Origin of the sequence: Pseudomonas sp. Y5-11, assembly GCF_022368695.1 — a bacterium.
GTDB classification, from domain to species: Bacteria; Pseudomonadota; Gammaproteobacteria; order Pseudomonadales; family Pseudomonadaceae; genus Aquipseudomonas; species Aquipseudomonas parakoreensis.
Map to the genome: position 1 here is coordinate 5,223,182 of NZ_CP058974.1, position 55,999 is coordinate 5,279,180.

Consider the following 55,999-nt stretch of genomic DNA (forward strand, 5'->3'; position numbering starts at 1 on the left):
TTGAAACACGATTGGATGCCGGAAAACGGCTACCGAAACCATTTCGAAGCGGAGAAGGATGTGATGGATTTTGTTCATCACTACAACCATCGTCGTTGCCACTCTGCCTCGAACCACTTGCCGCCTGCGCTGTTTGAGCAACAAGCGGTCTAATGCTCCTAAGGAGTGGTTTAAAAAAACTGAACCACTACACCGCAGGCTGCGATCTTTTGCTTTTCAGGCCACCCGCATGCGCCGCGCTTTCAGCCCGGCAATCAACGACGGCCCCAGCGCCACCAGCGCCGACCCCAACACCACCAGCACCGCCCCGCCATAGCCCAGACCGTTGATCTGCTCGGCATGCACATAGTCCGGCCACACCGCGGCGGCAATCGCCACCGCGCCAAAGGTCACCAATGGCGTGATCGCCAGCGTCGCACTGACCCGCGAGGCCTCCCAATGCGCCAGCGCCTCGGCAAAGGCACCGTAGGCAATCAGCGTGTTCATGCAGCACGCCAACAGCAGCCAGCCCTGCAACGGGCTTAACTCCAGCGCTTTGAGTGGGTGCACCCACGGCGTCAGCAGCAGCGCGCAGAACAGGTAGATCACCATCATCACCTGCAACGAATTCCATACTGTGAGCAATTGCTTCTGACCCAGCGCGTAGAAGGTCCAGACCGTCGAGGCCAACAGCACCAGCAACACGCCGGCGGTGTAGTCCGACAACGACGTCAGCAACTCGGCCAGCCGCTGATTGAAAAACAGCACGAAGCCGATCAACAGCACCGCCAGGCCAATGCCCTGACCGATGCTGAAGCGCTCCTTGAACACATACAGGCTGGCGATCAGCAACATGATCGGCCCCATCTGCACCACCAGTTGCGCGGTACCGGGGCTGAGCAGATTGAGCCCCATCAGGTACAGCACGTAGTTGCCCACCAGCCCGAGCACCGCCATTAACACCAGCCAGCCGCCCCGGGGGCCGAGGACCTTGCGGCTCGGCAGACGCTTGACCGACGCCAGATAAATAAACAGGCAACCACCGGAGACCAACAGACGAAACCAGGTCACGGTGATCGGGTCCATCACCTGCAACACCTGTTTGAGCTTAATCGGCAGGATGCCCCACAAGAACGCCGTCAACAGCGCCAGGAACAGACCGTAGACCCAGCGACCGGATGAAATGTGCATGCGAACCCCAATGCCTGCTGACGAGAGCGGTCATTCTAGGCCCGCGCGCAGGCGCAACACAGGGACAGTTCGGGCCAGGCCGCACATGAAACTGTGCAGGTCGCAGCATTAAATTGACGCTTTGCCGTTGATCGGCTGGCCGTGCGCACCAAGTGCTTCAGGCATAAGCTCATTGGATCCCTTTCAGCGCATCAACCAAGGAGGCCGATCATGTATGGAATGCGCGCCCAGGACAGCGCCCCCGCCACCCACTTTCGCAGTGAGCGGATGTGCCGGGTCAATGGCGAACTGTTTTTCTGTACGCGGGAGAACACCCTTGAAGGGCCGTTCGATTCCCCGGAGAAGGCGGAGCAGGAAATTCAGGCGTATATCGCGCGGATGCAGCTTCTGGATTCCAACCGGTCATCAGGTTGATCCCATCGCTGGCAAGCCAGCTCCCACAGTGTTCCAGGGTGTTCACAAATACAGGCAACATCTGCAGAACCTGTGGGAGCTGGCTTGCCAGCGATGACGGTTTGAATGCCGACTATTATCTCCAGGGTTACCGAACAGCCTCAAACAACCCCGTCGCCCCCATCCCGCCGCCCACGCACATGGTCACGATGCCGTAACGCAGATTGCGCCGTTGCAACTCACGCACCAGATGTCCGACCTGCCGCGAGCCGGTCATGCCGAACGGGTGGCCGATGGAAATCGAGCCGCCGTTGACGTTGTATTTTTCGTTGTCGAGCTCCAGACGGTCGCGGGCATACAGGCACTGTGAAGCAAACGCCTCGTTCAGTTCCCACAGATCGATATCAGCCACTTGCAGGCCCTTGGCCTTGAGCAGTTTCGGCACCGAGAACACCGGGCCGATGCCCATTTCGTCCGGCTCGCAACCGGCCACGGTGAAGCCGCGGAAAAACGCCTTCGGCTTGAGCCCCAGTTGCAGGGCTTTTTCCAGGCTCATCACCAGCGTCATCGACGCGCCGTCAGACAACTGCGACGAGTTGCCGGCGGTGACCGAGCCGTCTTCGGCAAACACCGGCTTCAGTCCGGCGAGGCTGTCATACGTGGTGTCCGGGCGGTTGCAGTCGTCGCGATCGACGATGCCGTCGAGGATCTGCACCTCGCCGCTGTTCTTGTCCTCGACCCGGTACTTGACCGCCATCGGCACAATTTCGTCATCGAACAGCCCGGCCGCCTGAGCCTGGGCGGTGCGCAACTGGCTTTGCAGCGCATAGCGATCCTGCGCCTCGCGACTCACGGCATAACGCTGCGCCACCACTTCAGCGGTCTGCCCCATGGTGTAGTAGATGCCCGGCACCTGCTGCTTGAGCAGCGGATTGATCAGGTGATCGGTGTTGACGCTTTTCAGGGTCAGGCTGATCGACTCGACGCCACCGGCGACGATGATGTCGCTGCAACCGGAAGCAATCTGGTTGGCGGCAATCGCAATCGCCTGCAAACCCGAGGAGCAAAAACGGTTGAGGGTCATGCCGGCCACATGGGTGCCCAGCCGCGAGAGCACCGCCACGTTGCGACCGATGTTGTAACCCTGCGCCCCCTCGTTGGAGCCGGCGCCGACAATGCAGTCCTCGACACTGGCCGGGTCGATGTCGTTGCGCGACAGCAGCGCGTTGACGCAATGGGCCGCCATGTCGTCGGGGCGGGTCTGGTTGAACTTGCCGCGAAAGGACTTGGCCAGGCCGGTCCGCACGCTGTCGACGATCACCACTTCACGCATGGCATACCTCAATTGTTGTTGTCGGAGGAGAGTCAACCGAGGATAAGTCCACCCCGCCGCCGACCGCGACAATCATTCACCCCGCGTATGCGTGCCCATCGCCTCAGTCCTTGTGTTTTTTCGCGCGCTTGTCGGACTTCTCGAACGCCTCTTCGAGTGCTCGGTTGATCGTGCGCAGCACCTTGACCCGCGCCCAGCGTTTGTCATTGGCCTCGACCAGTGTCCACGGCGAAATCTCGGTGCTGGTGCGGTCGACCATGTCGCCCACGGCGGCGCGGTAGGCGTCCCACTTGTCGCGGTTGCGCCAGTCGTCCTCGGTGATCTTGAAGCGCTTGAACGGGATCTGCTCGCGAGCCTGGAAACGTTCCATCTGCGTGTCCTTGTCGATCGCCAGCCAGAACTTGACGACGATGACCCCGGCGTCCGCGATCTGCTCTTCGAAGTCATTGATCTCGCTGTAGGCGCGCAACCAGTCGGCCGGGCTGCAAAAGCCTTCGACTCGCTCCACCAGCACCCGGCCATACCAGGAGCGGTCGAACACGGTGAACTTGCCGCGTGCCGGCAAATGTCGCCAGAAGCGCCACAGATACGGCTGCGCGCGCTCCTCTTCGGTCGGCGCGGCAATCGGCACGATGCTGTACTGACGCGGATCGAGCGCCGCCGCCACCCGGCGAATCGCCCCGCCCTTGCCCGCCGCATCATTGCCTTCGAACACCGCTACCAACGCATGGCGACGCATGCGCTTGTCACGCATCAACCCGGACAGCCGCGCCTGCTCGGTGATCAGTTGTTCTTCGTAATCTTTCTTTTCCAGCTGCTGGTTCAGGTCGAGGCTGTCGAGCAGGTTGAGTTCGTCGACGGCAGTGCCCAACGGGGCGGCGTTGACCTCTTCGGTATGCACCTCAGGACGCTTGAGCGCGTTCTGCAAGCCCTCCAGCAGGATCTTGCCCACCGCGAGGCTGCGGTAGTTGGCGTCCATGCCTTCGATGATGTGCCAGGGCGCGTAGTCGCGGCTGGTGCGGCGCAACACGCGCTCGCCGTATTTGACGAACTTGTCGTAGGTCTGCGATTGCTGCCAGTCCAGCGGGCTGATGCGCCAGCTGTGCAGCGGGTCGTCGGCCAGCGCCTTGAGGCGGGCCTTCATCTGTTTCTTGGACAGGTGAAACCAGAACTTGAAGATCAGCGCGCCTTCATCGCAGAGCATCTTTTCCAGACGCTCGGCGGCGTTGATCGCCTGATCCAGACGCGGATCCTTGAACAAACCATGGACTCGGCCCTGAAGCATCTGGCTGTACCAGTTGCCGAAGAACACGCCCATCCGTCCCTTGGCCGGGAGCATCCGCCAGTAACGCCACGCCGGTGGCCGCGCCAGTTCTTCATCGGTCTGCTGATCGAAAGTACGCACCTCGATCAGACGCGGATCCATCCACTCGTTGAGCAACTTGACGGTCTCGCCCTTGCCGGCGCCCTCGATGCCGTTGATCAGAATGATCACCGGGAAGCGCTTCTGCTGCTGCAATTCGAACTGCGCTTCCAGCAGTGCTTCACGCAAGGCAGGCACAGCCGCGTCGTAAGTCTCTTTGTCGATGGCATGGCCGATTTCGGCGGATTCAAACATGGGCACGGCTCCTTCCAGGATTCAGCAAGACTAGCGGATTGGGCATGGGTACGACGGAGAAATTCCGCTCCTTTTGGCTTCAAGAAAAACTCTGTGGTGAGGGGATTTATCCCCGATGGGCAGCGCAGCGGCCCCAAAACCATTCAACGCCAGATGCACGCTGGTCGCGGGATTGCGACTGCTGCGCAGCCGATCGGGGATAAATCCCCTCGCCACAGGTTGCTCTGATCAGCGCCCAAATCATTGATTGTCTTCGAGGCTGCGCAGCCAGGCCTTGCCATGGATCAAGCCCCTTCCACCCAATCAGCTAGAATGGCCGCCTTGTCGTTGCCGAGCCTGCCATGAAACCTGTACTGCCCCACGCCCAACTCGACTGGGATGACCAGGGACGCCCGCGCTCGCGGGTGTTCGACGATGTGTACTTTTCCGACCAGTCGGGGCTGGATGAAACCCGTTACGTGTTCCTCGAACAGAATCGCCTGGCCGAGCGCTTTGCCGCGTTGCCGGCGCATGGGCGACTGGTGATCGGTGAAACCGGGTTTGGCACCGGGCTGAATTTTCTCTGCGCCTGGCAACTGTTCGAGCAGCACGCAGTAGCCGGTGCGCGGCTGCATTTTGTCAGTGTCGAAAAGTACCCGTTGAGTCCGGCGGATCTGCAGCGGGCTCTGGCCCTGTGGCCGCAACTCAAGCCGCTGGCCAATCAACTGCTGACCCATTACGTGGCAATCCATCAGGGCTTTCAGCGGATCGTCCTCGGCAACGGCCGGGTCACGCTGACGCTGCTGATCGGCGATGCGCTGGAGCAATTGCCGCAACTCGATGCGCAGATTGACGCGTGGTTTCTCGACGGTTTCGCCCCGGCGAAAAACCCCGACATGTGGACCGCCGAACTGTTCGTCGAACTGGCTCGACTGGCCGCCCCCGGCTCGACCATCAGTACCTTCACCAGCACCGGTTGGGTGCGGCGTCTGCTCAACGCCGCCGGGTTCAAGATGAAACGCACACCGGGCATCGGCCACAAGTGGGAGATCCTGCGCGGCGAGTTTCTCGGCTGGCCGCAGGACGTCGCGCCCCCGCTGCCGGACAAACCGTGGTTCGCCCGCCCTGCTCCGCTGACCGCTGACCGTCGGGCGCTGGTGATCGGCGCCGGACTGGCCGGTTGTGCCACGGCCGCCAGCCTCGCGGCGCGCGGTTGGCAGGTCAGTCTGCTGGAACGGCATGCCGAGGTGGCGCAGGAAGCGTCAGGCAATCCACAGGGCGTGCTGTACCTGAAGTTGTCGGCCCACGGCACGGCGTTGTCGCAACTGATCGTCAGCGGCTTCGGCTACACCCGCCGTCTGCTGGAAACCCTGCAACGCGGCACCGACTGGGACGATTGCGGCGTGCTGCAACTGGCGTTCAATGCCAAGGAAGCCGAGCGTCAGGCGCAACTGGCCGCGGCATTCCCGGAAGACCTGGTGCACTGGGTCGATCAGCCGCAAGCCGAGATTCAGGCCGGTATCGGTCTGGCCCATGGCGGTTTGTACTATCCCGAAGGGGGCTGGGTGCATCCGCCCGCGCTGTGCCAGGCACAAGCCGCGCAAGCGAACATCGAACTGCTCAAGCATCACGAGGTGCTCGAACTGCGCAAGGTCGAGGGACAGTGGCAAGCCCTCGATGGCGAACGGGTGCTCGCCAGCGCGCCAGTGGTGGTGCTGGCCGGCGCAGCGGAGATCAAACGCTTTGCGCAAAGTGCCGAGCTGCCGCTCAAGCGCATTCGCGGGCAGATCACGCGCCTGCCGCAAACCAACGAAAGCCAGGCGCTGCGCACCGTGGTCTGCGCCGAAGGTTATGTCGCCCCGGCACGTCTGGGCAAACACACGCTTGGCGCCAGCTTCGACTTCAACAGCGATGACCTGACACCGACCACCGCCGAACACCTGGGCAATCTGGCGATGCTCGAAGAGATCTCCAGCGATTTGGTAGCGCGTCTGCACATCAATGAGCTGCCCCCGGAAACCCTGGAAGGGCGCGCCGCATTCCGCTGCACCAGTCCTGACTATCTGCCGATTGTCGGCCCCCTCGCCGACCGCGAAGCCTTCGCCAAGGCCTATGCCGCGTTGAGCAAGGATGCGCGCCAAGTGCCGGACATCGCCTGCCCGTGGCTCGATGGCCTGTACGTCAACAGCGGCCATGGTTCACGCGGGCTGATCACGGCGCCGCTGTCGGGCGAACTGCTCGCGGCGTGGCTGGACAACGAGCCGCTGCCACTGCCCAAAAGCGTCGCCGAGGCGTGCCATCCCAACCGTTTCGCGCTGCGCACGTTGATTCGCGGCAAATGAAAAATGGCGGCTGGCCGCTGGTCAGTCGCCGCCTCTTATAACTCATCGTTCTAAAACTCCCACATCTGCAGCGGGTCAGTTTCTGAGTACCGGCCATTTTGGCCAGACTTGAATCACCCCTCCCCAACGGAAAAACCGGTAAGGACTTTATGTGCGGATTAGCTGGCGAGTTACGTTTTGATCATCAACCTGCAGACCTTGCAGCGGTAGAGCGAATCACCCATCACCTGGCCCCTCGCGGCCCCGACGCGTGGGGCTTCCATGCCCAAGGGCCAATTGCCCTGGGCCATCGTCGCCTGAAAATCATGGACCTGTCGGACGGCTCGGCGCAGCCGATGATCGACAGCCAGCTGGGCTTGTCCCTGGCCTTCAACGGCGCGATCTACAACTTCCCGGAACTGCGTGCCGAACTCGAAGCGCTCGGCTATGCCTTCTACTCCGGTGGTGACACCGAAGTGCTGCTCAAGGGCTACCACGCCTGGGGCGAAGCGCTGCTGCCAAAACTCAACGGCATGTTCGCCTTCGCCATCTGGGAGCGCGATGCCCAGCGCCTGTTCATCGCCCGTGACCGCCTCGGCGTGAAGCCTTTGTACCTGTCGCGCACCGGTCAGCGTTTGCGCTTTGCCTCGGCCCTGCCGGCGCTGCTCAAGGGCGGCGACATCAACCCGATCCTCGATCCGGTGGCGCTCAATCACTACCTGAATTTCCATGCAGTGGTGCCGGCTCCACGCACTTTGCTCGCGGGCATCGAAAAGCTGCCACCGGCGACCTGGATGCGCGTCGAGGCTGATGGCCGCACCGAACAGAAAACCTGGTGGACCCTGCCCTACGGCCCGCACGACGACGAGAAAAACCTGACCCTCGAAGACTGGCGCGACCGCGTGCTCGACAGCACCCGCGAAGCGGTAGCGATTCGTCAACGGGCGGCAGTGGATGTCGGCGTGCTGCTATCCGGCGGTGTCGATTCGAGCATGCTCGTCGGCCTGTTGCGTGAAGTCGGTGTGGAAAACCTGTCGACCTTTTCCATCGGCTTCCAGGATGCCGGCGGCGAGCGCGGTGACGAGTTTCAGTATTCCGATCTGATCGCCAGACACTACGGCACGCAGCACCATCAATTGCGCATCGACGAAAAAGAGATCATCGAGCAACTGCCCGCTGCGTTCCGCGCGATGAGCGAGCCGATGGTCAGCCACGACTGCATCGCCTTCTATCTGCTGTCGCGCGAAGTGGCCAAGCATTGCAAAGTGGTGCAGAGCGGCCAGGGCGCGGATGAGCTGTTCGCCGGTTATCACTGGTATCCGCAAGTCGACGGCGCAGCGGAACCGTATGCAGCCTATCGCGCGGCGTTTTTTGACCGCAGTTACGACGACTACGCCGCCACCGTGCAACCGAAATGGCTGACCGCGAATGACGCCGCTGGCGACTTCGTGAAAGAGCATTTCGCCCAACCCGGCGCCGAGGCCGCGGTGGATAAAGCGCTGCGTCTGGACAGCACGGTGATGCTGGTGGACGACCCGGTCAAACGCGTCGACAACATGACCATGGCTTGGGGTCTGGAGGCGCGCACGCCGTTTCTCGACTATCGACTGGTTGAACTGTCAGCGCGGATTCCAGGCCAGTTCAAGCTGCCCGATGGCGGCAAACAGGTGCTCAAAGAAGCTGCACGGCTGGTGATTCCAAGCGAAGTGATCGACCGCAAGAAAGGTTACTTCCCGGTGCCGGGCCTCAAGCATTTGCAAGGCGACACCCTGAACTGGGTGCGTGAACTGCTGCTGGATCCGAGCCAGGATCGTGGCCTGTTCAACCCGGCCATGCTCGACAAATTGCTGACGGATCCGCAAGGCCAACTGACGCCGTTGCGCGGCTCGAAACTGTGGCAACTGGCGGCCCTGAACCTGTGGCTCAGTGAACAAGGAATCTGATTGATGAAACCTCACGCCACGGCTATCAATCAACGCCTGTTGCGCGGCCAGACACCGTCGTATGAACGCTTGCAGGCGCGTCTGGCCGAAGACGGCAGCGAACTCGGCGCCGACCCCATTGCCGTGCATTGCGGTTGGGGCCGGCTGCTGATCGGTCACACCTTTCCTGATCCGGCGACACTGGCCCAGGAACTGCTCAACGAGCAGCCCGGCGAACGCGATATCGCTCTGTACGTTGCCGCACCGCAACAGATTCTCGGGCTCGAACCGACGCAACTGTTTCTCGACCCGTCCGATACCCTGCGCCTGTGGTTCAGCGATTACCGCCAGGCCACCCGCGTGTTTCGCGGCTTCCGCATTCGCCGCGCGCAGAGCGAAGCGGACTGGCAGGCAATCAATCTGCTGTATCAGGCACGCGGCATGCTGCCGATCGATGCCACGCGCCTGACTCCGCATCATCAGGGCGGCCCGGTGTACTGGCTCGCCGAAGATGAAGACAGCGGCGCGGTGATCGGCAGCGTCATGGGCCTCAATCACCAGAAAGCCTTCAACGATCCGGAACACGGCAGCAGCCTGTGGTGCCTGGCGGTGGATCCACAGTGTTCGCGGCCCGGCGTCGGCGAAGTGCTGGTGCGGCACTTGATCGAACACTTCATGAGTCGTGGCCTGAGTTATCTCGACCTGTCGGTGCTGCACGACAACCGTCAGGCCAAGAATCTCTACGCCAAACTCGGCTTTCGCAACCTCTCGACCTTCGCCATCAAACGCAAGAACGGCATTAACCAGACGCTGTTCCTCGGGCCCGGGCCGGAAGCCAATTTCAACCCTTATGCGCGGATCATCGTCGAGGAAGCGCATCGGCGCGGCATCGACGTGCAGGTGGACGACGCCGAAGCCGGGCTGTTCACCCTCAGCCATGGCGGGCGTCGGGTGCGTTGCCGCGAATCGTTGAGCGACTTGACCAGCGCGATCAGCATGAGTTTGTGCCAAGACAAGAGCCTGACCCACAAAGTGTTGAAAGGCGCCGGACTGAAGCTGCCCTCGCAGCAATTGGCAGGCAACGCCGACGACAATCTGGCGTTTCTCGATGAGCATCAGCGGGTGGTGGTCAAGCCGCTCGACGGTGAACAGGGCCAGGGTGTGGCGGTGGATTTGCAAAGCATCGAAGAGGTGCAGCAGGCCATCGAAGCCGCCAAGCGTTTTGACAGCCGCGTACTGCTCGAAAGCTTCCACGAAGGCCTCGACCTGCGGATTCTGGTGATCGGTTTTGAAGTGGTGGCGGCAGCGATTCGTCGTCCCGCCGAGGTGGTCGGTGACGGCCATCATTCGATCGGTGCGCTGATTGAGGCGCAGAGTCGACGCAGGCAAGCCGCGACCGGGGGCGAAAGCAAGATCCCGCTGGATCACGAAACCCAGCGCACTCTGCATGCGGCCGGTTATGACTACAGCACTGTCTTGCCGGCAGGCGAACACCTGTTTGTGCGCCGCACCGCCAATCTGCACACCGGCGGCACGCTGGAAGACGTCACGGCGATTCTGCACCCGACTCTGGTCGATGCCGCCGTTCGTGCAGCGCGGGCGCTGGATATTCCAATGGTCGGCCTCGACTTGATGGTGCCGGCGGCGGATCAAGCGGAGTACGTGTTTATCGAAGCCAACGAACGCGCTGGCCTGGCCAATCACGAGCCGCAGCCGACGGCGGAGCGGTTTGTCGATTTGTTGTTTCCGCACAGTCAGCCGGCTGTTTCTTGATTCTGCTTTGTCTTGGCTGATGTCTTCGCGAGCAAGCTCGCTCCCACAGGGGAACGCATCCACATGTGGGAGCGAGCCTGCTCGCGAAGGGGCCGAATCAGGCGCCACAAATCTTCCTCATCGAAACCATCGATGCGCCTCAACTCATCAGGAGTTTCCATGACCACACAAATTCCCGAACCGGATCTGAACTACCTGCAAAAAGTCCTGCTGGAAATGCTCGCCATCCCCAGCCCCACGGGCTTCACCGACACCATCGTGCGCTACGTCGCCGAGCGTCTGGAAGAACTCGGTATCCCTTTCGAAATGACCCGTCGCGGCACCATTCGCGCCACGCTCAAGGGCAAGAAAAACAGCCCCGACCGCGCCGTTTCCGCGCACCTCGACACCATTGGCGCCGCCGTGCGCGCCGTGAAAGACAACGGTCGCCTGACCCTGGCCCCGGTCGGTTGCTGGTCGAGTCGGTTTGCCGAAGGCAGCCGGGTCAGCCTGTTCACCGACAACGGTGTGATTCGCGGCAGCGTGTTGCCATTGATGGCCTCCGGGCACGCGTTCAACACCGCCGTGGACGAAATGCCGATCAGTTGGGATCACGTCGAACTGCGTCTGGATGCCTACTGCGCAACCAAGGCCGATTGCGACTCACTGGGCATCAGTGTCGGCGACGTGGTGGCGTTCGACCCGTTGCCGGAGTTCACCGACAGCGGCCACATCAGCGCCCGTCACCTCGACGACAAGGCGGGTGTCGCCGCGCTGCTCGCCGCGCTCAAAGCCATCGTCGACAGCGGTCAGGAATTGATGATCGACTGTCATCCGCTGTTCACCATCACCGAAGAAACCGGCAGCGGCGCGGCAGCAGCCTTGCCGTGGGATGTCAGCGAATTCGTCGGCATCGACATTGCACCGGTCGCGCCGGGCCAGCATTCCAGTGAGCACGCGGTGAGCGTAGCGATGCAGGATTCCGGTGGCCCTTACGACTATCACCTGTCGCGGCATTTGCTGCGGCTGGCCAGCGAAAACGAACTGCCGGTAAGGCGCGACCTGTTCCGCTATTACTTCAGCGACGCGCATTCGGCGGTGACCGCCGGGCACGACATTCGCACGGCCCTGCTCGCCTTCGGTTGTGATGCAACCCATGGCTACGAGCGCACGCACATCGACAGTCTGGCGGCGCTCAGTCGTTTGCTTGGAGCGTACATTCTGAGTCCGCCGGTATTTGCCAGCGATGCCGCGCCGGCCAATGCTTCGCTGGATCGCTTCAGTCACCAGATCGAGCACGACACGCAGATGGAGAGCGATACGCGAGTGCCTTCGGTGGACAGTCTGGTGGGGCAGCGCTCCGACAGCTGATCCGGGCTTCCGTGGTGGCTGGACCGGCCCCATCGCTGGCAAGCCAGCTCCCACAGTTTTCGGGGTGGATCAGTTGTTTGTGTACACCATCAAACCCTGTGGGAGCTGGCTTGCCAGCGATAGGGCCGATACTGCCCACACAAAACTGGCAGCCAGCCACCAATCGCCGTAGCATCCCGCCATTGATTGAACCGAGGTGCCCATGCTGATTCCCTACGACGCTCTAGAAGTCGACACCCTCACCCGCCTGATCGAGGACTTTGTCACTCGCGATGGCACCGACAACGGTGATGACACGCCGCTGGAAACCCGCGTGCTGCGCGTACGCCAGGCGTTGACCAAAGGCCAGGCGCTGATCGTCTTCGACCCGGAAAGCGAACAATGCCAACTGATGCTCAAACACGACGTGCCCAAGCACCTGTTCGACTAGCGGACCTTCTCGGTAGCCTGTTTGCGCTGAATTCGCTCGTAGACCTCCGAACGGTGCACATTGATCTTCTGCGGCGCTTCGACACCAAAGCGCACACTGGAGCCGTTGACGGACAACACCCGCAGGGAGATGTCGTCACCGATGGAAATCAACTCGCCCACAACACGGCTGAGTACAAGCATGGAGTTCGTCCTTCAAGGGTTAACCAGCCCTGAAGATGCGCGGTGCACGCCCGCTCTACAATGCGCGGCGAGCAATTCAGTCTTGCCCTACACCCGCAAGCGCTGCGCCCGTCAGACGTTTCCTGCAAATCGCTAAACAGTCTCGCCTCACGCGGCGCTAAACCGCGGCCCGAACAGGATCACGCTGGCGCCGATCACGCACAGCGCCACGCCGATCCAGTCCGAACCCAAGGGACGCACCCGTTCAACCACTGCCAGCCAGCCAATCGACGCGACGATGTAGATCCCGCCATAGGCGGCATAGGCGCGACCGGCGTAAGCCGCTTCGACACGGGTCAGCAACAGGGCGAACAGCGTCAGGCTGAGCAGCGCCGGGATCACCCACAAGGCACTTTTGCCCTGGCGCAACCACATGAAAAAGGCGAAACAACCGGCGATTTCAAACAGCGCCGCGAGGAAGAACCACAGGTAATTGAGCATTGATGCGTCTCGACAGGGTGACCATTGCGGCCACCCTAGCGACGCGACACCCATGGGGCAAGTTCAGCCGTTGGTTTGTTTGGCCTTGGCGCGCATTTTATCGGCCATGGTGGTCATTTCGTTGTAGATCAGTTGCGGATTCTTCTGCTTGATCGCCCAGGCCATGCGTCCCTGCTCGTGCGGCAGGATCATGAACTCGCCGGCGGCCACTTGCTGATAAATGTAGTCGGCGATGTCGGCCGCGCTGATCGGCGAACTTTCCAGCAACTTGCCAACCTGCGCTTTCATGGCTGGCGTCGGGCCACGGAACGAGTCGAGCAAGTTGGTCTGGAAGAACGACGGGCAGACCACATGCACCCCGACTTCCTGCTGCGCCAGTTCCACCAGCAAACTTTCTGACAGCGCCACCACACCGGCCTTGGCCACGTTGTAATTGCTCATCGCCGGGCCCTGCATCAATGCCGCCATCGAAGCAATGTTGATGATCTTGCCTTTGCTCTGTTCCAGCAGCGGCAGGAAGGCCTTGCAGCCTTTGACCACGCCCATCAGGTTGATCGCGATCTGCCAGTCCCAGTCTTCCAGCGACAGTTCGCTGAAGAACCCGCCGGACGCCACACCGGCGTTGTTGACGATGATGTCGATGCCGCCGAGCTTCTCTTCGCAGGCCTGGGCAAACGCGGTGAGCTGGCTGTAATCACGCACATCGCAGCGCTGGACGAACCCGTCGCCACCGGCCTCGCGCACCCGCTTCAGGGTTTCCTGCAGACCAGGCTCGCTGACGTCGGACAAGGCCAGCTGCCAGCCTTCACGCGCCCAGCGCAGTGCAAGTTCGCGACCTAAACCTGAGCCCGCACCCGTGATCATCATGCGATTTTGCATAGCAGACAGCCTTGTTGTTCTGTAGGAGATGCGCGGAGTGTAGCGAAGGAACACTGGCCACCCACGCTCCATCAGAATGCTGAATACAGGATCAAAAGATCGCAGCCTTTGGCAGCTCCTGCATCAGTTCCCTGTAGGCGCTGCCGAAGGCTGCGATCTTTTGATCTCGCGCTTCAAAGGAAATAAACGAGTCATCCAAATACATTAAAAAAACATTGAATTTTCTTTCATACGCACCGGTCGGAATTTGTAAGCCGTCTGGAATTAGTTAGCCTCCAGTCGCCCTTGAATACCAAGACTTCTCGAACGCTATAAACAAGGAAATCGACATGGGCACAATTCTTATCATTATCCTGATCCTGTTGCTGATCGGTGGTCTGCCGGTCTTCCCGCACTCCAGAAGTTGGGGTTATGGCCCTTCGGGCATTATTGGCGTGGTGTTGGTGGTGCTGTTGGTCTTGCTGTTACTTGGCAGGATATAAAACCCCAAGACAAAAAAAAGAGGCCCTCAGGGGCCTCTTTTTTATGCAGCGGTTTTATCAGTCCGGCTTGCCGTTGATCACACCGGCCGTGTTGTCCATCAGGCTCTTGGTCGCCGTTTGCAGGAACGCTTCAAGCTTGAGTTTCAGTTCGGCGGTACGCGGTGCGTCCGGAATGATCTCCGCAGAAGGGTTCGCGCCCAGTTGGTACTGGTAGATCTTCGGCGCCATTTCTTTCTCCTTCGGCAAGACCAGGATCTGGTCAGCGGTTACGATGGCAGTGGTCTGCTCGCTGCCCGACGGCTTGATCACACCGAAACCGGTGTCGCCGGCCGGCAGGTTGAGCAGGTCGCGGCCCCAGCACTGGTGACGCACTTCGCCACCCAGACGACCCATGATGGTCGGCACGATGTCGATCTGCGTGCCCACGGTATGGTCACGGGTACCGAACTTCTCCTGAATGCCCGGCGCAATCATCAGCATCGGCACGTTGAAGCGGCCCAGGTCCATTTCGGTGATCTGACGCTCGTTGCCGAAACCGTGGTCGCCGACGATGACGAACAGGGTTTCCTTGAAGTAAGGCTCTTTGCGCGCCTTCTCGAAGAACTGGCCCAATGCCCAGTCGGAATAACGCATGGCCGTCAGGTGTTCGTTGAGCGTGCCGCGATCGGTCACGCGCTCCACCGGCAAAGGCGTTGGCAAGGCGTACGGCGTGTGGTTGGACAGGGTTTGCAGCAGCGCATAGAACGGTTTGCCATTCTCCCGCGCCTTAAGCTCCACCAGGCCACGGTCGAACATGTCCTGGTCGGACACGCCCCAGGTCGGATCGGAGAACACCGGGTTGACGAAGTCGTTACGACCCACGAAGTTGGTCATGCCCTGATTGCTGAAGAAGCCCGACTGGTTGTCCCAGGCGAAGTCGCCGTTGTAGACATACACGTCGTCATACTTGCGCGCACTGAGCAGCTGCGGCAGGCCGGAGAGCTTGTGGCTGCCTTCCGGGGTCTGCATCAGGTATTCGAAACCCGGCAGGTTCGGGAAGCACGCCATGGTCGCAAACATGCCCTGGTGGGTATGGGTGCCGTTGGAGAAGAAACGGTCGAACAGCAGGCCTTCCTTCGACAGTTTGTCGAGGTACGGCGTGATGTTGCCCGGCGCGCCCAGAGCGCCCACCGAGTGACCGGCCATGCTTTCCATCAGGATCACGACCACATTCTTGATCGGCAGGGTCTTGTCGGCCGGTGGCGTGTAGTCACGACGCACCGCCGCAATGTCGGCATCGACCAGTTTGTCGTCCGGCATCACCAGCATCTCGCGCACCACTTTCTGCGCCTGTTCCTGCGGCAGGGTGGCTTTCCAGATGTTGTTGCGATCCTCGCCCATGCGGTCCTTGGCGGCGGCGATCAGCGACAGCGTACCGTTGAGGCCGAGCTGGTTGGCGAAATTCGATTCGGTGGTGTACACGTCACCCCAGCGCAGCGGCGGGCCCTGACGCAGGGTGCCACGGGCGGCCACGACGCAGATCAGCAGGCAGACCACGAACACCGCCAGACGGGTGTACCACGGCGCCACCTGGCGGGTGCCGACGTTGCCGCCGCTGAACGGGCCGCGCGGACGGGTTGCACGATCGGCGCCCTTGAAGGCCAGGGTCAGGATCACGGTGCCGATCACCCACGCCAGCAGGTAGCGCACCACCGGGAAACCGTACCAGAGCATGCTCATCACGGTTTTCGGGTCTTCTTTCACGTACTGGAACACCAGGCCATTGAGGCGCTGGTGGAACTCACGGTAGAAGTCCATCTCCATCAGGCCGAGGAACAACGCGATGCTGGACGCCACGGTCAGCCACAGACGGAAGAACCCGCGCGCAGCCATCGCCCGCGCACTGAACAGTGCCAGCAGCAGCGGAACGCAGACGTAGACCACCAGGCGCAGGTCGAAACGCAAGCCGTTGGCGAAAGCTTCGAGGAAGGTCGAAGCCGGGGTATCGAGGATCATCTCGCGGTTGTAGACCAGCAGCGCGAGGCGCAGCACGGAAAACATCACCATCATGACCAGGGCACACAACAGGGTGTAGGCCAGATGCGATTTGACGGTCGGTTGCAGCAGGCGAGTTGAAGATCGCTGCTGATTCAGGGCGTCCGGGTTTGCCATGTCGTTTTAGGACCCATTGGAAGTTGAAGTTGCAAAATACAGCGGCGCGATGCCCTCTATTGGCCATTCCAGACCCCGGGGCGTGCGCGGTGCGCAAATGTTGCACGATCACCGGCAGCATTGCCATTGATTAGTGCCCCGCTGCCCGACTCTTTCATAAAGGCAATCGTTCGCAGACAGCACGCATTGCGCGGGCGAATTGTCAGGAACGCTTTGTGAAAATTTCGTGCAGCGCATATCTGGAAACACAATATAACGACAAAACAAAAACGCCCCGAGTCGATCGGGGCGTTTTGCTGTCAGCGCGAAAAATTACTTCTCGGCGCGTTCTTTCAGGGCTTTAAGGGTATTGAAGGGAGCGTCGACCACGAACTTGTTGGCAATCATGCTCGGTACGCTGCCGCCGGGCTCAGTGTGCACCTGATAGGTCACTTCGACTTGATCACCTTTGGGTACGAACTTCCAGAACCCTTTGACCTGAGCGACACGGACAAAGCCTTTCTCTTCGGGAATGTACTTCGGCACGCCTTCGAGGTTGCGGGTCAGGCTGCCATCGGCGCCCTCAACGGTGGTGATGTGCAACACCGAATCACGTGGGGTCACTGGCCACGGCGTATTGAACTGGGTGTAGGTCCAGCTCTGATCGCCCTCGTGCTTGAGCAGCTTCTGGGCTTTGCACTCGTGAATCCAGGTGCAGGCGCCAGCCACGTCGTCCTGCAAGGCACGCAGTTTGGCCACGGTGGTCTTCATCAGGGTCACGCCCTGGTAGGACTTGTAATCCGAGCCCGGCACTTGAGCCAGTGAGACCTTGATCCCGTCCTGCTCCTTGGCGACTTTCCAGTCCTCAGCCTGAGCCAACGAAGTAGCCAGTACAGCGGTCAAACCACACAACACAGCGATACGATGCAGCGAACCCATAGTCTTATTCCTTATTGTTGAAGTTCCGTTCGTTTGACACATCACGCCGCCGTCATCTGCTCCCACCAGCCGATCAGTTTGATCGCTTCCTCGGAGCTGCTGCCACAGACTTCGACATCGGCGGCAAATCCTGAACAAACCGCCGGACGCTCCGGCTGGCCGAAAATGCTGCACAGGTTTTCGACCGAGAGCTGCACGCAACGTTCGCCGGCAGGCTTGCCGTTGGGCATGCCCGGAATGGCAGAACTGATGGAGGGGGCAATACAGCAAGCGCCACAGCCTTCACGGCATTTCATGACGAGCAAGTCCTCGCAACGGGCAATGTGTTAAAGAGACGCGGACAGAGTAACCGCTAAAACGGTTGTTTCAAATTCCCTGTACCGGGGTTTTTACCGATAACTGAATGTGACTGACCAGTCTCCGACAAAGCGTCTGGTCCGCGGGTCACGGATCGATTGAATTTATTGCTTGAACTCGAAATCCAGTGCTGCGCCTTCGACTTCACGGCGCTCCTCATTGCGCAGCTGCAACTGCATTTCGTTGCTGAGCAGGCGGCCGTTGAGCTGAAAGCCACTGTTCTTCTCGCCAAACATCTGCGGCAGGATTGCGTCGTGCTTGGGCATCGGTACAGTACCGGCAGGTTTAAGCTGCTGAACCATATCCTTGGGCAAGCTCAGGTCAAGCTTGGCCGGTGGCAGTCGGGTTTTCGCCACTTCGCTGGCCGGTTTCGACTTGGAGGCGACCGGGGGCCGTTTCTTCACCGCGGCGGCTTTCTTCTGTGGGGCTTTTTTAGCCGCAGCTTTGTTATCTGCAACGGCTTTTTTGCTCGCCGCCGGTTTGCCTGCCGGCGCGGACGTTGCGGGCTTTTCCTGAACGGCAGCTGCCATGACACCGGGCGCATGGCCCATCATCAACACACCAAGCAAAATCCAGGCAGCAGGCAAAATCGCTTTCATGAACCCTACAACACTAACGGCAGAGGGCCATATGCTCGCCTGTTGAGCGCCACAAGACAAGCACGACGCGCCGCTCGTTCAGAAACCGCCAGCCGTTTCCTGACACAGTTGAGTCGCCAGCAGACCGAGGGTCATCAGCGCCCTTTCCGCCTCGCGATTCCACGGTGTGCCGCAGTTCAGGCGGATGCAGTGATTGAACTGCTCGGTATTACTGAAGATCAGCCCCGGTGCAATACTGATGCCCTGCTGCAGTGCGCGGACATGCAATTCCTGGGTATTGACCCTGCCCGGCAGACTCACCCAGAGGATGAAACCGCCCGTGGGCCGGGTCATCTGTGTACCTTCGGGAAAGTACTGCTGCACCGCCAACTGGAACGCGCTGAGATTTTTCCGGTATTCCTGGCGGATGTACCGTAAATGCCGGTCATAGCCGCCATTTTCCAGATAAGCGGCAATCGCCATCTGCGTCACGCTGCACGCCGAATGCGTGGTGAAGGTCTGCAGACGCTGGATTTCCTGCTGATACTTGCCGGCAATCATCCAGCCGACGCGCACGCCCGGCGACAATGTTTTGGAAAAGCTCGAGCAGTAAATCACCCGATCCAGTCGATCGTAAGCCTTGAGGGCTTTGGTGCGGCCCTGTTCGAACATCAACTCCCCATAGATATCGTCTTCGACGATCTGGATATCGAAGTCCGAGGCCAGACGCAGCAGCTGTTTCTGCCGTTCTTCCGGCATGGTGCCGCCCAACGGATTGCTCAGGCGCGTGGTCAGTACCAAAGCCTTGATCGACCATTGGTTGGCCGCCAGTTGCAAGGCTTCGAGGCTCATGCCGGTGGCCGGATCGCTGGGGATTTCGATCACTTTCAGGCCCAACAGATCGGCCAGTTGCAGCAGGCCGTAATAGGTCGGCGATTCGGCAGCGATCAGATCTCCCGGACGGGTCAGCACCCGCAGCGACATCTGCAGCGCATCGACACAACCGTGGGTAATGACCACTTCCGACGGATCGACCACCACTCCAGCATCACGCATGCGGATTGCCACTTGCCGGCGCAACGGTTCGAAGCCGGGGCTGAACATGTAGCTGAACGCGCGAGGGCTATGGAATCGGGTGACCTTGGCCAGTTGCTGATGCAGTGCGCGAACCGGGAGGTAATCGACACTCGGCACCGCAGCGCCCAACGGGAAAACCCCCTCGCGCCGAGACTCGACCAATACTTGCTGAATGATGCTGGCGCGGGTGACCAGGCCTGGGCGCTCGACCCGGGCGATGTCCGGGGTCGGCGCCGTCAGTGCCGGGGTCTGGTGCACGTAGTAGCCGGACTGCGGCCGTGCACGGATCAGGCCTTGATCTTCGAGATTGGCATACGCCTGCAACACCGTCGCATGGCTGACATTGAGCTGCGAACTCATCTTGCGCACCGACGGCACGCGTTCTCCGGGTTGATAGACACCGCGCCGGATGTCTTCCGCCAATTGTTGAGCAATACGTTGGTAGAGCAAGAGGTTGGTCATGACGCAGCACTCGATTTCACGGGCATTTTATTCTTGTGTGAAACAATACCGGAACAGTTTAGAAGTGTACTGGGACAGTTGCCACCATAGTCGACCGTACAGTGCAGTGTCAGCCACAACTGTACGGATTTGCGTGCCAATCGACAGACGTAAAAAAGCCCGGCGCTGCATGACAGGCCGGGCTTTCCAGAGACGCAGCCCTCAGCGGGCGGCGCCAAGCTGGCCTTTTTCGTCGGAGAAGACAATTTCCACCCGACGGTTCTGTGCCCGACCGCGCTCGGAAGCGTTGGCGTCCACCGGGTATTCGTCACCGTAACCTTCGACCTGAATCCGCTTGTCCTCAATCCCCAGGTCCATCAACACATCGGCCACTGCTTGCGCGCGATCACGCGACAGCTTGAGGTTTTCCTGTTTGCCACCGGTGCTGTCGGTGTAACCCTCGATACGCACCACACGTTTCGGGTTGAGTTGCAGGAACTGCACAATCTTCAACACCACCCGATTGGCCGAGTTCTTCAGCTCCGCCTCGCCAGTGTCGAACAGAACATCACCAAGGGTCATCACCAGGCCGCGATCAGTCTGCGTAGTAGCCAACGCCACGATCTGTTCTTCAAGCCATTTACCCTGCTGCTGTACGCTCAGCAGTTTGGACTCGCGCAGGGCCAGCTGCAGACGCTGACGCTCCAGTTCAAGCTTCGCCGCGCGCTCTTCGTTGAGCACCAGATTGGTGTGTTCGCGAGCGATTTCGCTGTAGCGCTGACTCAAGTACGCGTAATGCACCACGTCCGCGCCACTGCCCCAATAGGTGGACAAGCGATCGGCGCGGGCCAGCGACTCACCGGCGCGGATCACATCCTTCGGCGCGATACGCAGCACATTGGAATCTTCCTTGACCTTCTGAAAGTCACTGCCAGCCTGTTGCAATGCGGCTTCGCCGTGTTGACCGGCGCAGCCATAGAGGCTTGCGCAACCGGCCAGAATCATCCCGCCGAGGATTTTGGACTTGAGGCTCATTGGGCATCTCCCAGTTGCTTGCGCAGACGGATGATGCGGGTGTTGAGCACGTTGAGTTGCTCTTCGCTCTTTTGCGTCAGCACTTTGGCTTCGGCCAGACGCGCATCCAGCTCAGCCTGTTCGGCGCGCATGCGGGCGTTCTTGAAAGACTCGTCGGTCATGTTGCCCTTGGCCCGGTTGAACTTGTCTTCGGCCAGTTTCATTTCCGGCATTTCATCGGCGGTCGCACCGACGGCCTTGGCCTGGGTGATGGCCTGCTCGGTCAGGCGCATTTGCTCATGGGGTGCCGGATCGTTGGCGCAGCCGGCCAGGGCCAGAACGGCCATGGCCGCGAAAAGAGGTCGAATACTCACTAAGAATCCCTACTGTTTTGGGGCACTGACAGGTGGCTGCGGCTGTTGCTGCTGCGCCTTCCAGCGCTCGATGTTGCGTTGCAGCGCGGCCTCGGTCAGTCCGGACGCGGGCAATTCTGTCATCTTTTTAGCGAGCTGTCCGCGCAACCACGGATCGTTGCAGGCCGAGTTATGCGAAACCGCGAGGAACAATCCCGGTCGGTCGATCGGCTGTTCGAACGCCAGCAGATCATTGGCCATGCCCAATGCCTGCGCGGCAGCCATGCCCGAGTAGCGCCCGGCGAGTACATATTCCACTTCGCCCAGCAGAAGTTTCTGAAAGGCCTGAGTGATGTTTGCCGTCCGCCTCAGGGTCAGATTCTGCTCGGCGAAAGTGCCAAAAGCCTGGGTCATTCGAGACTTTTCCGACAACCCGCCAGCGTGCCCGTGCAGGTCTTTTGCTTCGCTGTAGGCCAGCGTCGAGCCTTTGCGCGTCCACACCAGGTAGTCGTTTTCCAGCAACGGCGGATAGACGTAGTCGAGGTTTTCCAGCTCATTGAACATCAGCGGCGTGTCCGCCAGCATGTCCATGCGCCCGCTGCGCACTTCGTCGAGGGCCTGCGCGCGTTTGCCGGCGTAGAGCAGCTCGACCTTGATCCCCAGATCCTTGGCCACTTGCTGCAACAGGTCGGCACTGGCGCCGATCAAATATTTGGGGTTCTGCGGGTCCTGCCACAGGTACGGCGGCGCGTCCGGGCTACCGGTGACGACCAGGCGCTCGCACTTGCCGGCAGCCGCAGCCATCCCCGGCAACAGGATCAATCCCAATAACAACCTGCGGCGCAGATCCATGGCAAACGCTCTCCACTCAAATTCGAGACAAAAAAAAGCCCGACCAGAAGGCCGGGCTCTTTATAAGTGAAGCCGCCGGATTAGACCAGCTTCTCCAGCTCAGGGACTGCTTCGAACAGATCCGCCACCAGACCGTAATCGGCCACCTGGAAGATCGGCGCTTCTTCGTCCTTGTTGATCGCAACGATCACTTTGGAGTCTTTCATGCCGGCCAGGTGCTGGATCGCGCCGGAGATACCGACGGCGATGTACAACTGTGGTGCAACGATCTTGCCGGTCTGACCGACCTGCATGTCGTTCGGTACGAAACCTGCGTCGACCGCGGCGCGCGAAGCACCGACGGCGGCGCCCAGCTTGTCGGCCAGGGCGTACAGGTGTTTGAAGTTGTCGCCGTTCTGCATGCCGCGGCCGCCGGAAACCACGATCTTGGCAGCGGTCAGCTCAGGACGATCGGACTTGGCCAGTTCTTCGCTGACGAAGCTGGAAGTGCCGGCGTCGTGCGCAGCAGCAACGGCCTCAACAGCCGCCGAACCGCCTTCAGCAGCAACCGGGTCGAAACCGGTGGCACGCACGGTGATCACTTTGATCGCAGCGGTCGATTGCACGGTAGCGATGGCGTTACCGGCGTAGATCGGACGCTTGAACGTATCGGCGCTTTCTACCGAGATGATCTCGGAGATCTGGTCAACATCCAGTGCAGCGGCAACGCGCGGCAGGATGTTTTTACCGTTGGACGTGGCGGCAGCCAGGATGTGGCTGTAACCAGCGCCCAGCTCTGCTACCAGCGGCGCAACGTTTTCCGGCAATTGATGTGCGTAAGCGGCATTGTCAGCGTTCAGGACTTTGCCCACGCCTGCGATTTTCGCCGCGGCTTCGGCCACGGCGCCAGCGCCCTGACCTGCAACCAGTACGTGAATGTCGCCGCCGATTTTGGCAGCGGCAGCCACGGTGTTCAGCGTGGCCGGGGCCAGCACTTTGTTGTCGTGTTCAGCGATTACCAAGATAGTCATTTTTAGATTACCTTCGCTTCGTTTTTCAGTTTCTCGACCAGTTCAGCCACCGACTTGACCTTGATACCCGCGCTGCGTGCAGCCGGCGCTTCGACTTTCAGGGTCTTGTTGGTGGAGGCGGTGGAAACGCCCAAAGCGTCCGGAGTCAGCACTTCGAGAGGCTTCTTCTTGGCTTTCATGATGTTTGGCAGGGACGCGTAGCGCGGCTCGTTCAAACGCAGGTCGGTGGTGACGATGGCCGGCAGTTTCAGGGAAACGGTCTGCGCGCCGCCGTCGATTTCGCGGGTCACGGCAACGCTGTCGCCGGAGACTTCGACTTTCGAAGCGAATGTGCCCTGACCATAGCCGCTCAGTGCAGCAAGCATCTGGCCGGTCTGGTTGTTGTCGCTGTCGATCGCCTGTTTGCCCAGGATCACCAGCTGAGGCTGTTCCTTGTCGACCACAGCCTTGAGCAGCTTGGCCACGGCCAGCGAAGTCAGGTCTTCAGCGGATTCGACGAGGATGGCACGGTCGGCACCCAGAGCCAGTGCGGTACGCAGCTGTTCCTGAGCGGTGGACGGGCCGATGGAGACGACGACGATTTCAGTCGCAACACCTTTCTCTTTCAGGCGTACGGCTTCTTCCACTGCGATTTCGCAGAACGGGTTCATCGACATCTTGACGTTGGCGAGGTCTACGCCGGAATTGTCCGCCTTGACGCGAACCTTGACGTTGTAATCCACAACGCGTTTGACAGCTACAAGAACCTTCATGGATTCCTCGTTACTCTCCGGTGAAAAGAAAGTCGCCTAGGCGAACCTGGCGGTTGATGCTCATCGGGCACAAGGGCACCTCTAAAAACGCCGGCGGGGGGCGATGACCGTTCGTCAGTGGTGACCAACGGGTCATTGAATCGCACGGTGTGTAAACTGCGCGCCGGACTTGCGCTGCGCATCACCTTGAACTGCCTGTGCCCTGTCTTTAGAGGTGCTCTTGAAACCGCCAGTCTGCCTACGGCGAGCGCAAAACCGCCCGTATCTTGACCGGAACGCCTATTCCGGTCAATACGGCAAAATGGCCGTTCATAAGCCGCGCTTCTTTGATTTCTCTGGGCTGGAGCCGATTCAAACAAACGTTTGTATTGGACGCTCGGAGTGGTGTAGATATAATGCGCCGCCTAGAGAGAAAGGTGGTTTGCCCATTATTACCCTTGACGTTAACGTAAAGGCAATAACGGATGCGACACCGAACCTCCAAATTAGAAAAAAAACTGTTGAGCCTTGAGTAGGAGATAGCCTGTGGAACGCGAATACATGGAATTCGACGTGGTCATCGTCGGTGCCGGCCCCGCTGGCCTGTCCGCCGCCTGCCGTCTGAAGCAGAAGGCCGCCGAAGCCGGTAAGGAAATCAGCGTCTGCGTGGTCGAAAAAGGCTCCGAAGTCGGCGCACACATCCTGTCCGGTGCCGTGTTCGAACCACGCGCTCTGAACGAACTGTTCCCGGACTGGAAAGAACTCGGCGCCCCGCTGAACACGCCGGTCACCCGCGATGACATTTTCGTGCTGAAAAACGCCGACAGCGCGCAGAAAATCCCTGACTTCTTTGTGCCCAAGACCATGCACAACGAAGGCAACTACATTATTTCCCTGGGCAACCTGTGCCGCTGGCTGGCCCAGCAGGCCGAGAACCTGGGCGTGGAAATCTACCCGGGCTTCGCCGCTCAGGAAGCGCTGATCGACGAAAACGGCATCGTGCGCGGGATCATCACCGGTGATCTGGGCGTCGACCGCGAAGGCAACCCGAAAGAAGGCCTGTACACCCCGGGTATGGAACTGCGTGGCAAGTACACGCTGTTCGCCGAAGGCTGCCGTGGCCATATCGGCAAGCAACTGATCAAGCGCTACAACCTCGACAGCGATGCCGATGCCCAGCACTACGGCATCGGCCTGAAAGAAATCTGGGAAATCGACCCGGCCAAACACCAGCCAGGCCTGGTGGTGCACACCGCCGGTTGGCCGCTGGACATCATGGGCACCGAAAACACCGGCGGCTCGTTCCTCTATCACCTGGAAAACAACCAGGTCGTGGTCGGTCTGATCGTTGACCTGTCTTACAGCAACACTTACCTGTCGCCGTTCGACGAGTTCCAGCGCCTCAAGCATCACCCGGTGCTGGCGCAGTACCTGGAAGGCGGCAAACGCGTCAGCTACGGCGCCCGCGCGATCTGCAAAGGTGGCCTGAACTCGCTGCCGAAAATGGTCTTCAAGGGCGGCGCGCTGATCGGTTGTGACCTCGGCACCCTGAACTTCGCCAAGATCAAAGGCAGCCACACGGCGATGAAGTCGGGCATGCTCGCTGCTGAATCGGTGGCCGACGCCCTGTTCGCCGAAAAGGATGGCACCGAAGAGCTGACCTCCTACGTCGACGCGTTCAAGAAGAGCTGGCTCTACGACGAACTGTTCGCCAGCCGTAACTTCGGCCCGGCGATCCACAAGTTCGGCGCGATTGTCGGCGGTGGTTTCAACTGGCTGGACCAGAACATCTTCGGCGGCAAACTGCCGTTCACCCTGCACGACACCAAGCCGGACTACGCCTGCCTGAAGCTCGCGGCCGACTGCAAGAAGATCGACTATCCAAAGCCGGACGGCAAACTCAGCTTCGACAAACTGAGCTCGGTGTTCATCTCCGGTACCAACCACGAAGAAGAACAGCCGTGCCACCTGAAGCTGACCGACCCAAGCATTCCGCTGAGCCGCAACCTGCCGATGTACGACGAACCGGCACAGCGCTACTGCCCGGCCGGTGTATATGAAGTGATCACCAAGGAAGACGGCGAAAAACGCTTCCAGATCAACGCCCAGAACTGCGTGCACTGCAAGACCTGTGACATCAAGGACCCTTCGCAGAACATCACCTGGGTCACGCCGGAAGGCGCTGGCGGCCCGACTTACCCGAACATGTAAGTCGCATCGCTGAACAACGAGGCTCCCGAAACGGGGGCCTTTTTGTTGCCCACAACTAAATGCATCACATCAGCCCCTGTGGGAGCTGGCTTGCCAGCGATGGGGCCGTGTCAGTGGACATTTGGCAGCGTGGATCACCGCCATCGCTGGCAAGCCAGCTCCCACAGGGTTACGCAAACTCTCAGGCCACGCGCTCCTCGCCCGGACTGCGCTCGAAGTAGCGCTTGTACTCACGACTGAACTGCGACGTGCTCTGATACCCCACCCGATGCGCCACTTGCGCCACGCCCAGGCCTTCAGCGACCAGCAAGGTCTGCGCCTTGAGCAGGCGCAGGCGCTTGAGATACTGCACCGGCGACAACAGCGTGCTGCGCTTGAAGTGCTCGTGAAAGGACGAAACGCTCATGTTCGCGCAACTGGCCAACGTCTCGACATTCAGCGGCTCGGTGTAATGCGCATGCAGATGGCTGATCGACGCCGCGACCCGGGCGAACTGCCCCTGCTGTTCGACCAGTGCGCGCAACACATCGGCCTGCGGCCCGCGCAACGCAGTGAACAACAATTCACGGACCCGCGCCGGTCCGAGAATCTGCCGTTCCAGCGGATCGTGCAGGCAACGCAGCAAGCGTTCGACACAGCCGCGCATGTCATCGTCGAGCACCACCGAGGTCATCGACTCCGGTGTCTGCGCCGGAATGTGCCGCCCCGGCGCCAGCCCCATGGCCAGCACCAGTTCGCCGAGCAACACCCGGTCGATGGCCACCGATACACCCAGCAACGGCGCATCCGGCAGGGCAAAGGTTTCGCACTCGAACGGCACCGGCAGCGCCTGAATGAGGTAGTGCCCGGCACCATATTCCATGGTGCGCGGGCCGAGGAACGCCAGTTTGCTGCCTTGGGCGATGATCATCAGGCTCGGCTCATAAATGTGCGGGCCACGCGCGACGTCGCAACTGGCGCGCAACACCTGCACACCGGGTAACCCGGTCTGGCTGTAACCGTCGCAAAGCGCCAGCGGCTCGATCAGCGAAACCAGCGTGGCATTGGCATCAAGGTGGCGGGTCAACTGCATCGGAGGGGTCTTCAAAAAAGTCACGGAAAAAGGCATGCAAGCATCATCGCAGATCCTTTTGCCACTGCGCTTGCCCAGACCTGCATGCCGGAGGATTAGGCATGAGACCCGGAGGAATCGTCATGGCCGCAGCGGCAGTCGGCGCCCAAAATGCGCCACCTCACCTGTCACTGCTTCTGCGAGGTTTCACATGTACACCGCTATCGGTTATGCCGCTCAATCGGCCACCACTCCCCTCGCCCCGATGAAATTCGAACGCCGCAGCCCGCGCGCCGACGACGTGGCGATCGAGATCCTGTACTGCGGCGTCTGCCACTCCGACATCCACCAGGCGCGCAACGAATGGGGCATCGCCGTGTATCCGTTGATGCCCGGCCACGAAATCGTCGGCAAAGTCACCGCCATCGGTGCCAACGTCACTCAACATAAAGTCGGCGACCTGGTCGGTGTCGGCTGCATGGTCGACTCTTGCCGCACCTGCGCCGCCTGCCAGCAGAACCTCGAGCAATACTGCCTCGAAGGCCCGACCATGACCTACGCCACCCCGGACCGGGTCGACGGCAGCAACACCATGGGCGGTTATTCGGACAGCATCGTGGTCAGCGAGCACTTCGTGGTGCGCATTCCGGAAAAACTGGATCTGGCCAGCGCCGCGCCGATCCTCTGCGCCGGCATCACCACCTACTCACCGCTCAAGCACTACGGGGTCAAGGCCGGCGACAAGGTCGGGATTCTCGGCATGGGCGGCCTCGGTCACATGGGCATCAAGTTCGCCAAAGCGTTGGGTGCGGAAGTCACGCTGTTCACCCGTTCGGCGAGCAAGGCCGAAGAAGGCCGTCGTCAGGGCGCCGATCATGTGATCGTCTCCACCGATGCCGAGCAAATGGCCGCCGCTGCGGGCCGTTTCGACTTCCTGCTGGACACCATTCCGGTGCAGCACGACCTCAACCCGTACCTGCAAACCCTGCGCTTTGATGGCGTGCACATTCTGGTCGGCCTGATCGAACCGATCAATCCGCCGGTGCACGCTGCCAACCTGGTGCTGGGCCGGCGCGTCCTGGCCGGCTCGTTGATCGGCGGTATTGCCGAAACCCAGGAAGTGCTGGATTTCTGCGCCGAGCACAACATAACCTGCGACATCGAAATGCTCGACATCCGCCAGATCAACGAAGCTTACGCGCGGATGATTGCCGGTGACGTGAAGTACCGCTTCGTGATCGACATGGCGACCTTGAAGCTTTAAACCTTCAAGCCAAGCTCCGCCGAGAGCCGGGCTGTGACCCCTTTGATCAGGGGGATCAGCTCGGCCATTTTTTCCAGCGGCATGTACGGCACGGTGCTGGCGATGCTGATGGCCGCGACAATGCGCTTGCTCGCATCGCGAATCGGCGCCGCCACGCAGCGGATCGACGGTTCGTTGTCCTCCAGATCGAAGGCATAGCCGCCGGCCACGTACTCGGTCATGCGCTGCTCGAGCTGTTCCCACGATTGCTGGGGATGCTGCGGCCAGAACTGACTTTTCCCACCCGCCGGCAGGCTGATGTCGTACAGGCGCTGCCAATCCTGCGGCGCATCATCGAGCATCAACGCCTTGCCGATCCCGGTGCGCGCCAACGGCATGCGGTGGCCGACACGCGAGCGCATTTCCGGGCCGTTGCGCCCCGGATTCTTCAGCAGGTACAAGACCTCGTCGCCTTCGCGAATGCCCAGGTGCACGGTGTCGCCGGTCAGCGCCGACAACTCGTCCAGATACGGCCCGGCCAGACTCACCAGCGGCAACTCTTCACGCGCCTGAAACCCCAGCTCGATCAGCTTCGGCCCCAGCAAATAGCCGATTTGCGGCACTACGCGCAAATAGCGCTCGTCCACCAGGCAACTGGCCAGACGATGGGTGGTGCTGCGCGTGGTGCCGATCAGCCGGGCAATCTCTTTCAGATCGCGGGCGCCACTGGCCACCGCGTGCACCACACCCAGGCCGCGAAGCAGCGTCTGGGTGCCGGTGGGTGCGGCGTCCTTGGTTTTTTCCGGGGCGTCTTCCTGCATATCCAGCCTTTACCGTTGAGCGAGGGAACGGGCGGCATTATGGTCGCCCGACGCAGACGACTACAACTCGATACGCTCGACCTTGCCCACCAGCAGCACGTAGGACAATGCACCGATCAGCGCCAGAACCGCGATGTAAGTAATCGCCGGGGCGAACGAATCACCGCTGGCGAGGAAACCGATGACAATCGGCGTGGCAATTGCCGACAGGTTGCCGATGAAGTTGAACACCCCGCCGGTCAGCCCCAGCAAGCGCGCCGGAGCGAGGGTCGAGACCAGCGACCAGGTGATCGAGGCCAGCCCGTTACCGAAAAATGCCAGCGCCAGGAAGGCGATCACCAGCGGTGTCGATTCAACGAAATTGGCACCGATGATCGAGGTGGAAATCAGCAGTCCGCCAATGATCGGCAACTTGCGCGCAAAGCCCACGCTGCAGCCACGGCGAATCAACAAGTCGGAGAAGAACCCCGAACACAGCACGCCAATGAACGCGGCAAGAAACGGCAGCGACGCCAACAGGCCGGATTTGATGAAGTCCATACCGCGATATTTCACCAGATAGGTCGGAAACCACGTCAGGAAGAACCACAGCGTCGAGTTCAGGCAGAACTGGCCAAGGTAGATGCCCCACAATTTGCGTTTGCTCAGGACGATGCCGAGATCGGTCCAGCTGAACGAGGCCTTGGTTGCTTGCGCTTGAATGTCTACCAGTCCGCCACCCTCGCGGATCAGGTCGATCTCCGCGTTGTTGGCGCCCTTGAAATCTCGCGGTTCGCGATACACCGCGTACCAGACCGCCGCCCAGATGATGCCCGCCGCACCGGTCGCAACAAACACCATGTGCCAACCGAATTCATGTTGCAGCCAGGCCAGCACCGGGGTCAGAAACGCCAGGCCGACAAACTGCCCGGAGGTGTAGAAACCAATCGCCGTGGCCCGTTCGCGCTCGGGAAACCAGGTGGTGACCACGCGGCTGTTGATCGGATAGGCCGGCGCTTCCAGCGCGCCGACCGCCATGCGCAGCACGAACAGCGCGATGAAACTCGCGGCAAATCCGAGCAGCACCGTGGCCAGCGACCACAGCAGCAGCGCGACACTGTAGAGGATCCGCGGCGGCACCCGATCCACCAGCCAGCCGCCGGGGATCTGCATGGCGGCGTAAGTCCAGCCGAATGCGGAGAAAATCAGCCCGACGTGAACCGGATCGATGCCCAGTTCGCTGGTCAGCGCGGGCGCGGCAATCGACAGGTTGCTGCGGTCGAGATAGTTGATGACCACGGTGATGAACAGCAGCACCATGATGAAAAACCGCTTGCGGCTAGGCGTGACTAAAGACGCCTGCCCGGTGAGGGTTTGCGTTGGCATGGGGGTGCCTCTTCTTATGATTATTTGAGGTCATTGACGCCATCTCCCATCCATGGAGATCAACACTGTGGGAGCGAGCCTGCTCGCGAAAGCGTCGGGTCAGTCACATCGATGTCGGATGTGACATAGCATTCGCGAGCAGGCTCGCTCCCACAGGGGGACACAGGTGATTCAGGGACTCACCACTCGGCAAAACTGCCATCGGCATGGCGCCAGATCGGATTGCGCCAGCGATGGCCGACGGCGGCACGCTCGATCACGTATTCCTCGTTGATCTCGATACCCAGCCCCGGCCCGTTCGGAATCTTCACGAAGCCTTGGTCGTAATCGAACACCCGCGGATCCTTCACGTAGTCGAGCAAGTCGTTGCTCTCGTTGTAATGGATACCCAGGCTCTGTTCCTGGATAAACGCGTTGTAACAAGCCGCGTCGAGTTGCAGACACGCCGCCAGCGCAATCGGCCCCAGCGGGCAATGCAGCGCCAGCGCCACATCGTAGGCTTCGGCCATGTTGGCGATCTTGCGGGTTTCGGTGATGCCGCCGGCGTGGGAGGCATCCGGCTGGATGATGTCGACGTAACCTTCGCTCAACACCCGTTTAAAGTCCCAGCGCGAGAACAGCCGCTCACCGAGGGCAATCGGCGTGCTGGTCAACGGCGCCAGCTCCTTCAGCGCCTCATAGTTTTCGCTGAGTACCGGCTCTTCGATGAACATCAGCTTGTACGGGTCGAGCTCCTTCATCAGCACCTTGGCCATCGGCTTGTGGACCCGACCGTGGAAGTCGACACCGATGCCGACGTTCGGCCCGACCGCATCGCGCACGGCGGCGACATTGGCCAGGGCCAGATCGACTTTCTCGAAGGAATCGAGGAACTGCAGCTCTTCGGTGCCGTTCATTTTCACCGCCGTAAAACCACGGCTTACCGCCTCTTTGGCGGCACGCGCGGTGTCGGCCGGACGATCGCCACCGATCCACGAATACACACGAATCTTGTCGCGCACCTGACCGCCCAGCAGATCGCTGACCGACACGCCAAGGGCCTTGCCCTTGATGTCCCACAGCGCCTGGTCGATACCGGCCAGCGCACTCATATGGATTGCGCCGCCACGGTAGAAGCCGCCGCGGTACAGCACGGTCCAGATGTCCTCGATGTTGCGTGGGTCTTTGCCGATCAGGTAGTCGGACAATTCCTCGACCGCGGCCGCGACGGTGTGGGCGCGGCCTTCGACTACAGGCTCGCCCCAACCGGTCACGCCCTCATCGGTTTCGACCTTGAGGAAGCACCAGCGCGGCGGGACGATGAAGGTGGTGAGTTTGGTGATTTTCATCTGCTTGTCTCTCTTGTTAGATGCAGCGCACGCAGCGCCGGATAAATCTCAGCGAAGGGCTTTCCACGCGGCCACGTAGGCTTCGGCATTGGCCGCCACTTGCTCAACCGTCATGCCCGGTTTGAACAGGCCGGAACCGAGGCCGAAACCTTTTACGCCGGCGTCAATGAACGCTTGCATGTTGTCCGGGGTGATCCCGCCGACCGGCGCCAGCACCGTCCCGGAAGGCAACACCGCGAGCCACGCCTTGACCACTGCCGGGCCCATCTGCTCGGCCGGGAACAGCTTGAGAATGTCCGCGCCCTCCTCCAGCGCCGCGAAGGCTTCGGTCGGCGTGGCGACACCCGGCGACAGGTACAGCCCCGCCGCTTTCGCTGCTCGCAGTACCTTGGCATCGCTGTGCGGCATGACGATCACCTGGCCGCCAGCCTCTTTCACCAGTTCGACCTGCTCCGGGGTCAACACCGTACCGGCACCGATCAGGCAATCGGCGGGCAAGGTCTGACGCAGGATGCGGATACTTTCATACGGCGACGGGGAATTGAGCGGTACTTCGATGACGCGAAATCCGGCGGCATACAGGACTTCTCCGACAGCGGCGGCTTCCTGCGGATGCAGGCCACGCAGAATCGCGATCAGACCGTTTTGTGCCAGTGCTTGCTTGAGCATGTCAGGCCTCCAGTCAGGGTTAACGGGATGAGGAATCGAGCAGGCCGGCGGCCAGCGCCAGTTGCCACAGGCCACGCTCGGTGGCCTGCTCGGCCAGCGTGACGCGAGCGAAACCGCAGGCCTCGAGCGCACGGCCGTAACGGGCGCAGAGTTGCGCGTTGCCAATAAGGATGATTGCGGGCAGGTGCACGCTGTGGCGCCGACGCCGCTGCACGGCGGCAAGCGCCACCAGTTCATGGCCGATCATCAGCCCGGACAGGTAATCCGCTTGCGCCGTCGGGACCAGTTCGCCGGTCAGGCCCAAGGTGCGGGCACTGAATAATGTGGAGAGCACACCCAGTTCGCCGTCCGCCGACAGCGCCACTTGCACGCCACGGTCAAACGCCAGCCCGTCGAACGCTGCACCCTGTTGCTGGGTACGCCCGAGAATGCTGTGTTCACTGAGCACGGCAAACACTTCGCCGGTCATGAACGTATCGAAATGCGTGATGCAGCCGTCGATCACTTCCACCCACTTGGAATGGCTGCCCGGCAGACCGATCAACAGATCGCCGCCCGCCTCGACCGGCAAGTTCTGCAGCACGCCGAGGACTTGGGTTTCTTCACCGCGCATGACATTGGGCAGACGAGAGCGCTGGATCACGCCCGGCACGATATGCACCCGTGTGCCGCGCAGACTGACCAGCGTTTGTAGGGAGTTTCCGAGATTGGCGACGTTTGCCGGCGTCTCGCAGTAAGCCGCTTCGCGCCAGCCTTGAGCGCTGCCCACCATGCCGCAGGCGATCACCGGCAGATCCGGCTGCGCATCGAGCCAGTCGCCACACGCCTCTTCGAAGGCCAGTTCAAAACCGTCGGTGCATTCACCACCGTTGATGACTCGCGGCGTCTTCGGTAACTGCATGATCCCGAACGACAGCGCACGCTGCTCCAGCACCACTGCGCCCGCTGCGAGTTTGTAAGCACGTAATGAGGTCGTCCCCCAATCGAGCGCGATCAATTGCGCTTGCATCGCATCACCTGTTTTGTTTTTGGCAGTGAGTGCGACGGACTATAAACCTTGGCGCAGACAAATCTCAATATATAAATATAGTTCCCATATTATGGGATTGACCCAAAAAAGATCGCAGCCTTCGGCAGCTCCTGCAGAGGATGATCAATCTTCTGTAGGAGGGAGCTGCCGAAGGCTGCGATCTTTTCCTGAGGGATCAACTACCCCTCGGCAAACTCGCGCAACACCTTGCCATCCATGCGATAGCGCACCCACTCTTCCTGCGGCTGCGCACCAAGGGATTTGTAGAATTCGATGGCCGGGGTGTTCCAGTCCAGCACACTCCATTCGAAGCGGCCGCAGTCGTTGTCGCAGGCGATTTTCGCCAGATGCCGCAGCAGGGTTTTACCGGCACCGCCGCCGCGTTGTTCGGGAGTGATGTAGAGGTCTTCGAGGTACAGGCAGTTGCTGCCGAGCCACGTCGAATAGCTGAAGAAGAACACCGCGAAACCGATTGGCATACCGTCACGCAGGCAGATCAGGCCATGGGCCGTGGCGCCTTCGCTGAACAGGCTGCGCTCGATATCGGTGACGCTGGCGATCACTTCGTGGCGGGCCTTTTCGAAATCTGCCAGTTCGGTGATGAAGGCGAGGATTTGCGGCGCATCGCTGGGGGTCGCCGGGCGGATTTCGATCGTCATGAACGGGCCTTGTCGGAAAAGGGAAAGCGCCATACTAAAGCCGTGGGCGGCGCTCGTCACATTCCATACCTGGTACAGAACCTTGCGGTGAGGGGATTTATCCCCGATGGGGTGCGCAGCAGCCTTGAAAAATGGGAGTGCTTCGCACTCCATCGGGGATAAATCCCCTCACCACAGAAGTATCATGGGCTTCGAAATTCAGGTAAGTCTGCAAGGATGTTCATGAACGCCACTGCTTTTGCCCCGCTCACCTCACTCGCCGCCGAGTTGCTGCCCCACGCTCTGGAGACCTCCGACGACGGCGCCCACGACCTCGCTCACTTGCAACGGGTCTGGCACACCGTGCGCACTTTGCAGGCCGAGGAAGGTGGCGACTTCGAAGTGTTGCTCGCCGCCGTGCTGCTGCACGACTGCGTAGTTGTCGAGAAGAACTCGCCGCTGCGCTCGCAGGCCTCGCGCCTTGCCGCTGACAAAGCGGCCAACGTGCTGGCTGAACTGGCTTGGCCCGCCAGCAAAATCGCCGCCGTCAGCCACGCCATCGAAGCCCACAGTTTCTCCGCCAATATCACCCCGCTCACCCTCGAAGCAAAACTGGTCCAGGACGCCGATCGTCTCGATTCGCTGGGCATGCTCGGCGTTGCCCGTACCTTCTACGTTGCCGGGCGCATGGGCAGTGCGCTGTACGATCCACGCGACCCCGAAGCCAAGACACGCGACTACGATGACACACGCTTCTGCCTCGACCACTTCCAGACCAAACTGCTGCACCTTGCCGACGGTTTTCAGACTGGCGCCGGTCAGCGTCTGGCGCAGATCCGCCATCAGCGTCTGAAGGGTTTCATGGAGCAGTTCAAGGAAGAAATCGGCATCGACTGATGACCTGTGTCTCGACCGTTCGTCGTTCATCAGGCACCAATCCAGTCCAGGGGCAGACCAACGAAAGGTAAGGAATTCAATCACTGGAGAAGCCCTATGATCCCGTCAAGGTTGACTGCCCTCGTCTTCGCCGCCCTGCTGAGTCCTGCGGTTTTCGCCGCTTCTACCACCGCAGCAGGCACCGGTCCTACTGATCCGGTTCCGTCACCACGCGCTCCCGCCATTAACAGTGCCCCGGGCATGAACACCGATGGCTCCGGCGTTCCGTTGATCAATCAGCCACCCGCCACCGGCACCGATCCGCGCACCCAGGGCAGTGATCCCGGTCGCCAGGGTGGCATGAACACCCCCGACTCCCCCGCCACACCCGATAACGCCGGCCCCGGCATCGGCTCGAAAACCACTACCGGTGGCTCGGGTTCCGAAGGCAGCGGTCAGTAGTTCGCCGACGCGAGCGTCCTATTCACATCCATGAAGAGGTAACCATGAACGTCGATAAAAACCTGGAAAAAGAAGTCCTCACCCGCCTGCTGCACGCCCATCCGAGCGGACTGGGCAAAGAGGTGCTGGACAACTATCGCGGTGAGAAAGTCGTGGCCAGTGCCCTCGCCGCCCTGCAGGATCGCGGACTGATTCACCATGGTCATGTGACTTGCAACGAGGCCGGCGAACACTCGTTGAATCTGCCGATCAAGCTCAGTGCCGCGGGCGTCGAAGCGGCGCGCAAGCTGGATGTCTAGAAGCAGTGGTTGTGTGAACGCATGATCATGCAGGAGCTGCCGCTGGCTGCGATCTTTTGATCTTGTTTTTTAAAAGCAAAAGATCGCAGCCTTCGGCAGCTCCTACATATGAAACCCATCTACTGATGCAAGGAGAAATCCCATGCCTCGTGGAAGCAAAGACAAATACACCGCCGAGCAGAAGCGCAAGGCTCAGCACATTGAAGACAGCTACGAGCATAAAGGCCTGTCCAAGGACGAAGCCGAAGCGCGCGCCTGGGCGACGGTCAACAAACAGTCGGGCGGTGGCGAAAAGGCTGGCGGTTCCGGGCGCAGGAAACCGGCGAGTGCCAAGTCCGAAGATCGCAAGGAATCATCGCGGCGAGCGGTGGCCAGTCGTGAAGGACATGCGCGTGACAGCAAGGCTTCGCGCGAGACGCAGACCGTGGACAGTCTGAGGAAAGAGGCGCGGGCGAAGAATATCGCCGGGCGTTCTTCGATGCGCAAGGATGAGTTGATTGCGGCGTTGCGCAAAGCGGGCTGATCCATATTTTTTGTGCTGAGCCGTATGGCCCCTTCGCGAGCAGGCTCGCTCCCACAAAGGGAACTGTGAACGACGCAAATCTCCCTGTGGGAGCGAGCCTGCTCGCGAAAGCGTCAGTTCAGTCGCCGCAGGACTCGCGGATAAAAACATCCACTTCAGCCGCCACCGGCGCTGTAGCCGGCCCCCATCGCGTCACCGCCAAAGCCGCTGCCGCATTCGCCCGCCGCGCCGCCTCATGCGCATCCAGGCCCTGCGCCAACCCGGCGACAAACACCCCGGCATGCGCATCCCCCGCACCGTTGCTGTCCACGGCTTTCACGGCGAACCCCGGCACATGCCGCCGCTCACCGGCCTGCTGAATCCAGCACCCCTGCGGCCCGTCGCGAACTACCAACAGCACGTCTTGCGGTAAATGTTCAGCGAGTCGGTCCAGTGCCGCGCCAATGTCCGCCGCCCCGGTAAAGCGCAACGCTTCGACGCTGTTGCTGGTCCACACATCAATGCGCGGCAGCAGCGCCCGCATCAACGCCGAGTCCGGCGACTCCACCAGCGGGCCCGGATCGAACACCACGTTGATCGCGTCCGGCAGCGCCAGCGTCCAGTCCAGCAGTGCCTGCGCCTTGCCGGCATGCAGCAGGCTGTAGCCGCTCACATAAACGTAATCGCCCGCCTCGGCGGTCACGCTGTTCAAATCCTCCCAGGTCACCTCACCTTCAGCGCCGATGTAGGAAATGAAACTGCGCTCGGCCGACGCATCGGTCAGCGCCACGCAAATCCCGGTATCGCGTTGCGCAGGCGTCTGGATACCGATGTGAATGCCTTCGGCGTTCATCGCCTGACGCGCCAGATCACCGAAGCGCCCGCTGCCGTGGCGACCGAGATAAACCACCGGCAAACCATTGCGTACGGCAGCGGCCATCACGTTGAAACCGCCGCCGGCCTCGAACGCCGCAGACTGCGCCAGCACATCGCCGCCGATTTGCGGCAACTGATCCACCGCCATGACCAGGTCGATGATGACCTGGCCGGTGTGCAACATCTTAGGCATGAGCATTCTCGACTTGCGCGGCGCGGCGGTCTTTCGCCCCGCCGAGAACCAGATAAATGCCACCGGCCACCACGAAGGTCACGATCCAGCCCAGACCGTTGTGGCCCAGCCACGAGTCAGACAGGACGCCTTTGAACCAGACATTCTCGGCGGTGGTGCCGATGGTGGTGAAACTGAAGCCGAGCACGATGGCAATCGCCCAGGCGCCGAACGCACGCCACTCGATGCCGCCGCGATACCAATAGGCGCTGCTCGGGCTGACATCAAGCAGGTCGTTGGGGCTGTAGTAATGCCGGTGAATCAGGTCGACCACGAAGATCCCGACTCACGCGGTGATCGGCACCGCCAGCAGGGAAATGAAGGTGATGAACGGGCCGTAGAAGCTGTCGGCAATCAGCATGAAGTAGATCGAGCCGGCAAAGATCGCGACGATGTCCACCACCACCGCGTAGACGCGTTTGACCTTGAGACCCAAAGTCAGCGTGGTCAAACCGGCGGAGTACACCGAGAGGTTGTTCGACAGCAGCAGTCCGCCGAATGCGGTGATCAGGTACGGCACGGCCATCCACGTTGGCAGCATGTCGCGGATTGCCACGATCGGGTCAGTCGCCGATGCCAGGTCGTTGTTACCCACCGACAGCAGGCCGCCGAGGGTGATCAGCAGCACCAGCGGAATCCCCGCACCGAACGCCGCCGATGCCACCAGCCGCACCGCCTTGACGCTGCGGTGCTGATAGCGCGACATGTCCGCGCCAGCGTTGGCCCAGCCGATCCCGGTGCCGGCGGCCATGGTGCCGATGCCGATGATCATTGCGCTCAGCGGCGCTGGCGTGGCGTTGAACACCGCGCTCCAGTCGATCGTCGCGCAGAGGAAGCCGCCAACCAGAATGTTCAGCGCGCCGAACACGTAGGTCGCCCACTTCTGGATCACCAGCAACGTCGCGTGACCGAGACCGGAAACCGACAGGGTCAGCAACACGAAAATAGCGATGAAGATCAGCGTCAGCACGGGCGCGCTTTTCGCTTCCACCGGCGAGCCGAACAGGATCGAGCACAGCGACAGCAGCACGAATGCCGCGGTGGTGGTGTTGACCGTTTCCCAGCCCAGACGCGACATCAGCGAGACCAGGGTCGGGCCGATGTTACCGCGCACGCCGAAGATCGCCCGCGACAGGGTCAGGCTCGGCGCGCGGCCGCGGCGGCCGGCAATCGAGATGATCCCCACCACCGCAAACGAACCGGCTGCGCCGACAATCGCGACGATGATCGCCTGCCAGATCGCCAGCCCGCGAAACGCCACCAGCGTAGCGCCCAGCGGCAGTCCGAGAATGGAAATGTTGGCGGCGAACCAGACCCAGAACAGTTGCAACGGATGGCCGTTGCACTCGGCTTCCGGCACCGGCTCGATACCCCGGGTTTCCAGTTGCCCGGCGCTTTGCCCGACGTTTGATGAACTCATGAACAGTGCTCCTGTTTGCCATTCTTGTGTTTATGGGCAATTCAATAACCCGCACATCTCCTGTAGGAGCTGCCGCAGGCTGCGATCTTTTGATCCTGATTTTGCGGCTGCCCGAAGACTGCTGAAGATCAAAAGATCGCAGCCTTCGGCAGCTCCTACACGGGTCCTCAGCGTAAGGTGAGGAGTCCTTTCACGAGGGGCTCAAGCTCCAGATGATTGACCGCTTTGACTGTGGCGATCATCGGCGCCGGCCAGCTCTCAAGACCCAGGCAGGCCCCGAGCATGGCGCCGAGAATCGCCGCGATGGTGTCGGTGTCACCGCCCAGGCTGGCGGCCATGCACAACGCTTCGAACGCACTCATCTCGCCGACCGCCACTTGCTGCGCCAGGGCGAATGAGACCACCACCGATTCCTGCGATGCCACTGACGTGCCAATCACGTCGTACAGCAGATCCGCCAGCAGCGCCTTGTCACTATCGACGCTGATGCTGCGCGCCCAACTGATGCGCGAAGCAATGCGCCCGCCGGCCACCCAGTGCCCATGTGCCTCGGCCTGTTGCGCAATCTGCTGGCCGAGGTTCAATGCCTCGCCCAGATCCATGCCGTTGATCCCGGCCGAGACCACCGCCGCCACCGCCGCCGCACTGGAAATCCCCAGCGTGGTGTTGTGAGTGACCTGACAAGCTTGCACCACCGCCGCAATAAAACGCTGTGGATCGGCGACATCCGCCGCAATGCCCACCGGGGTGATGCGCATCGCCGCGCCGTTGGTCGTGCCGTAACGCCCGGCCTCCTCCGGCGAGTGGCCGGCGAGGATCATTTCAATGGCGCGCTTGGTCGACGGGCCGAGCAGGTCCTGCGAACCCTTGGCCTGCATCTCGGCTTCCCACTCGATCAGCCGTTGGGCGAGCACGGCCGGCTCGATCCGGCCCTTGCCCTCGAGCAGCAACTGACCGACCAGAATCGCCTGTTCGGTGTCGTCGGTGATCGAGCCTTTGGGCATGTTGGCGGCAATCGGTTGCAGAGGACCGGCATCCTGCAGATCGGTGATCCGGCCGAAGCGGGTCTTGATCGTTTCGCGGTTCAGCGATTGCGTCGGCATGCCCAGCGCATCACCGAGGGCCAGGCCATAAAACGCACCGAGGGCACGGTTGAGCGTGGTCATTTCGATTCTCCAAATTGCAGGTGCAGGCGGAAATGCACCGGGTCGAGCAGGCTTTCGACCTGTTCCATGAAACGGTTCTGCCGGTCGTAAGTGGTGCGCAGGGCCTTGAGGAACACGGTCCCCACCGGGCGTCCGAGCAGCTCAGCGTCTTCGGCATTCAGCGGTTCGGCGCCGATCCATTGATCGCCGCGTTCGCCGATGTAGCCGTAGGCCGCGAGGGTAATGGTCAACGAGTTGTCGATCAGACCGACCCGCGGCAGGCTTTCCAGGCCGCCGGTGGCCGGCATCAATGAGCGTTCGAGGGACACCAGAGCGCCGTCGTTGGAGCGGCGACGGCGGTCGAGGGTGATGAATTGGTCGGTGCCGAACCGCGAGAGCAGATCGGGCCGGGTCACGGCTTCCAGGCGCAGCACTTCAGTGTTGATCAGCGCCCCGCTGTCGGCCAGCGCCTGCGCCCAGCCGCTGCGCTGATCGAGTGCTACACCGTCGAACGTGACAATGGAGCCGACCCCGCTTTGCGTGGCGATGTAATTGCGCCGCTTCAGTTCGGCCAGCGCCTCGCGCAACGTGCCACGGCTGACGTTGAATTCCTGAGCCAACTGATGCTCGCCGGGCAACAGAAAGCCGTCCTCCATGAGGCCGCTTTCGATACGCCGGACGAGCTCGTCGACCACTCGTTGTTTCTTGTCAAATCGTACCTGTCTAATCATGTACAAAGTGATACCCGAAACGGACGCGAGCGAGCAAGGAATTTTTAGGAGAGATGACGGAAGGTCTGGCGCGGCGCAACCACCTGTGGGAGCTGGTTTGCCAGCGATGGCGGCGGAACATTCAAAGTTAATGTTGAATGATCAACCGAAATCGCTGGCAAGCCAGCTCCCACAGGTTCGCGTGCTGAGCGGGAATCAGCGTTGTTTGAGGCGGTCGATCACCACGGCCAGCAACAGAATCGAACCGCGAATCACATACTGATAAAACGTGTCGATGTTCTTCAGGTTCATCGCATTTTCAATGATCGCCAGAATCAGCACCCCGGCAATCACATGCCGGATCATGCCGATCCCGCCGCTCAACGACACGCCGCCGAGCACACACGCCGAAATTACGGTCAGCTCGAAACCCTGGCCAATCATTGGCTGCCCGGAGGTCATGCGCGATGCCAGAATCACCCCGGCCAGTGCACCGATCACGCCGTGTACGGCGAAAATGATGATCTTGGTCCGGTCAACGTTGACCCCGGCGAGCAAAGCCGCTTCCTGGTTGCCGCCGATGGCCATGGTGTTGCGCCCGTAGGTGGTGTAGTTCAGCAGCCAGCCGAAGAACAGGAAGCAGACGATGGTGATCAGGATCGGCACCGGCACGCCGAACAATTGGCCGTTGCCGAAGACGAAGAACGATTCCTGCGACACGCCCACTGCTTTGCCGTTGGCAAAAATGTAGGCCAGGCCGCGAACAATCTGCATGGTCGCCAGCGTGGTGATCAACGCGTTGACCCGCAACTTGGCAATCACGATGCCGTTGATCAGCCCGACCATCAGGCCCATCACCAGCGCCGCGCTGACGCCGAGGAATACGCTGTTGGTGTCGCGCATCACCACCGCCGCCACCACGCCGGCGCAAGCGATCACCGAGCCTACCGACAAGTCGAAGTGCCCCGACGCCAGGCAGTAGAGCATGGTGCACGCGGCGATGCCGGTGGTGGAAATCGCCAGGCCCAGGCCGCGCATGTTCAGTGGTGAAAGGAAGTTGTCGATCAGCAGCGTGCAGGCGACGAAGATGCCGATGGCCGCCAGCAGCATGACCCAGTCGTCGAGGAAGCGCCGCAGGTCCAGTGGTTTGCGGGGAGTCGGCAGCGCCTTGTTTTGGATGGTCATCATAGTCACCTCTCAGTTCGCCACGCCGTCAGCGCGATGGCGCGGCAAAGCCAGTTGCAGCAAGTTGGATTCATTGGCCTGGTCGCGGCTGACTTCGCCGCGCAGCGCGCCTTCGCAGAGCACCAGAATGCGGTCGGAAATGCCCATCACCTCCATGAGGTCGCTGGACACCACGATCACCGAAATGCCATCGGCGGCCAGGTTATGGATGATCTGGTAGATCTCGGCCTTGGCGCCGATGTCGATGCCACGAGTCGGCTCGTCGAGCAGCAGAACCTTCATCGGCATCGACAGCCAGCGACCGAGAATGGCCTTCTGCTGATTGCCGCCGGACAGGAATTTGATCTGCTGGCCAGCGTGCGGGGTTTTGACTTTCAGCGCCTTGATCTGCTTGTCGGCGTTGCCCTTCTCCCACAGCCCGCGCAGCAGGCAGCCGAGGCTGGCATTGGCGCCGCGCGCGCTGATGTTGATGTTCTCGGCAACGCTGGCCAGCGGAATGATCCCTTCTTTTTTCCGGTCCTCGGGGCATAGCAGAATCCCGGCGGCAATCGCGTCGCGCGGTGAGCGCAATTTCAGTTCATGGCCGCGCAATTCCAGGCGTCCGGCGGTGTTGCGCTCAAGCCCGCTGAGCAGCCGGAACAGCTCGGTGCGCCCGGCCCCGACCAGGCCGAACAGCCCGAGAATCTCGCCCTTGTGCGCCTCGAAACTCACCGGTTCGCGCAGGCCCGGGCCGAGCAAACCGTCGACCTTCAACGCCACCGCGCCGCGTGGGCGACTGCGGTAATCGTAGATATCCTGAATGTCGCGCCCGACCATGCAGATCACCAGTTGATCGTGGGTCAACTGGCTCATGTCATCGAAGGTGCGCACGTAACGGCCATCCTTGAACACCGTCACCGCGTCGCAAATGCGGAACACCTCTTCCATGCGATGCGAGACGTAGAGCACCACTTTGCCCTCATCGCGCAGGCGGCTGATGATCGCCATCAAACGGTCGATTTCGCGCGCCGAGAGGCTGCTGGTCGGCTCATCGAAGGCGATCACATGCGCGCCACGGGACAGCGCCTTGGCGATTTCCACCAGTTGCCGCTGGCCGAGCGACAGGCGCCCGACCTTGGTCTGCGGGTCGATCTCATCGGCAAGGCCCTTGAGGCAGGCCAGGGCATTCTGGCGCAGGACGCCACGATTGATCAGGCCGAGCCTGGCCGGCAGATGACCGAGAAACAGGTTCTCGGCCACGCTCATTTCCGGCACCAGATGCAGCTCCTGGTGAATCACCGCGACGCCGCTGCCGATGCTGTCGGCGGTCGACTTGAAGGCCATGGTCTGCTCGCCGATCTGCAACTCGCCGCTGCTCGGGATGTAGGCGCCGCCGAGGATTTTCAGCAGGGTCGATTTGCCGGCGCCGTTCTCGCCCATCAAGGCGTGCACCTGCCCCGGATGGGCGACGAAGCTGATCGCGTCCAGCGCCTTGACCCCGGGAAAAGTCTTGCCGATCCCGTTGAAGCGCAGGCTGCCGCCGCTGCTGTTTACATGTGTCTGTACTTGCGCGTGCATCTGAGTCACCTCTTCACACCGATCGAGCAGCCATCAGTTCCACAGGCCGATTTTTTCCAGCTCTTGCTTGAAGTTCTCGCGGGTGATCAGGGTGACGTCATCCATCGCCGTGTACTTCGGCGGTTCTTTGCCGGTGGTCACCCACTCGTACATCATCTCGGCGGTCTTGTAGCCTTCGATGTGCGGGCTTGGCAGCATCGAACCGAAGAAACCGCTGTTGGGCTTTTTCAGCTCGCCGATGGCGTCGGTGCCATTGATGCCGATACCAATCACATTGGCCGCAGCGAACCCGGCGGCTTCGGTGGCGCGGACGCCGCCGAGCACGGTGTTGTCGTTCATGCCGCCGATGATCAGGTTCTTCGCTGCGCTGGGCAGCTTGACCAGCGCCGAGTTGGTGGCGTCCATGCTGCCCGGCACGTCGAGGGTTTTCAGCGCGGCGGTCAGGATGTGGTCTTTCGGCAGGCCGGCGTCTTCGAGCGCCTTCATCGAACCGTCGGTGCGCTTCTTGCCGGTGTCGAGCTCGTTATAGGTGTTGACCACCGCGTAGGTGTCTTTCCAGTCCCAGTTGCGTTTCTTCGCTTCGGCGACCATCGCGTTGCCCTGCTTCTGGCCGACTTCGAACGCGGCCATGCCGAGATACGGCACGTCTTCCATGAACTTGCCGCTGGCGTCGACGAAACGGTCGTCCACGGCGATCACTTTCAGATCATTGAGTTTGGCTTTGGCCATGATCGCCGGGCCGAGCGAGACATCCGGCGGACAGATCACGAAGCCTTTGGCACCGTTGGCCGCGAGGCTGTCGATGGCCGAGAGGGTTTTCTCGCCGTCCGGCACGGCGATCTTGATCAGTTCGAAGCCTTTGTCCTTGGCGGCTTTTTCAGCGAAGGCCCACTCGGTCTGGAACCATGGCTCTTCAGCCTGCTTGACCAGAAAACCGATTTTCACGGCGTCGGCAGCGAGCAGCGTACTGCTCAGACTGAACGCGGTGACCGCCAGCGCGGCACTGCACAGGGTACGAATCCCGAAACGACGTTTCATAAGCTGACTCCTTGTTATTTTTCTTGAGCAAATTAAACAGCTTGTGGCGAGGGAGCTTACTCCCGCTGGGCTGCGAAGCGGCCCTAAAACCGGTTACCTCGGTCAATCAAACACACCGCGCAGCCCGAATTTACGACTGCTGCGCAGCCGAGCGGGAGCGAGCTCCCTCGCCACAGGTGTGGTGGCGTGACACGTACTGCTGCAAAGCCTGTTGAAAATAGTCATATCGTATGATGATTGGATTTCAAGCGGAGTTCACCGCCTGAAACCCAAGCTATTCAGTCGTGGTACATCACCGAGCGCCCACCATCGATGGTGATGCACGAGGCGTTGATGAACGGCGCTTCATCACTGGCCAGAAACACCGCGGTCATCGCCACTTCAATCGGCTGGCCGATACGTTTCGGCGGGTGCAGATCGAAGGCGCGCTGACGCTCGGCGTGGGGATCGGCAAAGCCGTTCCAGTAATCGACGTTGAGTTGCGTCTCGATGTAGCCCGGCGCGATAGCGTTGACCCGAACGCCCTTCGCCGCGTATTCGATGCCCAGTGCCCGGGTCAGTCCGAGCAGGCCGTGCTTGGCCACCGGGTACGGGAAGCAACCGGGAATGATGTGGGAGGAATGGGTCGAAGCGATGTTGATGATGCTGCCGACGCCCTGCTCGATCATCTGCGGCAACACGGCCTTGCAGCCGTACCAGGCGCCGTCCAGATCGATGGCGAAGCAACGACGCCAGTCTTCTTCGGTCATTTGCAGCGGATCGCGGAACACGTTGACCCCGGCGCAGTTGACCAGCACGTCGATGCGCCCGTGCCGCTCAACCGCCAGTCTGGCCATGGCATGCAGGTCTTGCTGGCGCGAGACGTCGGCCTTGATCGCTTGAACGTCGTAGCCCTTGTCGCGCCACTGGGCGGCAACCTTCTCGACCTTCTCTGCCTGAATGTCGCTGATCACCAGCCTGGCTTGCTGTGAGGCGAAGGTGGCGACGATGGCTTCGCCGATGCCTTGAGCGGCGCCGGTCAGCAGCACCACTTTGTCTTTCAGACGCTCACCCTTCGGCGGCGCAGGCACCGGCGGCAAGGAAAGAGGTTCAGCCATGGATCAGGACTCCTGTTCGTCGACACAAAAAAACCGGGCATCTGACGATGTCCGGTCTGGAAGACTGTGAAAACGAAACAGGCAGGCGCGGCGAGCGACGCCGGGCCGTTGCGAGACGCTGACTCCGTTGGGGAGTGCGATCGAGATTCGCTGCATCACTTCACCTGTTTTGTTCTTTTTAAGTGTGAGTGCGTGTTACTGCTGGAGCCGACTATAAACCCGACCGCCGAATAATCTCAATATATAATTTTGCATCCCATATTTTGGGATTCAACCAGCGAAGCGCGTGCAGAGTTTGCCCGGCACATCGACCCGCATCGACAACAGCGCGCCATCCAATGGATGGTTGTGCGGACTCTGGGCGCTGGTGATGTAGAGGGTTTTCAGGTCTTCGCCGCCGAATACGCAACTGGTCGGTCGGCTGACGGGCAGGTCGATTTTGCGCTCGACCTTGCCTTCCGGGCTCAGGCGCAGCAGACAACTGCCATCCCAGCGGGCGTTCCACACGTAGCCTTCGGCGTCCATTGCCGAACCGTCAGGACCACCCTGCCCGTTTGCGGCATACCAGACCTCAGGACTGCCTAGATTGCCGTCGGTGTGAATGAAATAGCGATTGAGCACCCCGTCCAGGCTGTCGCCGAACAGCAGCGTGGTGCCGTCGTCGCTCCACAGCAAGGTGTTGGGAATCCCCAAGCCCCGCAGCAACGGTGTGACGCGCTGGTCGGGATCAATGCGGAACAGGCCACCGGAACGACGCTCGACCGGCAGGTCTTCGCCGTTGGCGCCGATGTTGTTCTGCATGGTGCCGAGCCACAATCGCCCCTGACCATCGCAGCGCGCTTCATTGGGCCGATTGCCCGGTTGCGGGTCGGCGATACAGAACAGCGTCAGGCGTGGCTCGAGGCCTGGCGAGTCGAGATCCAGTCGATAGACGCCGCTGCTCAGGGTTACCAGCGCATCGCCGCTGGCACACGGGATAAACGCCGAAACGTGCTCGGGCATCTGCCAGATCTGCACGTTGTTGCCGATCAGCCGCAGCGCCTGCTGGCCGGCGATATCGACCCAGTACAGCGCCTGGGTGGGGGCGTCCCAGAACGGGCCTTCTCCGAGTCTGGCGCGGTGTTGGGTTACGGCGGTCCAGCTCATGGCAACTCCTTGGTTCTTGTGGTTTTTATGGTAGGGATTTGTGTTGTCAGCTGGCTTTTTTGTCGGCCATCACCTGCGGGTAAAAGCGCTTGATTGCCAGGTCGGCATTGTCGATCAGGGTCATGCAGGCCCACACCCCGCGCGCCGCATCGCGGGCGGCGATGGCGTCGGCCATGTCCTTGTGGATTGGCAAGGTGCGACGCAGTTCATCGGGGTCAGCGGCGGAGACTTCAAACGACACGGCGAGCAAAGCGCCGAGGGCCGGGACCATTTGCTCAATGAACTGGTTATGGCTGGCCGCCAGAATGCACTCGTGGAACACCTGGTCGGCGCGGTTGTAATCGATGCCGCTGTCGACCGCCCGTTCCAGCGCGTTGTAGGCCAATTGCACTGCGTGAATCTGCTCCAGGCTGGCGCGCTCGCAGGCCCAGCGCACGGCCATCGGTTCGATGGTGCGACGCAGATCGAGCAGGTCATCGACAAAGTTTTCCGGCAAACCGTTGCGTGACAGCCAGCCGACGACTTGCGGATCAAACAGGTTCCAGCGCCGCACCGGTAACACGCGGGTGCCGACTTTCGGCCCGACCTCAAGCATGCCTTTGGCGACGAGGGTCTTTATCGCTTCGCGAATCACCGTGCGGCTGACGCCGAGTTGCTCGCCCAGATCGGCCTCGACCTTGATCGTCTGCCCCGGTTTCACCTGGCCAGCGGCAATCCAGCTGCCCAGCCAATCGACTGTTGATGCATGAAAGCTGCTGGACATGAAGACCTCAAAGCGCTTGGCGATGGGTGTTCACGCTAATCATCATATGATTAACAGTCAATCGGGATTTCAAGGTGACTCTAAAATCCTATGTGGGAGCGAGCCTGCTCGCGAAAGCGATGTATCAGTCGCCCTAAGATCTACTGACATATCGTCTTCGCGAGCAGGCTCGCTCCCACAGGGATTTTTGTTTAAGGCTCGAGGCCGATGCGGAAGAATTCGCCGCCACTCCATACGCCCAACCAGCGCTGCCCGTCGATTTCGCGACTGACCGCCAGTTCCACCAGTTGGTAAAACACATTGCGGTGAATCAGCGCTTCGAGGTTGCTGCGCACGTGCACGTAAGGCGCGGGCTCTTGAGTCACCGGGTCGATCTCGACGCGGATCGGATGTTCCGGCCCGGCCTCGGCGGTCTCCTCGACGTTGGTGGTGAAGCGCAGCAACTGCGCTTCACCCTCGCCTTCAACCTCCACGGCAATCGCCACAAACGGCGCGTCGTCGACTTTGATCCCGACCTTTTCCACCGGGGTAATCAGGAAGTAATCATCGCCGTCGCGGCGGATGATGGTGGAGAACAGCTTGACCATCGGCTTGCGCCCGATCGGCGTGCCCAGGTAATACCAGGTGCCGTCACGGGCGATGCGCATGTCGATGTCGCCGCAGAAGTCCGGATTCCACAAATGCACCGGCGGCAGGCCTTTGGTTTTGGGGATCTGTCCCAACAGGTCATTGGCTTTTTGCGGGCCACTCATGGCGTACTCCTTGGGTTTATTGGTCGCCGACTCCCAGCAGGCTGCGCGCGTATTGCGCCAGTGGCGGGCCGATCAGGTCTTCCGGCTTGTTATCGTGGAACGTCAGTAAACCGCCACGACTCTTGATCCGTGCAGTATCAATCAAATACTGCGTGCTGGTCTCGATCAACATGATCTGAATCACCCCGCCGTCGATGCCGAGGCGATCCACGGCTTCCTGATCGAGCCACTCGTCGGAGTTGCCGATGCGGTCGTCAGCCTTGGCGAAGCGGGTATACAGCAGGTAGTGAGCACCGGCATCGCGAGCTTCGCCCAATGCCTGATCGAGGCCTTCCGGGGCTCGCGCACGGCGGACCATCGGGAAGTATTCGACAAAACCTTTGAACGCTTCTTCGGCCACAACGTTCGGGCGCGGATAGGAGCCACCCGGCGGTGCGAATGAACCCTGGGCGATGTAGATGAACGAGTCCGGCTGAATGCGGAAGTTGTTCACCCGACGGCTGTCGCTGTGATCCAACAGCCCCGCGTCGCTCATCTGATAGCGAGTGCCTTCGGCCATATCGCTGACAGTCATACAGCCGCCAAGCGCCAAAACGGCCAGCAGCAAAACCAGGCTACGCATCCTCATCCTCCAGAAGCCGGTGACGGAAAACCGGCGAATGGCCGTTGGATGCAGCTTTTGCGCCAGCTCAGGAAAATCGTTGATTGTAAGATCGTATTCGCGAGCAAGCTCGCTCCCACAGGAGAATGCATTCGAAATGTGGGAGCGAGCTTGCTCGCGAAAGCGGTTGTTCAGCCGCCGATAATCTTCATGACGGTCGCACCACCGGAGAACGCCACTTCCTGCTTGTCGCCCAGCGCCTTGACCAGCAAACGCTGCAACGCCGGCAATGCCTGATGACGCGGCTTGTCGAGCAGATCGCCGACATAGTGGCGGTTGCTCGACGACAGGCAGCCGTGCAGCCAGCCGGTCGACGACAGACGCAAGCGCGAACAGGTTCTGCAGAACGGCACGCTTTCGTTGGCGATCACGCCGAAATGGCCCAGCCCCGGGATCGCATAGCGCACGGCCGTGGCGTCCACCGGCGCATCGGCTTGTGCGTACTCATAACGCTCGCCAATCAGGCTCAGCAACTGCTGCAGGCTGACGAACTGTTGCAGGAAGGCATTGGAGTCAGTAGCGAGGTGGCCCATGCGCATCAACTCGATGAAACGCAGCTCGTAGCCACGTTCCAGACAATAGTCGAGCAGCGGCATCACCTGATCCAGGTTCTGCCCGCGCAGCGGCACCATGTTGACCTTGATCTTCATCCCCGCCGCTTTCGCCTGATCCATGCCGTCGAGCACGGTTGCCAGATCGCCGCCACGGGCGATGCTGCGGAACGCGCCGGCGTCGAGGGTATCGAGGGATACGTTGATCCGGCGCAGACCGGCATCCACCAGCAGCGGCAGCTTTTTCGCCAGGAGTTGACCGTTGGTGGTCAGGCTGATGTCTTCCAGGCCCATCTTGCCGACGGCGCTCATGAAAGATTCGAGTTTGGGGCTGACCAACGGCTCGCCGCCGGTGATGCGCAGGCGCTCGATGCCGGCGGCTTCGATCAGATAAGCCACGCCACGGGCCATGGCCTCGGCCGACAGTTCATCCTGCGCAGCCACCAACCGCTTGCCGTTGGGCACGCAGTAGGTACAGGCGTAATTGCAGGCTGAAGTCAGGCTGATGCGCAAATTGCGAAAACGCCTGCCTTGACGGTCAACGATCATGATCACTCCGGCGATAGAATTTCGAGCCGCTAAAACTTGACTCACAAATCAAGTTTTAGCAAGCCCTATGCCTGAGTATATTCCTGCGGTACTGCGTCATGTAGCGAAATCATGGCGCAATAAGGCCGCTGAATGATTCAGCTGCTCGGGGTTTCCGGATCGCGCTTGCGCTTGTTGCCCATGCGCACGCCGATGTCCATCAGGAACTGGAAGAAGCCTTCCTGATCTTCGAGCACGTTGCTCCAGAACGGCGAGTGATACAGCGCGACAGCGCCGTGCACCAGCGCCCAGGACGCGCAGTAGTGGAAGTACGGCGGCACGTCTTCGAGCTTGCCTTCGCTGATCCGGCCCTTGATGAGCAAGGTCAGGCGTTCGAAGTTCGAGGCACGGATCTTGTGCAGTTCCTCGACCATTTCCGGTACCTGATTGCCTTTCACCACCTTCTCTTCGAGACGGTCGAACAGGCGATAGCGCTGAGGGTCGCGCATACGGAATTCGAAGTAGGCACGGGACAGCGCTTCCTTGTCCTTGTCGACATCGGCCGAATGCAGCAGCTCGTTCAAATCGCGCTCGTAATCGAGCATCAGCCGCAGATAGATCTCGGCCTTGGATTTGAAGTGCTTGTAGATTGTGCCTTTGCCGATACCCACGGCATCAGCAATCATCTCGACGGTGACACTGTCTTCACCTTGTTCGAGGAACAGCTTGAGCGCGGTATCGAGAATTTCTTGCTCACGGCGACGAAACTCACGGACCTTACGAGGTTCTTTGTGCATAAGAAAAGGTCTGTAGGGGTCAAAATTCGAAGCCGCGTATTATGCCTAACTTGCACAAAAATGCACGGATCATCCGACCATATCTGTGTTTCTTGTTCATTTTGCGAACGCTGAGGCGGCAATGAGAACTCAACTGAAGCGCACGTATTCCAAATTTGTTTAAAAACCCCGACCGCTCAACTGGACTGAACGCCAGACTGATCAATACTTGAACTGTCGGGCGGCATCTCCCCCAAGTGCCGTGCCGGTAAAGGTACCAAGGGACCGCGTGCCTTTGTTTTACTCCTAATGGTCTTAACCCGGATTCACCCCCCAGAACCCGGGTTTTTTTTGCCTGCGATTTGGCGTAAATCCCTGTCATTTACGCCCCACCGCGCTTGTAGGAGCTGCCGCAGGCTGCGATCTTTTGATGTTGTTTTTAAAGAATCAAAATCAAAAGATCGCAGCCTGCGGCAGCTCCTACACGATCAGCCTTTTACATGCGCCAAGGGAAACAGCCGCTTGAAGTTCTCGGTGGTCTGCTCGGCAAACCGCTCATAGTCTTCCCCACGCAGCATCGCCAGAAACTCCGCCACCTCGCGCACGTACTGCGGCAGGTTCGGTTTGCCGCGATACGGGATCGGCGCCAGATACGGCGAATCGGTCTCCACCAGCAAGCGATCAGTCGGCACCTTGCTCGCCACATCGCGCAGAGCGTCGGCGTTGCGGAAAGTGACGATGCCCGACAGGGAAATGTAATAACCCATGTCCAGCGCAGCCTTGGCCATGTCCCAGTCTTCGGTGAAGCAATGCAGCACACCGGCCTGGGGCAACGCCGCTTCACGCAGTAGTTCGAGGGTATCGGCACGGGCGCCACGGGTGTGGATGATCACCGGTTTACCGGTCTGCCGGGCGGCTTGCAGGTGCAGGCGGAAGGATGCCTGCTGCAGCTCGGCGGCTTCCGGCTCGTAGTGATAGTCCAGACCGGTTTCACCGATCGCCACCACTTTCGGGTGATTGAGCTCATGCAGCAGCCAGTCCAGTGCCGGCGCCGCGCCCGGTTGCACATCCAATGGGTGCACACCGACCGAGCAATCGACGTCGTCATAGCGCTCGGCCAGGGCCTTGACGTCGGCAGCGTTGTCGGCACTCACGCCGATGCACAGGAAATGCCCGACCCCACGCTGGCGGGCTGCATCGAGTGCGGCATCCAGCGAGCCATCATGGGCGGCGAGGTCGAGGCGATCAAGGTGACAATGGGAATCTACGAGCATAAAAAAGACGGCTACTTACATCGTATGAGTGGGACGGTCGGATTTCAGGGCTCCGGCCAGATGGGTTTCGATGCGACTGCGGGCAGTGTTGTCGCCCTCGTTGAATTGCACGCCGACGCCGGCTGCGCGGTTGCCCTGAGCGCCTTTGGGGGTAATCCAGGCGACCTTGCCGGCCACCGGGATCTTCTCCGCCTCGTCCATCAGGTTCAGCAGCATGAACACCTCGTCGCCCAACTTGTAGCTCTTGTTGGTCGGGATGAACAGGCCACCGTTCTTGATGAACGGCATGTAGGCCGCGTAAAGCACCGATTTGTCCTTGATCGTCAGGGACAGGATGCCGTTGCGCGGCCCGGGGCTGATGGCTTCATTCATGTTGACCTCCACTGCTGATGTTCAGAGTCTAGGTACACATTCTTATCTTTGACCAGGCAAACCCGCCCATTGCACCAACAACGCTTCCAGCAGCAGTGCCGGGTTGAGGTTGGCTTTGCTCAGGACTTTCTGCCGCTGGGCGAGAATCCAGTCCTGGATATCGAGGACTTTGCCCTGGGCGCTTTTCTGCGCCAGGTACTGCACGACTTTGCGCATATCGGTCAGACCGAGGCCGGCTTCATCCTGGGTCAATTGATAGCGCAGGATCAGACTCGACCAGTCGCAGAACCAGTCGAACAGGCGCAGCATCGGAATGCTTTTCCATTCTTCGGCCAATTGTGTCGGCGATTGCTGCTGCTTGAGCAACTTCTTCACCCCTTCGACCACCTGCGCCCGCTGCTCGCGCACGCCCTGGGACTGCAAGCTGACCGCCGCCAGTGGCGAACCGGCCGCCAGCGTCAGCAATTCGATGCGCTCCTCTTCGGAACACTCTGGCAGCGCCTGTGCCAGCCATTGCAGGCTCATGGCCTCGCCCGGCAGCGGACACGCCTGCTGCACGCAGCGGCTCTTGATCGTCGGCAGCAAACGGCTCGGCTGGTGGCTCACCAGCAACAGCACGGTATCGCCGGAAGGCTCTTCAAGGCTTTTTAGCAAGGCGTTGGCGGCGTTGATGTTCATCGACTCCACCGGTTCGATCAGCACCACTTTGCGCCCGCCCAGTTGCGCGGTCTGCACCACAAAACTGACCAGATCGCGGACCTGATCGACCTTGATCGCCTTGTCGGCTTCCTCGGGCTCAAGGATGTAATTGTCCGGGTGGCTGCCGGCCTTGAGCAGCAGGCACGATTTGCACTCACCGCAGGCTTCCGGTGTCGGACGCTGACAAAGCAGGCTGGCCATCAGGCGTTCGGCCAGTGCGCGCTTGCCGATCCCGGCCGGGCCGTGCAGCAAATACGCGTGAGCGTGCTGACTGCGTCCCGCCAGTTGCTGCCAGAGGCTGTCCTGCCATGGATAGGCCTCAGCCACGAATCAGCTCCAGCAAGTTCGGAATCAAGGTATCCAGCGATTGCTGAACCTTGACCAATGGCTGACCGGCATCGATGCGCACATAGCGTGCAGGATCAGCCTCAGCGCGCTTGAGAAACGCATTGCGCACCGCTTCGAAAAACGCCCGGCCTTCCAGCTCGAAACGATCCAGACGGCCACGGGCACTGGCGCGAGCCAGACCCATTTCCACCGGCAGATCGAAAATCAGTGTCAGATCCGGCCGCAAGTCGCCCTGAACGAACGTCTCCAGCGCAGCAATGCGCTCCATTGACAAGCCACGACCGCCGCCCTGATAGGCGTATGTCGAATCGGTGAAACGATCACACAATACCACCGCGCCACGGGCCAGTGCCGGGCGAATCACTTCGGCCAGATGCTGGGCGCGCGCGGCGAACACCAGCAACAGCTCGGTGTCGGGGTTCATGACCTCATCGGCCGGGGCCAGCAGCACGTCGCGAATCCGTTCGGCCAGTGGCGTTCCGCCGGGTTCGCGAGTCAGCACCACTTCGATACCTTCGACGCGCAGACGCTCGGCGAGGTACTCGCGGTTGGTGCTCTTGCCAGCGCCTTCCGGGCCTTCCAGGGTAATAAACAAGCCAGTCACAGGCAGTCCTTAATCAAAGTCATTGCGCGTTTTGCGGTGCCGCCGTCTCAGGCTCGGCAGCAGGGGCTGGCGCAGGTTCCTGAGGCGGAACCTGCGGCAGCGCTTCAGGCGCGGTATTCGGGGACGCGGCAGGAATCGCCTCCTCCGTCGCCGTGGCCGGAGCCGCCGGCGCATTCGCCGGGGCCGGGCTGGAGCGGTAATCGGCGCGGCGCTTGAGCTGGAACTCGCGCACCGCACTGTTGTGTGCATCCAGGTCATCGGAGAACACATGGCTGCCATCGCCACGGGCGACGAAATACAGGCTGTTGCCTTCCACCGGATTGAGCGCGGCGTGAATCGCCTCGCGACCGACCATGGCAATCGGCGTCGGCGGCAACCCGGGAATCACATAGGTATTGTAGGGCGTCGGCTCCTTGAGATGAGCACGGGTCAACTTGCCGGTGTAGCGGTCGCCCAAGCCATAGATCACGGTCGGGTCGGTCTGCAACTGCATGCCCAGCGCCATGCGGCGCACGAACACGCCGGCAATCTGCCCGCGCTCCTGTGGTACGCCGGTTTCCTTCTCCACCAGCGACGCCATGATCAGCGCCTGATAAGGCTCGCTGTACGGCGCATCGGCCGAGCGGTTTTCCCACTCCTTGGCCAACACTTCATCGAGCCGGTCAAAGGCCTTCTTCAGCAATTCGACATCGGAAACGCCCCGCACGAAACGGTAGGTATCCGGGAAGAACCGTCCTTCCGGGAACAATCCCCGATGACCGATTTTCTCCATAACTTCGCTGTCGCTCAAGCCCTTGAGGGTTTGCTCGATCTTTTCATCTTTTGCCAGCGCGGCGCGGACCTGGTGGAAATTCCAGCCCTCGACCAGCGTCAGACTGTACTGCACCACTTCGCCACGCTTCCACAAGTCGATCAGACCGTTGACGGTCATGCCTGGCTGCATGCGGTACTCGCCGGTATGGATCGGTGTGCCGGCCAGATTGAAGCGCCAGTAAATGCGCAACCAGAAGGCATCCTTGATGACCCCCTCGGTTTCGAGTTCAAGAAAGGTGCGGGTCGGTGTCGAGCCTTTCGGCACATCCAGCAGTTCTTCCTGCGTGATGTTCAGAGGCTGTTCCAGCGCCGAATGAATTTTCCAGGCGCTGGCGCCCATTACCAGCCCTGCCAGAACCAGTCCGGTTTCCAGCAGCAGCAAGAATTTACGTCTCACGAATCAGGCATCCAGTAGCGCGCGGGCAATGGTTTGCAGTTTACGGGTGAGCGGGCCAACCGGCCAGCTCAGTGCAGCGTAGGCGCGTACCGGCCAGACGCCATAAACGCTGTTGCAGATAAAGACTTCGTCAGCCCATTGCAGCTGTTCGAGGCTGACATCGGTAATTTGGGTGGGGATAGCCAATGACTCGGCCTGAAACAATAGTTCGGCACGCATCACACCGGCCACGCCACAGCGCTTCAGATCCGGGGTGATCAGTACGCCGTCGCGCACCAGAAACAGGTTGCTGAACACGCCTTCGATGACGCGTCCGGCCTGATCAAGCATCAAGCCTTCGGCGTGTTCGCCGTCGCGCCATTCGGCGCGGGCAAGCACTTGCTCCAGACGATTCAGATGCTTGAGCCCGGCCAGCAACGGCTGATTCGACAGCCGCGTGGCGCAGGGAAACAGGCGCACACCCTGCTCGCCATGCACCGCAGGATAAGCCGCAGGCGGGTTGCCTTGCAGGATGCGTCGACCCTGCGCCGCAGGATCGGGCGCGTAGCCACGCAAGCCATCACCACGGGTGAGGATCAGCTTGAGTACGCCCTCGCCCATTGCCGCGGCATAGGCCCGCAGTTCCGTGCGAACCCGATCAATATCCGCAGCGATAGCCAGACGCGAGCAGCCCTCGGCCAAACGCGTCAGGTGACGATCCAGCAATATCGGCTGGCCGCCGCGCACGGCGATGGTCTCGAACAGCCCATCGCCATAAGCCAGGCCG

55 protein-coding genes and 1 pseudogene (1 of these 56 only partly in view) are annotated in these 55,999 nt (G+C 60.9%); 13 read left to right on the forward strand and 43 right to left on the reverse strand.

Translation table 11 applies throughout. From position 1 onward, the window contains the following. Nucleotides 1-216: 216 nt before the first annotated feature. Entirely contained in the window at nt 217-1,170 is a 954-nt protein-coding gene (locus tag HXW87_RS23265) for a DMT family transporter (protein ID WP_239777854.1), read from the reverse strand. Between the two features lie 210 nt (nt 1,171-1,380). On the opposite strand from HXW87_RS23265, the gene HXW87_RS23270 reads away from it, so the two are divergent. Then, nucleotides 1,381-1,584, forward strand: a complete 204-nt coding sequence (locus HXW87_RS23270) for a DUF6316 family protein (protein WP_239777855.1) — start codon at nt 1,381-1,383, stop codon at nt 1,582-1,584. A gap of 127 nt (nt 1,585-1,711) precedes the next feature. Here the strand turns inward: HXW87_RS23270 and HXW87_RS23275 are convergent, their stop codons facing one another. Next, nucleotides 1,712-2,896 carry a thiolase family protein gene (locus HXW87_RS23275; RefSeq protein ID WP_239777856.1) on the reverse strand — a complete coding sequence of 395 codons (1,185 nt, stop codon included), beginning with the start codon at nt 2,894-2,896 and terminating at the stop codon, nt 1,712-1,714. Between the two features lie 103 nt (nt 2,897-2,999). Then, the gene (pap, locus tag HXW87_RS23280; protein WP_041069320.1) at nt 3,000-4,514 is read right to left on the reverse strand and encodes a polyphosphate:AMP phosphotransferase; all 1,515 of its coding nucleotides are present in this window, start codon (nt 4,512-4,514) and stop codon (nt 3,000-3,002) included. Between the two features lie 341 nt (nt 4,515-4,855). Between pap and mnmC the strand changes: the two genes are divergently transcribed. From mnmC to HXW87_RS23305, 5 genes are all read left to right on the forward strand, one after another. Then, a complete protein-coding gene (mnmC, locus tag HXW87_RS23285) occupies nt 4,856-6,835 on the forward strand; it encodes a bifunctional tRNA (5-methylaminomethyl-2-thiouridine)(34)-methyltransferase MnmD/FAD-dependent 5-carboxymethylaminomethyl-2-thiouridine(34) oxidoreductase MnmC (protein WP_239777857.1) in 1,980 nt (659 codons plus the stop codon). A gap of 149 nt (nt 6,836-6,984) precedes the next feature. Continuing rightward, the gene (locus tag HXW87_RS23290) at nt 6,985-8,757 is read left to right on the forward strand and encodes an N-acetylglutaminylglutamine amidotransferase (protein ID WP_239777858.1); all 1,773 of its coding nucleotides are present in this window, start codon (nt 6,985-6,987) and stop codon (nt 8,755-8,757) included. Nucleotides 8,758-8,760: 3 nt separating this feature from the next. After that, nucleotides 8,761-10,509: an N-acetylglutaminylglutamine synthetase gene (gene ngg, locus HXW87_RS23295; protein WP_041069311.1), complete on the forward strand. Its 1,749-nt coding sequence runs from the start codon at nt 8,761-8,763 to the stop codon at nt 10,507-10,509. Between the two features lie 159 nt (nt 10,510-10,668). Further along, a complete protein-coding gene (locus HXW87_RS23300) occupies nt 10,669-11,859 on the forward strand; it encodes an osmoprotectant NAGGN system M42 family peptidase (protein ID WP_041069309.1) in 1,191 nt (396 codons plus the stop codon). Between the two features lie 202 nt (nt 11,860-12,061). Continuing rightward, nucleotides 12,062-12,289 carry a YheU family protein gene (locus HXW87_RS23305; RefSeq protein WP_003192759.1) on the forward strand — a complete coding sequence of 76 codons (228 nt, stop codon included), beginning with the start codon at nt 12,062-12,064 and terminating at the stop codon, nt 12,287-12,289. On the opposite strand, the gene csrA is transcribed toward HXW87_RS23305, so the two are convergent. The 3 genes from csrA to HXW87_RS23320 form a co-directional block, all read right to left on the reverse strand. Further along, nucleotides 12,286-12,471, reverse strand: coding sequence for a carbon storage regulator CsrA (gene csrA / locus HXW87_RS23310; RefSeq protein ID WP_041069300.1), 186 nt, complete (start codon nt 12,469-12,471; stop codon nt 12,286-12,288). The two genes, HXW87_RS23305 and csrA, sit on opposite strands and share 4 nt — an antisense overlap. A 147-nt stretch (nt 12,472-12,618) precedes the next feature. After that, nucleotides 12,619-12,951: a YnfA family protein gene (locus HXW87_RS23315; protein WP_003226957.1), complete on the reverse strand. Its 333-nt coding sequence runs from the start codon at nt 12,949-12,951 to the stop codon at nt 12,619-12,621. A gap of 63 nt (nt 12,952-13,014) precedes the next feature. Continuing rightward, entirely contained in the window at nt 13,015-13,830 is an 816-nt protein-coding gene (locus tag HXW87_RS23320; protein ID WP_108183460.1) for an SDR family oxidoreductase, read from the reverse strand. A 323-nt stretch (nt 13,831-14,153) separates the two neighbouring features. Between HXW87_RS23320 and HXW87_RS23325 the strand changes: the two genes are divergently transcribed. Beyond that, entirely contained in the window at nt 14,154-14,312 is a 159-nt protein-coding gene (locus HXW87_RS23325) for a DUF3309 family protein (RefSeq protein WP_169432680.1), read from the forward strand. Between the two features lie 57 nt (nt 14,313-14,369). Here the strand turns inward: HXW87_RS23325 and HXW87_RS23330 are convergent, their stop codons facing one another. The 10 genes from HXW87_RS23330 to HXW87_RS23375 form a co-directional block, all read right to left on the reverse strand. Then, the gene (locus HXW87_RS23330) at nt 14,370-16,463 is read right to left on the reverse strand and encodes an LTA synthase family protein (protein ID WP_239777859.1); all 2,094 of its coding nucleotides are present in this window, start codon (nt 16,461-16,463) and stop codon (nt 14,370-14,372) included. Between the two features lie 312 nt (nt 16,464-16,775). Continuing rightward, complete coding sequence (locus HXW87_RS23335) at nt 16,776-17,381, reverse strand: START domain-containing protein (RefSeq protein WP_047295600.1); 606 nt, start codon at nt 17,379-17,381, stop codon at nt 16,776-16,778. A 41-nt stretch (nt 17,382-17,422) separates the two neighbouring features. Continuing rightward, the gene (locus HXW87_RS23340; protein WP_041069283.1) at nt 17,423-17,677 is read right to left on the reverse strand and encodes a YkgJ family cysteine cluster protein; all 255 of its coding nucleotides are present in this window, start codon (nt 17,675-17,677) and stop codon (nt 17,423-17,425) included. Nucleotides 17,678-17,842: 165 nt separating this feature from the next. Continuing rightward, nucleotides 17,843-18,337: a translation initiation factor 2 gene (locus HXW87_RS23345; protein ID WP_239777860.1), complete on the reverse strand. Its 495-nt coding sequence runs from the start codon at nt 18,335-18,337 to the stop codon at nt 17,843-17,845. A 78-nt stretch (nt 18,338-18,415) separates the two neighbouring features. Next, nucleotides 18,416-19,855, reverse strand: a complete 1,440-nt coding sequence (locus HXW87_RS23350) for a PLP-dependent aminotransferase family protein (protein ID WP_003226969.1) — start codon at nt 19,853-19,855, stop codon at nt 18,416-18,418. A gap of 201 nt (nt 19,856-20,056) precedes the next feature. Then, nucleotides 20,057-20,869 (reverse strand): OmpA family protein, encoded by an 813-nt coding sequence (locus HXW87_RS23355; RefSeq protein ID WP_041069276.1) that lies wholly within the window; start codon nt 20,867-20,869, stop codon nt 20,057-20,059. After that, on the reverse strand, nt 20,866-21,222 hold the full coding sequence (locus HXW87_RS23360; protein WP_047295606.1) for a DUF4398 domain-containing protein: 357 nt from the start codon (nt 21,220-21,222) through the stop codon (nt 20,866-20,868). The genes HXW87_RS23355 and HXW87_RS23360 overlap by 4 nt, the downstream gene beginning before the upstream one ends. Before the next feature lie 9 nt (nt 21,223-21,231). After that, nucleotides 21,232-22,053 carry a transporter substrate-binding domain-containing protein gene (locus HXW87_RS23365; RefSeq protein ID WP_239777861.1) on the reverse strand — a complete coding sequence of 274 codons (822 nt, stop codon included), beginning with the start codon at nt 22,051-22,053 and terminating at the stop codon, nt 21,232-21,234. 80 nt (nt 22,054-22,133) lie between these two features. Further along, on the reverse strand, nt 22,134-23,063 hold the full coding sequence (locus HXW87_RS23370; RefSeq protein ID WP_047295610.1) for an FAD-binding protein: 930 nt from the start codon (nt 23,061-23,063) through the stop codon (nt 22,134-22,136). 2 nt (nt 23,064-23,065) lie between these two features. Beyond that, nucleotides 23,066-23,815: an electron transfer flavoprotein subunit beta/FixA family protein gene (locus HXW87_RS23375; protein ID WP_003226982.1), complete on the reverse strand. Its 750-nt coding sequence runs from the start codon at nt 23,813-23,815 to the stop codon at nt 23,066-23,068. Between the two features lie 525 nt (nt 23,816-24,340). Between HXW87_RS23375 and HXW87_RS23380 the strand changes: the two genes are divergently transcribed. Continuing rightward, nucleotides 24,341-26,005 (forward strand): electron transfer flavoprotein-ubiquinone oxidoreductase, encoded by a 1,665-nt coding sequence (locus HXW87_RS23380; RefSeq protein ID WP_047295612.1) that lies wholly within the window; start codon nt 24,341-24,343, stop codon nt 26,003-26,005. Nucleotides 26,006-26,186: 181 nt separating this feature from the next. On the opposite strand, the gene HXW87_RS23385 is transcribed toward HXW87_RS23380, so the two are convergent. Next, nucleotides 26,187-27,077 carry an AraC family transcriptional regulator gene (locus HXW87_RS23385; protein WP_047295740.1) on the reverse strand — a complete coding sequence of 297 codons (891 nt, stop codon included), beginning with the start codon at nt 27,075-27,077 and terminating at the stop codon, nt 26,187-26,189. Between the two features lie 190 nt (nt 27,078-27,267). On the opposite strand from HXW87_RS23385, the gene HXW87_RS23390 reads away from it, so the two are divergent. Next, nucleotides 27,268-28,320, forward strand: coding sequence for an NAD(P)-dependent alcohol dehydrogenase (locus HXW87_RS23390; protein ID WP_239777862.1), 1,053 nt, complete (start codon nt 27,268-27,270; stop codon nt 28,318-28,320). Here the strand turns inward: HXW87_RS23390 and HXW87_RS23395 are convergent. The 6 genes from HXW87_RS23395 to HXW87_RS23420 all read right to left on the reverse strand — a co-directional run bounded on the left by HXW87_RS23395 (nt 28,317) and on the right by HXW87_RS23420 (nt 34,171). Next, nucleotides 28,317-29,120, reverse strand: coding sequence for an IclR family transcriptional regulator (locus HXW87_RS23395; protein WP_041069258.1), 804 nt, complete (start codon nt 29,118-29,120; stop codon nt 28,317-28,319). The two genes, HXW87_RS23390 and HXW87_RS23395, sit on opposite strands and share 4 nt — an antisense overlap. 60 nt (nt 29,121-29,180) lie before the next feature. Beyond that, a complete protein-coding gene (locus tag HXW87_RS23400; protein ID WP_239777863.1) occupies nt 29,181-30,485 on the reverse strand; it encodes an MFS transporter in 1,305 nt (434 codons plus the stop codon). A gap of 179 nt (nt 30,486-30,664) precedes the next feature. Beyond that, on the reverse strand, nt 30,665-31,813 hold the full coding sequence (gene dgoD, locus HXW87_RS23405) for a galactonate dehydratase (protein ID WP_007961968.1): 1,149 nt from the start codon (nt 31,811-31,813) through the stop codon (nt 30,665-30,667). 48 nt (nt 31,814-31,861) lie between these two features. Further along, nucleotides 31,862-32,482 carry a 2-dehydro-3-deoxy-6-phosphogalactonate aldolase gene (locus HXW87_RS23410; protein ID WP_239777864.1) on the reverse strand — a complete coding sequence of 207 codons (621 nt, stop codon included), beginning with the start codon at nt 32,480-32,482 and terminating at the stop codon, nt 31,862-31,864. A gap of 19 nt (nt 32,483-32,501) precedes the next feature. After that, nucleotides 32,502-33,491: a 2-dehydro-3-deoxygalactonokinase gene (locus tag HXW87_RS23415; RefSeq protein ID WP_239777865.1), complete on the reverse strand. Its 990-nt coding sequence runs from the start codon at nt 33,489-33,491 to the stop codon at nt 32,502-32,504. 200 nt (nt 33,492-33,691) lie between these two features. Continuing rightward, a complete protein-coding gene (locus HXW87_RS23420) occupies nt 33,692-34,171 on the reverse strand; it encodes a GNAT family N-acetyltransferase (protein ID WP_047295620.1) in 480 nt (159 codons plus the stop codon). A gap of 222 nt (nt 34,172-34,393) precedes the next feature. Between HXW87_RS23420 and HXW87_RS23425 the strand changes: the two genes are divergently transcribed. The 4 genes from HXW87_RS23425 (at nt 34,394) to HXW87_RS23440 (ending at nt 36,310) form a co-directional block, all read left to right on the forward strand. Beyond that, nucleotides 34,394-35,047: an HD domain-containing protein gene (locus HXW87_RS23425; protein WP_239777866.1), complete on the forward strand. Its 654-nt coding sequence runs from the start codon at nt 34,394-34,396 to the stop codon at nt 35,045-35,047. A gap of 96 nt (nt 35,048-35,143) precedes the next feature. Then, nucleotides 35,144-35,488, forward strand: a complete 345-nt coding sequence (locus HXW87_RS23430) for a hypothetical protein (RefSeq protein WP_047295624.1) — start codon at nt 35,144-35,146, stop codon at nt 35,486-35,488. 44 nt (nt 35,489-35,532) lie between these two features. After that, a complete protein-coding gene (locus tag HXW87_RS23435) occupies nt 35,533-35,787 on the forward strand; it encodes a hypothetical protein (protein WP_007961959.1) in 255 nt (84 codons plus the stop codon). Between the two features lie 142 nt (nt 35,788-35,929). Then, entirely contained in the window at nt 35,930-36,310 is a 381-nt protein-coding gene (locus HXW87_RS23440) for a Rho termination factor N-terminal domain-containing protein (RefSeq protein ID WP_239777867.1), read from the forward strand. 118 nt (nt 36,311-36,428) lie between these two features. Here HXW87_RS23440 and HXW87_RS23445 read toward each other — a convergent pair whose 3' ends face one another. From HXW87_RS23445 to pabC, 20 genes and pseudogenes are all read right to left on the reverse strand, one after another. Continuing rightward, complete coding sequence (locus HXW87_RS23445) at nt 36,429-37,358, reverse strand: PfkB family carbohydrate kinase (protein ID WP_239777868.1); 930 nt, start codon at nt 37,356-37,358, stop codon at nt 36,429-36,431. Then, nucleotides 37,351-38,817: pseudogene (locus tag HXW87_RS23450) on the reverse strand (cytosine permease). Before HXW87_RS23450 ends, HXW87_RS23445 begins: the two are co-directional and overlap by 8 nt. A 167-nt stretch (nt 38,818-38,984) precedes the next feature. Next, a complete protein-coding gene (locus HXW87_RS23455) occupies nt 38,985-39,983 on the reverse strand; it encodes an ADP-ribosylglycohydrolase family protein (RefSeq protein ID WP_239777869.1) in 999 nt (332 codons plus the stop codon). Next, nucleotides 39,980-40,693, reverse strand: coding sequence for a GntR family transcriptional regulator (locus HXW87_RS23460; RefSeq protein WP_239777870.1), 714 nt, complete (start codon nt 40,691-40,693; stop codon nt 39,980-39,982). Before HXW87_RS23460 ends, HXW87_RS23455 begins: the two co-directional genes overlap by 4 nt. Nucleotides 40,694-40,888: 195 nt before the next feature. Continuing rightward, on the reverse strand, nt 40,889-41,857 hold the full coding sequence (gene araH, locus HXW87_RS23465) for an L-arabinose ABC transporter permease AraH (RefSeq protein ID WP_041069807.1): 969 nt from the start codon (nt 41,855-41,857) through the stop codon (nt 40,889-40,891). 12 nt (nt 41,858-41,869) lie between these two features. Continuing rightward, entirely contained in the window at nt 41,870-43,414 is a 1,545-nt protein-coding gene (gene araG / locus HXW87_RS23470; protein ID WP_239777871.1) for an L-arabinose ABC transporter ATP-binding protein AraG, read from the reverse strand. A 33-nt stretch (nt 43,415-43,447) separates the two neighbouring features. Next, nucleotides 43,448-44,452: a substrate-binding domain-containing protein gene (locus HXW87_RS23475; RefSeq protein ID WP_047295641.1), complete on the reverse strand. Its 1,005-nt coding sequence runs from the start codon at nt 44,450-44,452 to the stop codon at nt 43,448-43,450. A 278-nt stretch (nt 44,453-44,730) separates the two neighbouring features. After that, a complete protein-coding gene (locus HXW87_RS23480; RefSeq protein WP_108183477.1) occupies nt 44,731-45,549 on the reverse strand; it encodes an SDR family oxidoreductase in 819 nt (272 codons plus the stop codon). Between the two features lie 270 nt (nt 45,550-45,819). Then, nucleotides 45,820-46,695 (reverse strand): SMP-30/gluconolactonase/LRE family protein, encoded by an 876-nt coding sequence (locus HXW87_RS23485; RefSeq protein WP_239777872.1) that lies wholly within the window; start codon nt 46,693-46,695, stop codon nt 45,820-45,822. Between the two features lie 46 nt (nt 46,696-46,741). Next, a complete protein-coding gene (locus HXW87_RS23490; RefSeq protein WP_047295648.1) occupies nt 46,742-47,458 on the reverse strand; it encodes a FadR/GntR family transcriptional regulator in 717 nt (238 codons plus the stop codon). A 191-nt stretch (nt 47,459-47,649) separates the two neighbouring features. After that, a complete protein-coding gene (locus HXW87_RS23495; RefSeq protein ID WP_131671681.1) occupies nt 47,650-48,210 on the reverse strand; it encodes a DUF1285 domain-containing protein in 561 nt (186 codons plus the stop codon). 16 nt (nt 48,211-48,226) lie between these two features. Beyond that, nucleotides 48,227-48,832, reverse strand: coding sequence for a DUF4823 domain-containing protein (locus HXW87_RS23500; RefSeq protein WP_041069208.1), 606 nt, complete (start codon nt 48,830-48,832; stop codon nt 48,227-48,229). A 170-nt stretch (nt 48,833-49,002) separates the two neighbouring features. Continuing rightward, nucleotides 49,003-49,971 carry a radical SAM protein gene (locus HXW87_RS23505; protein WP_041069205.1) on the reverse strand — a complete coding sequence of 323 codons (969 nt, stop codon included), beginning with the start codon at nt 49,969-49,971 and terminating at the stop codon, nt 49,003-49,005. Between the two features lie 137 nt (nt 49,972-50,108). Further along, nucleotides 50,109-50,747 (reverse strand): TetR/AcrR family transcriptional regulator, encoded by a 639-nt coding sequence (locus HXW87_RS23510; protein ID WP_007950805.1) that lies wholly within the window; start codon nt 50,745-50,747, stop codon nt 50,109-50,111. Between the two features lie 467 nt (nt 50,748-51,214). Then, nucleotides 51,215-52,000: a TatD family hydrolase gene (locus HXW87_RS23515; RefSeq protein ID WP_047295654.1), complete on the reverse strand. Its 786-nt coding sequence runs from the start codon at nt 51,998-52,000 to the stop codon at nt 51,215-51,217. Nucleotides 52,001-52,015: 15 nt separating this feature from the next. After that, entirely contained in the window at nt 52,016-52,372 is a 357-nt protein-coding gene (locus HXW87_RS23520) for a PilZ domain-containing protein (RefSeq protein WP_027612362.1), read from the reverse strand. 42 nt (nt 52,373-52,414) lie between these two features. Then, nucleotides 52,415-53,398: a DNA polymerase III subunit delta' gene (locus HXW87_RS23525; protein ID WP_041069199.1), complete on the reverse strand. Its 984-nt coding sequence runs from the start codon at nt 53,396-53,398 to the stop codon at nt 52,415-52,417. Further along, a complete protein-coding gene (gene tmk / locus HXW87_RS23530) occupies nt 53,391-54,023 on the reverse strand; it encodes a dTMP kinase (RefSeq protein WP_041069196.1) in 633 nt (210 codons plus the stop codon). The genes HXW87_RS23525 and tmk overlap by 8 nt, the downstream gene beginning before the upstream one ends. Nucleotides 54,024-54,042: 19 nt before the next feature. After that, nucleotides 54,043-55,233 carry an endolytic transglycosylase MltG gene (gene mltG / locus HXW87_RS23535; protein ID WP_239777873.1) on the reverse strand — a complete coding sequence of 397 codons (1,191 nt, stop codon included), beginning with the start codon at nt 55,231-55,233 and terminating at the stop codon, nt 54,043-54,045. Between the two features lie 3 nt (nt 55,234-55,236). After that, a protein-coding gene (gene pabC / locus HXW87_RS23540) for an aminodeoxychorismate lyase (protein WP_131671682.1) crosses the window boundary here: on the reverse strand, nt 55,237-55,999 show its 3' portion. It continues 53 nt past the right edge of the window; 763 of the gene's 816 nt are visible here — the last part of the coding sequence; its start codon lies off the right edge, out of view; its stop codon occupies nt 55,237-55,239.

What these genes read in the sequence shown, in the direction of transcription:
- HXW87_RS23350 (WP_003226969.1), bottom strand. Translation starts at nt 19,855, where the DNA reads ATGACCAACCTCTTGCTCTACCAACGTATTGCTCAACAATTGGCGGAA.
- araH (WP_041069807.1), bottom strand. Translation starts at nt 41,857, where the DNA reads ATGACCATCCAAAACAAGGCGCTGCCGACTCCCCGCAAACCACTGGAC.
- HXW87_RS23305 (WP_003192759.1), top strand. Translation starts at nt 12,062, where the DNA reads ATGCTGATTCCCTACGACGCTCTAGAAGTCGACACCCTCACCCGCCTG.
- HXW87_RS23445 (WP_239777868.1), bottom strand. Translation starts at nt 37,358, where the DNA reads ATGCCTAAGATGTTGCACACCGGCCAGGTCATCATCGACCTGGTCATG.
- ngg (WP_041069311.1), top strand. Translation starts at nt 8,761, where the DNA reads ATGAAACCTCACGCCACGGCTATCAATCAACGCCTGTTGCGCGGCCAG.
- HXW87_RS23505 (WP_041069205.1), bottom strand. Translation starts at nt 49,971, where the DNA reads ATGATCGTTGACCGTCAAGGCAGGCGTTTTCGCAATTTGCGCATCAGC.
- HXW87_RS23415 (WP_239777865.1), bottom strand. Translation starts at nt 33,491, where the DNA reads ATGCAAGCGCAATTGATCGCGCTCGATTGGGGGACGACCTCATTACGT.
- dgoD (WP_007961968.1), bottom strand. Translation starts at nt 31,813, where the DNA reads ATGAAAATCACCAAACTCACCACCTTCATCGTCCCGCCGCGCTGGTGC.
- HXW87_RS23330 (WP_239777859.1), bottom strand. Translation starts at nt 16,463, where the DNA reads ATGGCAAACCCGGACGCCCTGAATCAGCAGCGATCTTCAACTCGCCTG.
- HXW87_RS23515 (WP_047295654.1), bottom strand. Translation starts at nt 52,000, where the DNA reads ATGCTCGTAGATTCCCATTGTCACCTTGATCGCCTCGACCTCGCCGCC.
- HXW87_RS23365 (WP_239777861.1), bottom strand. Translation starts at nt 22,053, where the DNA reads ATGGATCTGCGCCGCAGGTTGTTATTGGGATTGATCCTGTTGCCGGGG.
- HXW87_RS23375 (WP_003226982.1), bottom strand. Translation starts at nt 23,815, where the DNA reads ATGAAGGTTCTTGTAGCTGTCAAACGCGTTGTGGATTACAACGTCAAG.
- HXW87_RS23500 (WP_041069208.1), bottom strand. Translation starts at nt 48,832, where the DNA reads ATGCGTAGCCTGGTTTTGCTGCTGGCCGTTTTGGCGCTTGGCGGCTGT.
- araG (WP_239777871.1), bottom strand. Translation starts at nt 43,414, where the DNA reads ATGCACGCGCAAGTACAGACACATGTAAACAGCAGCGGCGGCAGCCTG.
- HXW87_RS23410 (WP_239777864.1), bottom strand. Translation starts at nt 32,482, where the DNA reads ATGCTCAAGCAAGCACTGGCACAAAACGGTCTGATCGCGATTCTGCGT.
- HXW87_RS23510 (WP_007950805.1), bottom strand. Translation starts at nt 50,747, where the DNA reads ATGCACAAAGAACCTCGTAAGGTCCGTGAGTTTCGTCGCCGTGAGCAA.
- HXW87_RS23345 (WP_239777860.1), bottom strand. Translation starts at nt 18,337, where the DNA reads ATGAAAGCGATTTTGCCTGCTGCCTGGATTTTGCTTGGTGTGTTGATG.
- HXW87_RS23315 (WP_003226957.1), bottom strand. Translation starts at nt 12,951, where the DNA reads ATGCTCAATTACCTGTGGTTCTTCCTCGCGGCGCTGTTTGAAATCGCC.
- HXW87_RS23480 (WP_108183477.1), bottom strand. Translation starts at nt 45,549, where the DNA reads ATGGCTGAACCTCTTTCCTTGCCGCCGGTGCCTGCGCCGCCGAAGGGT.
- HXW87_RS23440 (WP_239777867.1), top strand. Translation starts at nt 35,930, where the DNA reads ATGCCTCGTGGAAGCAAAGACAAATACACCGCCGAGCAGAAGCGCAAG.
- HXW87_RS23400 (WP_239777863.1), bottom strand. Translation starts at nt 30,485, where the DNA reads ATGCCAACGCAAACCCTCACCGGGCAGGCGTCTTTAGTCACGCCTAGC.
- HXW87_RS23370 (WP_047295610.1), bottom strand. Translation starts at nt 23,063, where the DNA reads ATGACTATCTTGGTAATCGCTGAACACGACAACAAAGTGCTGGCCCCG.
- HXW87_RS23290 (WP_239777858.1), top strand. Translation starts at nt 6,985, where the DNA reads ATGTGCGGATTAGCTGGCGAGTTACGTTTTGATCATCAACCTGCAGAC.
- HXW87_RS23385 (WP_047295740.1), bottom strand. Translation starts at nt 27,077, where the DNA reads ATGCAGTTGACCCGCCACCTTGATGCCAATGCCACGCTGGTTTCGCTG.
- HXW87_RS23275 (WP_239777856.1), bottom strand. Translation starts at nt 2,896, where the DNA reads ATGCGTGAAGTGGTGATCGTCGACAGCGTGCGGACCGGCCTGGCCAAG.
- HXW87_RS23340 (WP_041069283.1), bottom strand. Translation starts at nt 17,677, where the DNA reads ATGAAATGCCGTGAAGGCTGTGGCGCTTGCTGTATTGCCCCCTCCATC.
- HXW87_RS23435 (WP_007961959.1), top strand. Translation starts at nt 35,533, where the DNA reads ATGAACGTCGATAAAAACCTGGAAAAAGAAGTCCTCACCCGCCTGCTG.
- HXW87_RS23460 (WP_239777870.1), bottom strand. Translation starts at nt 40,693, where the DNA reads ATGATTAGACAGGTACGATTTGACAAGAAACAACGAGTGGTCGACGAG.
- mnmC (WP_239777857.1), top strand. Translation starts at nt 4,856, where the DNA reads ATGAAACCTGTACTGCCCCACGCCCAACTCGACTGGGATGACCAGGGA.
- HXW87_RS23425 (WP_239777866.1), top strand. Translation starts at nt 34,394, where the DNA reads ATGAACGCCACTGCTTTTGCCCCGCTCACCTCACTCGCCGCCGAGTTG.
- HXW87_RS23355 (WP_041069276.1), bottom strand. Translation starts at nt 20,869, where the DNA reads ATGAGCCTCAAGTCCAAAATCCTCGGCGGGATGATTCTGGCCGGTTGC.
- HXW87_RS23390 (WP_239777862.1), top strand. Translation starts at nt 27,268, where the DNA reads ATGTACACCGCTATCGGTTATGCCGCTCAATCGGCCACCACTCCCCTC.
- csrA (WP_041069300.1), bottom strand. Translation starts at nt 12,471, where the DNA reads ATGCTTGTACTCAGCCGTGTTGTGGGCGAGTTGATTTCCATCGGTGAC.
- HXW87_RS23455 (WP_239777869.1), bottom strand. Translation starts at nt 39,983, where the DNA reads ATGACCACGCTCAACCGTGCCCTCGGTGCGTTTTATGGCCTGGCCCTC.
- HXW87_RS23430 (WP_047295624.1), top strand. Translation starts at nt 35,144, where the DNA reads ATGATCCCGTCAAGGTTGACTGCCCTCGTCTTCGCCGCCCTGCTGAGT.
- HXW87_RS23335 (WP_047295600.1), bottom strand. Translation starts at nt 17,381, where the DNA reads ATGGGTTCGCTGCATCGTATCGCTGTGTTGTGTGGTTTGACCGCTGTA.
- HXW87_RS23475 (WP_047295641.1), bottom strand. Translation starts at nt 44,452, where the DNA reads ATGAAACGTCGTTTCGGGATTCGTACCCTGTGCAGTGCCGCGCTGGCG.
- HXW87_RS23490 (WP_047295648.1), bottom strand. Translation starts at nt 47,458, where the DNA reads ATGTCCAGCAGCTTTCATGCATCAACAGTCGATTGGCTGGGCAGCTGG.
- HXW87_RS23485 (WP_239777872.1), bottom strand. Translation starts at nt 46,695, where the DNA reads ATGAGCTGGACCGCCGTAACCCAACACCGCGCCAGACTCGGAGAAGGC.
- HXW87_RS23495 (WP_131671681.1), bottom strand. Translation starts at nt 48,210, where the DNA reads ATGAGTGGCCCGCAAAAAGCCAATGACCTGTTGGGACAGATCCCCAAA.
- HXW87_RS23300 (WP_041069309.1), top strand. Translation starts at nt 10,669, where the DNA reads ATGACCACACAAATTCCCGAACCGGATCTGAACTACCTGCAAAAAGTC.
- HXW87_RS23320 (WP_108183460.1), bottom strand. Translation starts at nt 13,830, where the DNA reads ATGCAAAATCGCATGATGATCACGGGTGCGGGCTCAGGTTTAGGTCGC.
- HXW87_RS23420 (WP_047295620.1), bottom strand. Translation starts at nt 34,171, where the DNA reads ATGACGATCGAAATCCGCCCGGCGACCCCCAGCGATGCGCCGCAAATC.
- HXW87_RS23270 (WP_239777855.1), top strand. Translation starts at nt 1,381, where the DNA reads ATGTATGGAATGCGCGCCCAGGACAGCGCCCCCGCCACCCACTTTCGC.
- HXW87_RS23520 (WP_027612362.1), bottom strand. Translation starts at nt 52,372, where the DNA reads ATGAATGAAGCCATCAGCCCCGGGCCGCGCAACGGCATCCTGTCCCTG.
- HXW87_RS23265 (WP_239777854.1), bottom strand. Translation starts at nt 1,170, where the DNA reads ATGCACATTTCATCCGGTCGCTGGGTCTACGGTCTGTTCCTGGCGCTG.
- HXW87_RS23395 (WP_041069258.1), bottom strand. Translation starts at nt 29,120, where the DNA reads ATGCAGGAAGACGCCCCGGAAAAAACCAAGGACGCCGCACCCACCGGC.
- pap (WP_041069320.1), bottom strand. Translation starts at nt 4,514, where the DNA reads ATGTTTGAATCCGCCGAAATCGGCCATGCCATCGACAAAGAGACTTAC.